A 44,514-nucleotide genomic window follows, 5' to 3' on the forward strand; every position below is an offset into this window, starting at 1 on the left:
CCGTGCTGGCCGGTGCGGCCGGCTACGTGATCAAGGACGTGCGCGGCAACGACATCGTCAACGCCGTCCGCGAGGTCGGTTCCGGCGGGTCGCTGCTCGACGGGCGCGCCGCCAGCGCGCTGATGAACCGCCTGCGCACCCGCAGCGAGACGCCCGACCCGCTCGCCGAGCTCACGGCCAAGGAGCGTGAGGTCCTCGGCTACATCGGCGAGGGCCTCACCAATCGCGAGATCGGCCAGCGGATGTTCCTCGCCGAGAAGACCGTGAAGAACTACGTCTCGGCCCTGCTCGCCAAGCTGGGGATGCAGCGGCGGGTGCAGGCCGCCGTCCTGGCGAACCAGGTCAAGACCGAGGAGCGCTGACCGGACCCGTGCCCGCGAGCACCGGCAGCTCGGCCGCGATCGCCTCGCGCAGCACGTCGAGGTCGTCGACGGACTCGTCGGCGGTGAGGCCGAGGGCCAGGGCGCCGCGATAGGTCATGATCGAGATGCCGATCTGCGCCGTGCTGCCGATCGGCACGTACGGCAGGAGCTCGAGCAGCTCCCGGCCGTCGTAGTACAGGGTCTGGCGCGGGCCCGGGACGTCGGTCGCCACCGTGACGACGGCGCGCTGATCGGTGCGGGAGGCCCAGCGCACGGTCCGCGCGACGAGGGGGTAGGGCTCGAGGCGCGCCGCCTCGGCCAGCACGGCGCCCGCCTCGGCCTCGTGCGACGCCTTGCACGCCGTCAGCTCGGCCACGGTCGCCGCCAGCCGCTCGCCCGGGTCGGCGACGTGGACCGGCAGGCGCGGCAGCAGCAGCGAGACGCGGTTGCCGTCCGGCCCGTCGCCGGGCGCCCGCACCGACACCGGCACCAGCGTGCGGACGAGGTCCGGCGCGGGCTCCTCGCCGCGGGCGAGGAGCAGGGCCCGGAAGCCGGCGGTGACGGCCGAGAGCACGACGTCGTTGACGGTGGCCCCGTACCGGCGGCGGACCGCGCGGACGTCGTCCAGACGGCCGCGCACCACGGCGTAGCGGCGCGGCCGGTGGCGGGGCCCGGTGAGCGACGACGTCCCGCCGGGCCGCAGGCCGGCCACCAGCGCGCCGCCGCCCCGCACGAGCGCGGCGACCCGCCGGCCGCCCTCCCGAGGCCGCGCCAGCAGCGTGCCGACACCGCGCGCGATCCCGACCGGCATGGCGACCAGGTCCCGGGCGGCCCGTGCGACGAGCGCGGCCGACGACGGCTCGACCCCGGGGGAGTGGTCCGGCGTGGGCAGCGCCGGTCCGGGGCCGTCGGGCCCGGGGTCGAGGACGATCCCGTACAGGTCGGTGCCCGAGACGCCGTCGACCATGCAGTGGTGGACCTGCGAGATGAGCGCCCAGCGCTCCTCGGCCAGGCCGTCGACGACCCAGTAGCGCCAGAGCGGCCGGTCGCGGTCGAGCCGGGTGGCCATGACCCGCGCCACCAGGTCGCCCAGCTCGGCGTCGCCGCCGGGCGCCGGGAGCGCGACGTGCACGAGGTGCCGGCGCAGGTCGAACGCCGGGTCGTCGACCCAGACCGGCGGCCCCAGGTCGAGGGGCACCCGGCGCACCTTCTGCCGGTAGCGGCGGATGAGCGGGACGCGGCCGGCCAGGTGCTCGGCGACGGCGTCGAACCCGGGCGGCGGGCCGGCGAACACGGCGACCGAGGCGATCGCCATCGAGACCTCGGGCTCGGCGTCCTCGAGCTCCAGGAACGCCGCGTCGAGCGGCGTCATCGGGACGGCGCTCACAGCGCCCGCTTGAGGATCTTGCCGCTCGCCCCGACGGGCAGCTCGTCCCGGAACTCGACCGAGCGGGGGTACTTGTACGCGGCGACCCGCTCGCGGACGTAGGAGATCAGCTCCTGCTCGGTCGCGGTCGCCCCCGGGTGCAGCGCCACCACCGCGTGCACCTCCTGGCCGAGCCGGTGGTCCGGGATCCCGATCACCGCGGCCTCGCGGACGTCGGGGTGGGTGTACAGGACGTCCTCGACCTCGCCGGGGTGGATGTTGTAGCCGCCGCGGATGATGAGCTCGGAGGTGCGGCCGACGACGAAGACGAAGCCGTCCGCGTCGATGTAGGCCCGGTCGCCGGTGTGGAGCCAGCCGTCGACCAGCGCGGCGGCGGTGGCCTCGGGGTTGCCGCGGTAGCCCCGCATGACGTTCACCCCGCGCACCACCAGCTCCCCGATGTGGTCGGGCCCGTGGGGCATCCGCCGCCCGTCGGGATCGCGGACCTCCACGTCCACGCCGTAGATGGGTTTGCCGACGCTGTACACGCGCCGTTCCTCGGCACTGATGTTGAACGTCGTCGTCGAGGCGGTCTCGGAGAGCCCGTAGCCCTCGAGCACGACGATCCCGAACGCCTGCTCGACGGCGTCGAGCACCTCGGCGGGGATGTGGGCGCCCCCGGAGATGCCCACGCGCAGCGACCCCAGGTCGCGGGTCTCGCGGTCCGGGTGCTCCAGCAGCGCGATGTACATCGTCGGGACGCCCTCGAACACGGTGACCCGGTCACGCTCCATCACCTCGAGTGCCCGGCCGGCCTCGAAGCGGGGCACCAGCGTCATGGTGGCCCCGAAGCGGGTGCACAGGTTGAGCTGGCTGGACAGCGCGAACACGTGGAACAGCGGCAGCGCCACCAGCACGACGTCGTCGGACCGGATGCCGAACAGGCGCCCCGGGGTGTCGGCGTTCATGAACATCTGGAAGTGGGTGAGCTCGGCGCCCTTGGGCCGTCCGGTCGTCCCCGCGGTGTAGACCACCGCCGCGACGTCGCCGGGGTCGCGCGGGACGATCACGCCGTCGAGGTCGTCCGGCGCCTCGCCGAGCAGCTCCTCGAACGGCCGGCCCGGTCCGGCGTCCCCGTCGCCGAGGACGAACACCAGGTCGACGCCGGCCTCGGCGGCCCCCTTGGCCGCGGCCTCGACGCACCCCTGCCAGGTGATCAGCGCCCGGGCCCGGGAGTCCCCGAGGACGTAGGCGACCTCCCGGTCCTTGAACAGCACGTTCATCGGCACGGCGACGAGCCCGGCCTTGAGGATGCCGAACCACGCGATCACGAACTGGGGCACGTTGGGCAGCTGCAGCGCCACCGTGTCGCCGGGCCCGAGCCCCTGGCGGAGCAGGCCCACCGCGAACCGGTCGGCGGCCCCGTCGAGCTCGGCCCAGGTCAGGCGGTGCTCGTCGGCGATGACCGCGGCGCGGTCGGGGTGGCGCCGCGCGGACTCGCGCAGCACGACGGCCAGGTTCAGGCTCATGGCGTCCTCCTTCGAGGGGTGGGGCGGGGGAGGTGGCCGGGGTGCGCGGCCCGGTGCTCCCGCACGACGGCGGCGAGCTCCTGGTCCAGGGCGTGCACGAGCAGCCGGGCGTCCCCCATGCGGCGCTGGTCGGTGCCGAAGCCGATGCGGACCGTGCCGGCGTAGCTGACGATGCAGGCGGTCAGCAGCTGGTCCGCGCTGCACGGTGCCCAGCCCACGAGGCCGGTGACCTCGGCGCCGGCGAGCGCCATCGGGGTGCGCGGGCCGGGCACGTTGGTGATCACCCCGATCGCCTTGCCGGCGAGGGCGTCGCTGACCGCCGTGCCGAGCGGGCCGGGTGCCCGGCCGAGGATCCGCTGCAGGCCGTGGGTGAGCAGGGGCTCCCAGCTGTGACGGATGCGCTCGACGCGGGCGTGGACCTCGGCCAGGCGCGCCCGGAACGGGCCGCGCAGGGGCAGCACGACCAGCACGAGCGCGAAGTGGTTGCCCAGCCGCTCGGGCGGACCCGCGTCGATCGGGTCGAGGTTGACCGGCACCATCCAGGCGAGGTCGGACGGCGTCGGGCCGGACAGCTCGTCCTCGTGGGCGCGGGCGACGGCCCCGCCGAGCAGCGCGAGGCAGACGTCGTTCACCGACGCCCCGTCCTCGTGGGCGAGGTGGGCGAGCAGCTCGAGCGGGATCGCCTCGCTCCAGGCCGCGGTCTTCGTCTCGCCGGGCGGCCCGGACCACGCCGTCCGCGGGTTGACCCACCCGAGGATCTCGACCGTGTCGACGGCGGTGTTGAGTGCGGAGGTCGCGAGCCGCAGCCCGGCGCCGAGCACCCGCCACGGGTGGCGCACCGTGGCGAGCAGGTCGGGCAGGACGTCGTCGGCGCCGTGCGTCGCCACCGGCCGCGCGTCATCCGCCCGGCCGTCGCACGGGTCGAGCAGGGCCAGCAGCAGCCGGGTCATCCGCACGCCGTCGGCGAGGGCGTGGTGGGCCCGCACGACCATCGCGCTGCCGTCCGCGTACCCCTGCAGCAGGTGGACCGACCACGGCGGCCGCGTCAGGTCGACGGGGGTGCTGCGCAGCCGGCCCACCTCCTGCCGGAGCACGGTCTCGGGCCGGCCGGGCGGCAGGGGCCCGACCAGCAGGTGGTGGTCGACGTCGAAGTCGGGGTCCTCCTCCCACGTGGCTGACCCGGAGCCCTCGTCGAGGACGGGACGGCGGCGGAAGACCGGGTAGGGGTCGACGACCCGCTCGAGGAGCAGGCGACGCAGGGCGTCGGGGTCGACCGGCGTGGCGGTCCAGATCACCGAGACGATCGCGAGCACGTTGGTCGGCCGGTCGATGCGCAACCAGAGCCCGTCCTCGGCGGTCACGGGGAGGGCGTCGGCCATGCGGGCACGGTCGCGCGCGCCCCTCGGCACGGGCAGGGACCGACGACCCCGTCCGGCTGGACCGGGTGACCCGGCCTGCCTACGATCCGCCCGCGGGGGGCCACACCACGGAGGTGGTCCATGACGGCACGCGACGACGCGCGCCCGGCGGCGTGGCGTCCGGGTCTCGAGCCCTCGTTCCGGCCGCCCCTCCCGCACGAGACGGCCCCGTCGTGGCCGCTCTACGCCACCGACCTGGGCCGCGCTCTCGGCGCGTCGGGCGTCACGGCGCTCGGACGGTCGCTGCTGCGGGCGGCACCGGTGGGGGACGGCCACCCCGTCCTCGTGCTGCCCGGGCTCGGCGCCGGCGACGCGTCGACGCGGACGCTGCGCCGGGTGCTGCGCCACCGCGGCTACCGCGCGCACGGCTGGCACCTGGGGCGCAACCTCGGGCCGACGGCGGAGGTGGTGGACGGCGTGCCCGCCCGGCTCGCCGAGCTGCACGAGCGGTACGGCCGGCGCGTGAGCATCGTCGGGTGGAGCCTCGGCGGCCTCTACGCGCGCGACGCCGCGCGCCGTGCCCCGGGCTTCACCCGGTGTGTCATCACGCTGGGCAGCCCGGTCCGTCTCACCCACCCCGCGCAGACCCGGGCCATGGGCTTCTACCGGGCGGTGTCCGGGCGGCACGTGCCCTCGGACGAGATGCCGGTGCCGGAGGTCGACCAGCCGCCGCTGCCGGTCCCGTGCACGTCGGTCCTCTCGTCGTGGGACGGGATCGTGTCGTGGCGGGCCTGTGTCCAGCCGCCGGGCGAGCGGGCGGAGTCGATCGCGGTGGTCGGCAGCCACTTCGGTCTCGGGACGCACCCCGCGGTGCTGTGGGCGGTCGCGGACCGGCTGGCCCAGCCGCGGGACCACTGGCGCCCCTTCTCGCCGCCACCGGCGCTGCGCTGGCTGTACCCACCGGTGGGTGCCGACGGGCCGCCCGGGCGGGACCGTCAGCCCACCGGGACGGGGTGGCCGTCCGGCACGCCGTCGGTGACCGTCGACCGGGCCTCCTGACGACCCCGCCCGTCGCCGGCCTCCGGCGCGGCCGCCGTCGTCGCCTCGCGCCCCACGAAGGCCCCCAGGTCGCGGACGCTGTCGAGGAACTGCGCCGGGAAGACGATCGTGGAGTTGCGCTCGATGGCGATCTCGCCGAGCACCTGCAGGTTGCGCAGCTGCAGGGCGATCGGGTGCGAGGCGATCACGTCGGCGGCCTCGGCGAGCTTGCCGGCGCTGAGGGCCTCGCCCTCGGCGGCGATCACCTTGCCGCGCTTCTCGCGCTCCGCCTCGGCCTCGCGGGCCATCGCCCGCTGCATGGCCTGCGGGAGCTCGATGTCCTTGAGCTCCACCAGCTCGACCAGCACGCCCCAGCGCTCGGTGACGCGGTCGAGGATCTCCTTGATCGACTCGTTCAGTGTCTCGGTGTCGGACAGGACGTCGTCGAGGGCCGACCGGCCGACGACGTTGCGCACCGTCGTCTGCGCGATCTGGCCGATCGCGGCCTGGACGTTCTCGATCGCCACGATGCAGGCGACGGGGTCGACCCGCCGGAAGTAGGCGACCGCGGCCACCCCGATCGAGACGTTGTCCCGGGTGATCACCTGCTGGGACGGGATCGGCATCGTCACCGTCCGCAGCGACACCTTCCGCATCCGGTCGACGATCGGGATCATCAACCGCAACCCCGGCTCGCGCGTCGAGTGCAGTTTCCCGAACCGGAACACCACCCCGCGCTCGAACTGCCGGACGACCGCCACGCCGAGAAAGCTCATCCCGCACCTCCTGGGCTTCAGTGACCGCGCCCGTCCGCGGCGCGACCAGGGCCCGAGCGACCCTCCCGGCGGGCCGGAAGGCCCGGACGCCGGTGCCGGTCGCACCTGGAGCGGGCAGCGGCGACGGCCGACCGTCGGCCTCGCCGCCGACCCCGCGCGCGCCACCAGGAGTCCCCGAGGAGCACCGCCATGACCTTCGACGACCGTGACGACGCCGGGCGCCGGCTCGCGTCGCGCCTGCGGCACCTGGCCGGCCGGGACCTCGTGGTCCTGGCCGTGCCCCGCAGCGGGGTCCCCGTGGCGGCCGTCGTCGCGCAGGCGCTCGGGGCCCCGCTCGACGTCGTCGTGACCCGGCGCCTCGGCGTGCCCTTCCAGCCCGGCGTGGCGATGGGGGCCATCGGGGAGGAGGGCGCCCGCGTCCTGGACGACGACGTCGTCCGCGCGGCCGGCGCGAGCGCGACCGAGCTCGCCGAGGTCGAGGCGCGGGAGCGGGCCCTGCTCGACGCGAGCCTGCGGCGCTACCGGGCGGTCCGCGCGCCCGAGCCGCTCGACGGCCGGACCGCCCTGATCGTCGACGACGGTGCCGTCGCCGGCAGCACCGCGGTGCTCGCCTGCCGGATCGCCCGGGCCCGCGGCGCCGCGCGGGTCGAGGTCGCGATGCCGGCCTGCGCGATCGGGGCCCTCCCCGCCCTGCGGGAGGTGGCGGACGCCGTGCTCGTGGTGGAGCTGCTGCGCGGCTTCCGCACGATCGGCGAGTGCTACCGCGACTACCCGCCCGTCGGCGACGACGAGGTCGTCGCCGCGCTGGCGCGTGGCGCCCCGGTGCGGGCCACCCGAGCGCTCGACGAGGAGCCGGCCACGACCGTCGAGGTCGACGCCGGGCGACTCCGCGTGAGCGGGCACCTCACGGTGCCGGTCGACGCCCACGGGCTCGTCGTGCTGGCGCAGGCGAGCGGGAGCAGCCGGTTCGAGGCGCGCCACCGCGAGACGGCGCGGTCGCTGCGCGCGGCCGGCCTGGCCACCCTCCTGGTCGACCTGCTGACCCCGCGGGAGGAGATCGTCCGCGAGCGGGTGTTCGACGTCCCGACCCTGGCCGCGCGCCTCGGCGCCGTCCTCGCCGAGATCCGGCGCCGCCCCGCCTGCCGCGACCTGCGCGTCGGGCTCCTCGCGGAGGGCCCGGCCGCGGCGGCCGCCCTCGCCGCGGCGGCCCGGCGGCACGACGTCGCGACGGTGGTGGGGTGCGACGCCCGCCCGGACCTCGTGACGCGCTGGCTCCCGCGGGTCACCGTCCCGGTCCTGCTCGTGGTCGGCGACCGCGACCCCGCGCTCGAGACCAACCGCGCCGCGCACGAGGTGCTCGGGCCGGCGGGCCGGTTGCGCGTGGTGATGGGCTCCGGGCAGCTCGAGGGGGAGCCCGCCCCGCACGGCGCGGCCACCCGGGCCGCCGAGCTCGCCGCGGCCTGGTTCGTCGAGCACCTGTCCGTGCCCGCCGCGACGCTGGTGACGGCGCCGTGACCGCCGCCGCGCCGGACGGGCGCCGCCGACCGGACGGCGTCTGGCGCAACGAGCTGGGCGCGACGATGACGCTGATCGCGACGGCGGACGGCCTGCTCACCGGCAGCTACGAGTCCCAGGTCGGCCGGGCGTCGGGCCGCTACGGCCTCGCCGGCCGGTTCGACGCCCGGCCGCCCGCCGACGCCCACGCGGCCGTCGGGTGGGTCGTGGTCTGGAGCAACGAGGCCGGCAACCAGCACTCGGTGACGACCTGGTGCGGCCGCTACGACGCCGACGCCGACCTCCTGCACGCCACGTGGTTGCTCACGGCCGAGGGGTCGGAGCACACGGGCTGGTGCTCCACCCGGGTCGGGCAGGACCTCTTCACCCGGGTCGGGGCGATCGTCGACGAGAACGCCGGGGCCCCGGACCCGGGCGAGGGGAGGGCCCGTGCGGTTCGCTGACCGTGCCGCGGCCGGACGCGAGCTCGCGGCCCGGCTCGGACACCTGGCCGGGCCGGACCTCGTGGTCCTGGCGTTGCCGCGCGGCGGGTTCCCGGTCGCCGCGGAGGTGGCCCGCGAGCTCGGGGCGCCCCTCGACGTCGTGCTCGTGCGCAAGCTCGGGGTGCCGTTCCAGCCCGAGCTCGCGATGGGCGCGGTGGGCGAGGGCGGGGTCCTGGTGCGCAACGAGTCGATCGTGCGCTGGGCGCGGGTGCGCGAGCCCGAGATCGCCGCGGCCGCCCGGGAGGCGCAGGCCGAGATCGAGCGGCGTGCCCACCGCTTCCGTCCCGGTCGCGGCCCCCTGCCGCTGATCGGCCGCACCGTCCTGCTCGTCGACGACGGCGTCGCGACCGGCGCCACCGCCCGCGCGGCCTGCCGCGTCGTGCGGGCCCGGGGGGCGGCGCGGGTGGTGCTGGCGGCACCCGTGTGCGCGCCGGACACCGCAGCGACGCTGGGCCGCGAGGTCGACGAGCTGGTGTGCCTGGAGACGCCCGAGACCTTCTTCGGGGTCGGCGGGTGGTACGACGACTTCGCCCAGGTGCCCGACGACGTGGCCGCCGAGCTGCTGCGTCGCGGCGCGCCGGCCTGACCCCGTCCGTCCGGGACCTTCGGCTCTGGGGGGCCGGGAGCGCCCGCGTCAGGGTGCGCGGGACGGACACCGGCAGGAGGGCGAGACGATGAGCACGACGACCACCGGCCCGCGGCGGCGCGGCCACGACGGCGGCCCGGCCCACCCGGTCCCGGAGACCCCGCCGGCCGCTCCCGAGCCGGCGCCCGAGCCGGCCGGGGCGCGGTGGGTGCAGGACGGGGTGCGCACGATGGCCGCGGTGCAGGACGCCCTCCCGGCGTCCGACTGGCCGATCTACCTCACCGCCGGGGCGCTCACGCTCCTCGGCGTCGTGGACCTGCCCGTCGCCGTCGGCGGGACGGTGCTCTACCTGATCGGCCGGCACTGGCCCCTGCCCCGGGATCAGCGCACGCCGGCCCAGAGGGCGCGCTCGGACGCGTAGGGGTCGTCCACGACGGTCGAGGGGACCCCGAACCGCATGACCGCCCGCCGGGTGGTCCCGTAGCGGGTCCAGCCGGGGTCGCCGCCGGCGGCGAAGGCGATCCAGGCGCCGTGCACGGCGTCGGCGAGGCCCTGGGGCGGCGTGGGACCGAGCGCGCCGCCCATCATCTGGGCCGCGGCCCAGGTCGAGCGTGTCGAACACGAAGGGGATCTCGAGCGCGTGGCAGGCGCCGAGCCGGCCCCCCAGCTCCGGCGACGGCCACGCGAACTCGTAGACGTACGTGGCGCCCGGCCCCGCGGCGTGCGCGTCGGCCAGGCGCACGGCCGGCACCCGGACCCACCAGTCGGTCAGCAGGTCGGCGAGCACGTCGCCGGCGGAGATGTCCGGCCGGCCCGCGCGGTAGTGCCGCAGCGCCACGTCCGCCGGGAGCCCGAACGCCGCGGTGCTCCACGCACCGCACGAGGCGACCGGGCCGGCGAGGGCGTCGTCGGTCACCTGGTCGATGAACCCGCCCAGCACGGGCCCGAACCGCCAGTCGTCGGTGTTCGTGCCCAGGAGCAGGTCGACGCCGGCCGAGGCGCCGGCGGCGACGAGCTCGAGGGGCGGGCCCGGGACGACCTCGCCGTCCACCACGGGGTGGAAGGGCATCGTGCTGGCCACCACCTCGCTGCCCCAGCGCGCGGGGTCGGGGGCGCTCAGCACCTCGCCGTCGATCACCGCCTGGGCCTCGAGGAGGCGCTCGGCCGGCACCTCGGCGATCGCCGGGCGGGTGGCGGGCACCCCGAGCAGGTCGGCGAGCCGCGCGCCGATCCGCGCGGCCTCCGCGGCGGGCACGACGTGCTGCGCCGCGCCGCTCTGCAGCACCGCGCGCCGGAACAGGCCTTCGGCGCGCGGCACGGCGAGCAGGACGCCGATCGACATCGCGCCCGCCGACTCGCCCGCGACGGTGACGCGGTCCGGGTCGCCCCCGAAGGCCGCGATCTCGTCGCGGACCCACGTCAGGGCCGCCACCTGGTCGAGCAGCCCGAGGTTCGCGTCGTCGCCCGGGCCCAGGTAGAGGAAGCCGTCGGCCCCGGTCCGGTAGTTGATCGTCACGCACACGACCCCGTCGCGGGCGAACCGGCTGCCGTCGTAGCTCCCGCCCGACGAGAAGCGGAAGGCCCCGCCGGGGATCCAGACCAGGACCGGGAGGCGGGCGCCGGGGTCGGGAGTCCAGACGTTGAGGTTGAGGCAGTCGTCCCCCGGCTCGGCGGGATCGAACAGGAGCCCCTGCGGGTCGGCATCCCACTGCGGCTGGGGCGGTTCGGGCCCGAGGGCGGTGGCGTCGCGGACGCCGTCCCACGGCCGCGGGGGCCGGGGCGGCCGGAGGCGGCGCGGCCCCACCGGCGGCGCCGCGTAGGGGACGCCGAGGAAGGCGCACACCCCGGAGGGCGTGATCGTGCCGCGCAGGCGGCCCCGCCCGGTCCTCACGACGGTGTCCATCTCCACACCCCTCCCTGGTCGGACGCCCTCGAGGCCGGGCGCGCGGGCAGGACACCGGGGCGTCGGTGTCGACCGGCAGGGGAGGCGGGCCCGGAACTCACGGTCGTTCGGCACTCCCGGCGTCCATCGCCCCGCGGACGTCGCGTCGGACCCCGACGCCGTCGCCCGCCCGGGCCCGCAGGGCCGCGGCCATGCCGCTGATCAGCTCCGTGACGACCCGCCGCAGCTCCGGGTCCTCCAGCAGGCGGGGGTCGGCGCGCTCGAGGGCGAGGTCCAGGTCCTCGGAGAAGATCGAGAACATGGCGGCGATCGCTGCGTGGCCACGCGGGGTGAGCTCGACCAGCAGGCGGCGGCGGTCACTGGGGTGGGCGCGGCGGGCAGCGAGGCCGGCCTGCTCGAGACGGTCGAGCAGCGACGTCGCTGCCGCCGGAGAGAGCCCGGCCCGGGCGGCCACCACCGACGGCGACTGCGGGCCGTCGTGCAGGAGGTGACCCAGCACCGCGGCCTCGGTGGTGCTCAGGCCGACCACGGCCGCCATGGTCCGGCGGTAGCTGTCGGAGGCGACGATCAGTTCGCGTACCCGGCGGGCCAGCTCCTGCATCGGATCCTCTCCGTCGGGCCTCTCCGCGTCGCGGGGCCGTCCACGCTAGGCCGCGTGGTCGGGCCCGCCCAGCCCGGAAGGTCCTGTCCGGATCGGGACCAAGGTCCCTGGCGGAACCGGCGGGCCCGGGGCCACACTGCCGATCCGACGGCGCCGCCCCGCCGGTCGTTCGCGTGCCCGACGATCCCGCGGTCGAACAGATCGGCGAAGATGCGGCGGACGGCGACTGTCCGCCCGCGCCGCGCCTCCCTAGCGTCGGGAGGCGCCCCGCCGCCGCGCTGCCTCTCCAGGTCGACGGGGACAGGCCGCCGGTGGTCACCCGATCCCCCCCGAGACCACCGGCGGCTCCTCACTCACGACGGGACCGTCGCATGCACTTCGAGATGTACGGCATCGGCTGCGCACTGTGCGGCCGCGCCTCCCAGGCCTGGCTGCACGACCGGCTCTGGCCGTGCGGGTGCCCCGCGCCCGCGCTACGACCGTGGGTGTCCGAGGCGGACCGGGCGGGCTCGCTCGCCGACCTCGCCCTGGCCGCCCACCGGCGACGGGCGGCCGCCGCCGAGCCACGGCCCCCGGCCCCCGCGGCGGTGCCGGCGTGAGCGGGACGGGCCGCTCGGCCCTGCCGACCCCGCCCCTGTGCGAGCGCTGCTGGTTCCCGGTCAACCCGGGCGAGCCGCTGCGACGCCGCCTCGTCCACTCGCTGGACGGGGGTGTCGTCGCCGGCTTCGAGCACGCCGCGACCTGCACGCCCCAGGAGCCCGTCGTCGACGACGCCGCCTGACGCGCTCAGGACCGCATCCGGCCGATCTCCTGCTGGATCCGGTCCTCGGTGACGGGGTCGGGCCGGTAGACGTCCCACGCGTTCGCCGCGAGGCCGACGCCCCACCCGAGGATGGGGAAGATCGGCCAGAACAGGTCCGCGCCCGTGATCGCCCAGATCACGACGAGCATGCTGTTCACCAGCACGTAGACGAGCACGTGGGTGCGGAAGTCGGCGCGCTTGCGGAGGCGGGTGACCGCCCGTTGCCGCAGCTCGTCCTCGCTCGGCGTCGCCGCGGGCGGGGCCACCTCGTCGAAGCGCTCGTCCTGGGTGTCCATCTCGGTCCTCCCTCTCGCTCTCGCGCCACCGTCGGTCCACGCCGCCGGCTCGTGGAGGGCCGTGCGGGGCGGCGGCGGGGACGGACCGGCACCGCGCCGGCGGGACCAACGGCCCGACAGCGGGGTCGATGGCCCGTGGTCCCGCCGGCGCCGCCGGCGTGCCATCGGGGTCCGGGCCGCCCGCCCCGGGCGGCCGCGGACGCGCAGGAGGCACCGTGCTCGAGAAGTTGACCGACGTCCCGCCCGAGATCGACGGTGTGCTCGCGGGCGGCATGCTCACCCGCGCCGAGTACGACGCCGTCGTGCTGCCGATGCTGGAGGACGCCGAGCGCCGGGACCGGCGGATGCGGGTCCTCTGCGAGATCGACGACGACTACGCGGGGCTCACCCCACCCGCGCTGTGGGAGGACCTGCGGCTCGGGGTGCGGGCGATCGGACGGTTCGCGGCGTTCGCGGTGGTCACCGACGTCGGATGGCTGCGCGCAGCGACCCGGCTCGCCGCCTTCGCGGTGCCCTACCCGCTGCGGGTCTTCGGTGTCGACGAGCGCCAGGACGCCGTCGCGTGGCTGCTGGCCGTGCAGGACGGACCCCGCATCCACACCCGGACCTACCCCGAGACCGGGGTCGTGGTCGTCGAGGTCGACCGGGCGCTGCGGTCCGCCGACGTCGACGCGCTCGCAGCGGTGGTCGACGACGAGCTGCGGGACGCCCGCGAGCTGCGCGGCCTCGTCCTCCACGCCCCCGGGATCCCCGGCTGGGCGAACCTCCCCGCCCTGTGGCACCACCTCGGGTTCGTCGCCGGCCACCAGCGCCGCATCCGGCGCCTGGCGCTCGCCATCGACGGTGCCGTCCCGGCCGCCGGCGCCGGCATCGCGGACGCCGCGCTGCACCCGACGGTCCGGCACTTCCCGTACGAGGACCTGGACGCCGCGATCGGCTGGGCCGCCGCCGAGGACGCCCGCGCCGGATCCGCGGTCCCGGCCGGGACGGGCTGACGCCGGAGGGACGTCCGGCCCGCGGCACCGGGACCGTCGGCCGGTCCTTCGCCCCTGACCGGGTGCGGGCGTCGGCGGCGAGGCTGCCGGCGGCGCGCACCGCGCCGCACCCGGAGCGAGGACGAGGGGATCGACGATGCCGGAGGAGAACGAGCGGCCGCTGGTGGTGGTCGGGGTCGACGGGTCCGACCACGCCACCGTGGCGCTGCGCCGGGCCCTGCACGAGGCGGCACGCCGCGGCGCGCGGGTGCTGGCCGTCGCGGCCTGGGAACGCCCGCCGGTGACGCTCGAGGCGTACTACGGCATGCCGCTGGACGACGCGGTGACCGACGCCCGCGTCCACGAGCAGCGCACCCGGGCGGTCGTCGACGCGGTGCGGGCCTCCGAGCCCGCCCTCGCGGATGTGCCGGTGGAGGTCGAGGCCGTGGCCGGTCACGCCGGCGCGGCGCTCGTCGAGCGCGCCCGCGGCGCCGACCTGCTCGTGGTGGGCCACCGGGGACGTGGCGGTCTGGCCAGCGTGGCGCTCGGATCGGTCGGGCTGAGCTGCGTGCTCCACGCGCCCTGCCCCGTGCTCGTCGTGCCGATGACGTCCACCGCCACACCGGAGCCGGCGACGGCCGGCGCCGCCCGCTGACCGGAGGAGGAGCACCGTGCTGGAGCGGATGACGGGACTGCCGGAGGGCGTGGTGGCCCTGCGGGCGGTCGGACGGATCACGGCCGGCGATTACGCGCGGGTGGTCGAGCCGATCATCGAGGACGCGTGCGCAACGGGCCGGCGGCTGCGGCTCCTGCTGGCGCTCGGTCCGGAGTACGAGGGCTTCACCGCCGACGTCGTCGCCGAGAAGACCGGCACCCTGCTGCGCCACCCGGCGATGGCGCGGTGCCTCGAGGGCTACGCGCTCGTCAGCGACATCCGGTGGATCTCCGAGCTCGTGCACCTGGCCGGCTTCCTGCTGCCCTTCCCCATGCGGGTCTTCCCGGACGCCGGGTTCGACGACGCCGTGGCGTGGCTGGCGGCGCTGCCGGCGGCGCCGGGCTCCGTCGGACCGCACGCCCCGGTGACCGCGTGAGCTCAGCTCGCGGTGTGCGGCACGGGGAGCTGCACGGGGAGCTGCGCGGTGAGCCAGCGGTCGACCAGCGCGGCGATCTCGGCCGCGGCGGTGGCCCGCACGACCAGGTGCCCGAGCGCGGGCACCAGGCCGCCGAGCAGCTGCTGCGCCGACCGGTGAGGTCGAGGAGGACCTCGTCGAGGTCGCCCACCAGCAGCAGCGTGGGCACCCGGACCTCCGGCAGCCGTGACGCCGCGAGGTCCGGGCGCCCGCCCTGGGAGACGACCGCGTCGACCTCGGCGCCGTCGGCGGCCGCCCACAGCGCGGCGGCCGCGGCGGTGCCGGTGGCGCACCAGGCGACGGGCAGCGACCGCGTCGAGGGTTGGTCCCGCACCGCGCGGCTGACCCGGACGAGCCGGGCGGCGAGCACCGCCACGTCGCCGACGTGCTCGCGCCGGACGTCCTCCCCGGCCGTGAGCAGGTCGACCGTGGTCGTGGCGAAGCCGGCACCGTGCAGCATCCGGGCGACCGCGTGGTGCCGGGCGGTGTGGCGGCTGCTGTTGGCGCCGCGCGCGAGCACCACCAGCGCCCGCGGCTCGGGGGGACCACGACGGGCACCGCGACGAGGCCGTCGGCGTGGACCGTCACCACCGCGGACCCGTCGTCGAGCGGGTTCACGATCGACGCCGGCGACCGTCCGATCCGGGCGGCGATCCCCTCGTCGGTGGGGTCGCCGGCGGGGTCGAGGCGCAGGTGGACCTCGTCGACGGTGCGGAGCCACGGCAGCGTCTCCAGCACGACGACGGCGTCGGCCTCCCGCCGCAGCGCCTGCACCGACGCGGGGGTCGCCACGGGCATCCCGACCACGACCCGCGCCGCGCCCCGGGCCCGGGCGACCGCCACCGCGGCCAGCGCGGTCGCCGGGGTGACGGCGCCGTCGCCGACCACGACGACGGCGCGGCCCGCCAACGGCACCGCGGTCCCGTCCGGGTGCCAGTGGCCGGCCTCGCGCCGCACGACGACGGCCTCGCGCCGCTCCGCCTCCTCGAGCGGCACCGGCGACCCGGCCGCCAGCGTGACGGCGACCCCGTCCTCGGCGACGGCGCCCACGGTGACGTCCGGTTGCAGGGGGAGGCCCACCTCCCGCACCACGACCACGTCCAGCGCTGCCCCCAGGGCCCGCGCGACCTCCGCGGCCACCCGGACCCCGCTCCGGGCCAGCGCGAGCACGACGGGGTCGTGCGCCCGCTCGTCCCCGAGAGCGCGCGCGAGCCGGGCCCCCGCGTCGGCGCGGTCGACGAAGAGCACCGGTCACGCCGTCGTCGGGGGTCTGCTCATGCCGGCGACCGTGCGCGGAGCCGCGACGGCGGGTGAGCGGCGAAGGTCCCGTCCCGTCCCACCCGGAGGTCCCGCGCAGCGGGAGGCAGGGCCGGAGGTCCCGGCGGGCCCGGCCCGACGGTCCCGGGCGCCGGTCGCTTCGACCCTGGTCGCCCTGCGGCGCCCGACGCCACGGTCGGCAGCCGTGACCGCCTGGCTCTGGGCCCCGCTGCTGCTGCCCCCGGGACTGATCGCCCTCGTGCTCCTGCTCGACGCGGTCGACCGCCGCCTCACCGAACACCTCGTCCCGCGCGCGGCGCAGCGCGTCCCGGAGGCGGCGACGCCGGCCGTCGAGGAGCCGGACAGTCCGGTCGGGGAGCAGCTGCACCCCGCGGCGTGAGCGACCGATCCGCACCCCGGGAGGACCCGTGAGCACCCCCGTGAGCACCACCGTGGAGCGCCCGACCGGCGCCGCCGTCCGACCCCTGGGGGAGCTGCGCGCCGCCGACTCCGGGGAGGTCGGGGGCAAGGCGGCGCACCTCGGCGAGCTGATCGGCGCGCACTTCCCGGTGCCGGACGGGTTCGTGCTGCCCGCCGGGGCCTACCGGGCGGCGATGGACGCCGCCGGGGTCCGGGCCGCGCTCGCCGCCGGGCACGAGGAGGCGCTCGCCGCGGGACCCGACCGGCTACCGGCGCTCTGCGCGGCGCTCGCCGAACGGGTGCGCGGCACCGGGATGCCCGCGGCGCTCGAGGAGCACGTCCACGCGGCGTGGAAGGCGTTGGGGGAGCCCGTCGTCGCCGTGCGCTCCTCCGCGGTGGGTGAGGACGGGGCCCGCGCGTCGTTCGCCGGCATGAACGCGTCCTTCACCAACGTGCGCACCGCCGAGGAGCTGGTGCACCGCATCGTCGACTGCTGGGCCTCGCTGTTCGGTGCGCGGGTGGTGGCCTACCGGAGCGCGCGCGGGTACCGCGACGAGCCCGCGATCGCCGTGGTCGTGCAGGCGATGGTGCCGGCCGACCGTGCCGGGGTCGCGTTCACCGCCGACCCGCGCACCGGCGACCGCAGCCGGGTGCTCGTCGAGGCGGCCCTCGGTCAGGGGGAGGTCGTGGTGGGCGGGACCGTCGAGCCGGACACCTACGAGGTGGAGGCCGACGGGCTGCGCCTGCGCTCGATGCGCGTCGGGCACCAGACCCACGAGGTCGTGCGGGGTCCCGACGGCGCCGACCGCACCGTGCCGCTGGACCCCGCACGCGGCGACGCGCCGGTGCTGACCCCCGACGAGGTCGTGGCGGTCGCGGAGCTGGCCCGGCGCGTGGAAGCCCACTACGGGCGTCCCCAGGACGTCGAGTGGGCCTACGCCGGCGACCGGCTCTGGCTGGTCCAGGCGCGGCCGGTGACCACCGGGGCGGACACCGCCGCGCCGGCGGGCGGGGTGCTGCTGCGCGGGCTCCCGGCGACGCCGGGGCGGGCCACCGGACCGGTCCGGGTCCTGCACAGCCCCGACGAGGGCGCCGAGCTGCGGCCGGGGGAGGTGCTCGTGGCGCCGCTGACCAACCCCGACTGGCTGCCGACGCTGCGCCGTGCCGCCGCGATCGTCACCGACACCGGCGGGGCGACGTGCCACGCGGCGATCGCGGCCCGCGAGCTCGGGGTGCCGTGCGTGGTCGGCACCCGGCGGGCGACGTCGGTACTGGCCGACGGCCGGGTGGTCACCGTCGACGGCGGCGCCGGCGAGGTCCTCGACGGCGAGCGTCCCGCCGGTGGCGTCGTGGCCACGCGCCCCGTGGGCGCCGTCGTCCGCCCGGACGGGCCGCCCGTGCTCGGCGGGGTCGCCGCCGAGGCGGTCGCCCCGCTCGGCACCGAGGTGCACGTGAACCTCGCGCTGCCCGAGGCCGCCGAGCGGGTGGCCGCCCGCCCGGGAGTGGACGGCGTGGGCCTGCTGCGGGCCGAGTTCCTGCTCACGGCGGCCCTCGGCGGCGTGCACCCGCGCGAGGTGGTGGCCCGCGGCGAGCAGGACCGGTTCGTCGACCGGGTCGCCGAGGCGGTCGGGACGATCGCGACGGCCTTCGCGCCGCGTCCCGTGCTCTACCGGACCACCGATCTGCGCAGCAACGAGTTCCGGGGGCTCACCGGCGGCGAGCGCCACGAGCCCGCCGAGAACAACCCCATGATCGGCTTCCGTGGCGCCTACCGGTACCTGCGCGAGCCCGAGGTGTTCGCCCTCGAGCTGCGCGCCCTCGCCCGGGTCCGCGAGCGGTCGCCCAACCTGCACGTGATGCTGCCGTTCGTCCGCACCCGGTGGGAGCTCGAGGCCTGCCTCGAGGTGGTCGACGCCGGGCCGCTCGGCCGGCAGCGGGGCCTGCAGCGGTGGCTGACCGCCGAGGTGCCGTCGGTGGTCTACTGGCTGCCCGAGTACGTCGCCTGCGGCATCGACGGCGTCTCGATCGGCAGCAACGACCTCACCCAGCTCGTGCTCGGGGTCGACCGCGACAGCGAGCGCTGCGCCGAGGTCTACGACGAGGCCGACGCGGCGGTCGTCGACGCGATCGAGTGCATCATCGCCACGGCCCGCAGGCTCGGGGTGCCCTCGTCGCTGTGCGGGCAGGCCCCGTCCCGACGCCCGGAGTTCGCCGAGGTGCTGGTCCGGGCCGGGATCGACGCGGTGTCGGTGGACCCGCACGCGGTCGACGCGGTGCGGGCCGCGATCGGGCACGCCGAGCGTCGCGTCCTGCTCGGGGCGGCCCGGTCAACCGCGGAGCCCGCGGGACCTCCGGCCCCCCGACGCGGCCCGTCCGCCCGCTCCGCGGCGCGGACCGGACGACCGACCGTGGAGGCATGACGACCCCCACCTGGACGGTGACCGTCACCTTCGAGGGCGGCGACCACGGCACGACCTGGGCCCGGGCGGTGCTCGACACCGCGCCGGACGACGTCCTCGGCTCCGCCGAGGTGCTCGCGGTCGAGGGCCGCGCCGTGCGCTGGCCCGACCACCCGGACGTCGCGGCGATCGGGCGGGAGGCGGCGGCGGCCCGCGCGCTGGTGGAGCTGGGGCACCGCCTCGGCGACCGCGCCCTCGACGACGCCTTCGCCAACGCCTACGGCCGCCCGGCGCTGGGCGCCGCGCCCGAGGGGCACTGACCGCCGCCGTGGGCAGCACCGCGCTCGCCGTCGTGCTCGGCGTCGTCTGGGTCGGCAGCGGGCTCCTCGCCGCGTTCGTCCTGCTCGGGCGCCAGGGCTACCGCGACTGGCGCTGGTACGTGACCGGCGCGGTCCTCGGGCCGCTGTTCGTGCCGGTGGCGGCCGAGCGCGCGGACCGCTCGGTGCGCGTCCTCGACGCGGGCCCGGACGCGGTGGGGGCGGGCGCCACCGTCGTCGTCGGCGTGGACGGCTCCTCCGGTGCGGACGAGGCCGTGCGGCTCGCGGTGCCCCTCGCGGCCGTCGGGGCCCGCGTCGTCCTGGTCGCCGTCGTCGACCCGGACGCCGGCGACGGGCCGCCGGACGACGAGCGGCGCGTGCGCGCCCGGTCGTTGCTCGACGACCGGGCGCGGTGGTTCGGGCGGGGGAGTGCCGTGACCACCGAGGTCGTCGGCGGCCAGCCCGCGCGGGCCCTGCTGGCCGTGGCCCGGGCCGAGGGCGCCGCGGTGATCGTGCTCGTGCCGCGCCCCGCCGGGCCGCCCGCGGCGGCGGCGCACCTGCTCGGCGACGTCGGGTGCCGGCTGGCGCACCGCGCCCCGGTGCCCGTGCTGCTCGCGCGCCCCCCGGCGTCCCGGTCGGCGCCGGCCGCCGGGTCGAAGGACCCTGCCGTGCACGACCGCGCGGGCTCACCGTCGCGACCATGACTCCCCGCACCACCCCCGCCCCCTCCCGCCTCGCCCCGCCCGTCGTGGAGATCCGGGGCACGATCGCCCGCGACCTCCCCGAGTACACCCGGGACAAGGTGCTGGCCGCGCTCGACCACGGCGTCCGCCCGACCGGGCCGGCCCGGGTGCGCATCGTGCGGCACGACGACCCGGCCCGGGAGCGGCCGGTGGTCGCGAGCGCGCACGTCGACCTCGCCGGTGTCCGGCTGCACGTGCACGTCGTGGGCGCGACGCCCCGGGAGGCCGTGGACCTGCTGGTGGACCGGCTGCGCCGCCGCGTCGGCGACGTGCACGCCCGGCGGCAGCCGCGCCATGACGGCCCCGCCGGTGCCCGCGCACCGGAACCGGTCGTCGATCGCCACGACGTGGTGCAGGCCGTGCCGACCTCGGTGGCCGACGCCGTCGCGGTCATGGACGCCCGGGACGAGGCGTTCCACCTGTTCGTCGAGCGCACCACGGGCCGGCGTGCCGTGGTCTACCGCTGCGGACCGGCGGGCCACCGCCTCGCCCTCGAGGACGGCTCGGCGCCGCCCGCCGCGGAGCGCGCCGGGATCACGGTGAGCCCGGTCCCGGCGCGTGCGGCGAGCCCGGAGGAGGCGGTGGAGCACCTGCGGCTCGGCGGGTGGCCGTTCCTGTTCTTCCGCGACCGTGCGGGCGGCCGTGCCCGTGTCGTGCACCTCGACGACCGGGGCCGGGCCGTCCTCGTCGACGTCGAGGCGGATGGGCCGCGGACGGCGTCGTGAGCCGGCGGGACGTCGCGGCCGGGCTGCTGGTGCTCGCGGCGGTGGTCGTGTGGATCGTCGGCGGGGCCGCGTGGTCGACGCCCTCGGGGACGCGGGGTACGGCCGTGCTCGTGCTGGCGCTCGGGGTCGCGGCCGCCGTGGTCGGTGGTGGCTGGGTGTCGCCCGTCCCGTCGCTCGCGCTGCGCGCCCCGGGGGCGCTGGGCCTGCTGGCCGTGGTCGCGGGGGTCGTGGCGCTCGCGACGGGCAGCCCGGCGGCCCTCGTCGTGCTCGTGCTGCTCATCCTGGCGCTGTGGGCGCTGGCGACCCTGCGGCACGTGTCCGGTCCGCACTGACGGGCCCGGCGGACGGTGCCCCGTCGAGGAGGAGGCCCGGGAGGGACCCGACCACGACGTGGCGGGACGTAGGCCGCGGGGTGCGGGTGGTGGAGGTTCGGTCGGGGGTGGCGCCGGTGCTGCGGTCGTCGTGGCGGTCGTCGTGGCGGTCGTCGTGGCGGTCGTCGTGGCGGTTGTCGTGGCGGCGGTCGGTCGTGCGGTCGGCAGGGCCGTCGGTCGTGCGGTGGGTCGTGCGGTCGGTGCTGCGGTCGGTGCTGCGGTCGGTGCTGCGGTCGTGCTGACGGCGCTCGGTGGCGCCGTCGCTCACGCGATCCGGCGAGCGGTGTCTCGTGGGGTCGGACGAGTCGGAGGCCGACGGCTGCGGTGTCCTCGTGGGCCGGCTCCTCGTCTGCTCTCCCGACGCGTCCGGCGTCCGCGTCGGGACCGCGGAGCCGCTCTCGTGACGGGTGGACGACCTCACCGCGGCCGGGGTCACGGAGTCGCGGCGGGACACGGCGTCCGTGGCGGGGCCGCCGGCGTCGCCGTCCAGGGGCGGCCCGGCCGGCAGGTCGCCCTCCACGACGCGCCCCTCCACGACGCGCCCCGCCTCGACGCGCCCCGCCACGGCGCCTGCCGCGGGGGGTGCGACGAGCGCCGAGCCGCCCGGGGCCGGTGCCCCGACCAGCGCGACCGCCGTCGAGGCCCCGAGGACGATCCCGCCCGCGACCACCACGGCGGCCGTCGCCCGGGCCACCGGGTGCGGGGCCGTCGGGGGCGCGCCCGGCGTCCCGGCCGCCCGTGCTCGGGCGGCCCGCAGCCGCTGCGCCACGTCCGCCATGTCCGGTCGGTCCTCGGGAGCCGTCGCGGTCATGCGCCGCGCGAGGGACCGCACCTCCCGCGCACCGGCCGCGCGGGCCGGCAGCGGCGCCTCGCCGAGCACGCGGCCCAGCGCGTAGACGTCGGCCGCGGGGCCGGTCTCCCCGTGGTGCTGCTCGGGCGCCCGGTAGCGGGTGTCCTCGGGCAGTCCGGACCACCGCTCGAGGAGCGGGGCCACGCCGCAGTCGGCGATCATGGGTCGTGGCCCGCCGAGCAGGACGCGGTCGGGGGTCAACGCGCCGTGGGCGCCGCCGTAGCGGTGGACGGCGGCGAGGGTGAGGGCCAGGTCCTCGCCGAGGCGCGCCAGCTCCTCGACGGTGAAGGGTTCCGACGACCGCTCCTCCAGCGTCGGGCCGGGAACGGACTGGCAGACCAGGAACACCCGGCCGGCGTGCACGCCCCCGTCGTAGAGCTCGACGAGCCCGGCGCGGTGCAGGTGGATCGGCGCCATCGGCGACGGCGGCAGCGTGGGATCGGGGTCCGACCCCGGTGCGGGGGCCACCAGGACGACCGCGACGTCGCGCTCGAGGCGCCGGTCCCACCCGTCGTGGACGCGACGACGGTGGTCGGCGCGGCGCAGCGCGCCGATCCGGTAGCGACCGCCGATCAGGTCCCCGGTGGCGGGCACGCGGGTCTCGACCAGCTCCACGACGTCCTCCCCCCACGTCCTCGGTGGTGGCGAGCGTGCGGCGCGCACCCGTGCGGTGGCACGGCCGCAGGCACCGGGAGCGTGGGGCCGGGGTGCCGCCCCGGCCAGGGCCGTTCGTCCCTGGAACCGGGAGGTGCCCGCGCCGACCGTCGGGGTCGGAGGTGGAGAACATGTCGATGATCCGACGCCAGCCCATGACCTCGACGGACATCTTCCGGCAGTTCGACCGGATGTTCGACGACTGGATGCGCGCCTTCCCGGCCCGCGCGTGGGACCAGCCCGCCCTGCGGGCCCCCGAGGAGGTGATCAAGGTCGACGAGTACCGCGAGGACGGCGACCTGGTGATCAAGGCGGAGATGCCCGGGATCGACCCGGACAAGGACCTGCGGCTGTCGATCGACAACGGGATCCTCGACCTGCGCGCCGAGCGCAGGGTCACCGAGGACACCGAGGACACCGGCTACCGGCGCCACGAGCTGAGCTACGGCTCCTTCGCCCGCCGCCTGCCGCTGCCCGAGGGGGTCGACCCGGCCGCGGTGAGCGCCGCGTACAAGGACGGGATCCTCACCGTGCGCGTGCCGATGCCGGCCCTGGAGAAGGGGGCCGAGCCGACCCCGATCGCCATCGAGAAGGGCTGACCGCCGACCGGCCCCCGAGCGAGGAGCGGCCGGGCCGCCTCACTGCGGCCCGGCCGTTGTCCTGAGTGGACAACAGTTGCGCTTCCTGTCCCTCGCTCGGCGGGCGGCGGACGGGTCTGGACGCTCCGGCGGCTTGCTCCGCACGGCGCCCCGGCGGATCGTGGAGGGCCTCTCTTCGGGAGACCGTGCGCGGGGCGCGTACGGGTCGGTCACAGGGGTCGGGCGCGGGGGCGCATCGCGATGCACGGAGCCGACGTGCTGGTCGTGTTCGAGACCGACCTCGAGGTGGCGCCGCACGTGCGCCGCTGCGTCGACGAGGTCCGGGCGGCGGGCACGCCGATCGTCGTCACCCACGACGCGCCCGACGACCTGCCGGGCGTGCCGTGGCGACTGCACCTCGCCGGCGCCCTGTCCTTCTTCACCAGCTCCGGCGCGGCCCTCGTCCTCGCCTCGGCCAGCGCGCCCTGCACGACGTTCCACCTCGACCTGGAGCGCCTGGACTTCCTCGGGCTCCGCGGCTGCGAGGCCCTGCTCAGCGGCACCCGCACGGTCCGGGAGAACGGCGGGGTCCTGCGGATCGAGCACCCGTCGCTGCCCGTGCGGCGCGTGCTGCGTCGCGGTCTCCTGGGGGCACGCAACGTCGCGGTGTCCTGAACGTGGGTGTCCGGGACCTTCGGCCCTGGCCGGCGTGGACGGTCCGCGCCCACGGTCGCGGTGTCCGGCCCCGACGAGAACGGGACACGATGACCCTCCAGCTCAGCCGAGCTCCCTTCCCCGACGTCCCGGAGACGACGATCGTCGTCCAGGCCGTCGAGCGGCTCGCCAGCGAGTTCCCCACCTGCCACCGCACCCTCGTGACCACCACCGTGGCGCAGTGCCGACGCGACCTCGACGGCTCCCCGCCCGGTGCGATGCCCGAGCTCCTGGAGCGCCTCGCGCCCCAGCGCCTCCGCCAGGAGTGCTGACCACGGAGATCCTTGCGTGGAGTTGCGACCGGTGGGTGATCGTCCGGGCACGGAGCGCGATCTAGGCTCGGCGGGGTCGTCGAGCTCGTTCGACCTCGATGACACCCCCGCGCCGCCGGCCGTCCCTGCCTCCCCCCGCGAGGACGGCCGGCGGTCGCCCACGCCCCTCAGGTAGGCCCGCTCCGCCCCACCGGGTCCCGGCGGGCCGCGTCGAGGACGGCGTCGCCGGCCCGGGAGCGCGGCGACCCCAGCCACCGCGGCGGCCCGATCTCCGGGCTGCCCGCGAGGGGCTCGTGCCGCGCGGGCCACCGCTCGAGGTGCTCGAGACGGGTGTCGACGCGTCGCAGCAGGCCGACGATCTCGTCGAGCCGGTCGAGCACCGCCGTCAGCGGGTCGTGCTCCCTGTCCTCGCCCATGTCTCCTCCGTTCCCGATCCCTGGTGGGGGGGGCAGCTCGACCGTGCGCCTCGCGTCCCGGGGCGGGCAGGGACACGGGACGACGCCGGAGGGGCCGTTCGTCCCTGACGCGGGAGGCTGTCCGCCGGGACCGTCCGTGACGTGACCGAGACGGTGGACATGATCGTCAAGCCCGACAGCGTCCGGCGGTCCGCGCGGATGCCCGACTACGACCGTGCCCGCCGGACGTTCTCGTGGGCCGCGGCGCGCGCGGAGATGAGCGGGCTCCCCAACGGTCGGGGCCTCAACATCGCGCACGAGGCGGTGGACCGGCACGCCGCGGTCCGCGGGGACCGGACCGCGCTGCGGGTGCTCGGCGCGGACGGCACCACGACGGACGTCACCTACGCCGAGCTGCGCCGCCGGACCAACCGGTTCGCGAACGCCCTCGGGGCTCTCGGCGTGGCCCGGGGCGAGCGGGTGTTCACGCTGCTCCCGCGCGTCCTCGACCTCTACGTGGCCGCGCTCGGCACCCTCAAGGCGGGCGGCGTGCTCTGCCCGCTGTTCTCCGCATTCGGGCCCGAGCCGGTCGCCGAGCGCCTGCGCCTGGGGGAGGGCCGGGTCCTGGTGACCACGCCGCGGCTCCACGCGCGCCGGGTCCGGCCGGTGCGCGCCGCCCTGCCGGCGCTGCGCCACGTGCTGCTGGCCGGTGACCCCGCCGACGGGCCGGACGACGGGGAGGAGGGCCTGACCTCCCTCGCCGCGCTGCTCGACGCCGTCGACGACGACTTCGCCATCCCGCCGACCGACCCCGAGGACCCGGCGCTGCTGCACTTCACCAGCGGCACGACGGGCACGCCGAAGGGCGCGGTCCACGTGCACGACGCCGTCGTCGCCCACCACGCGACCGCGCGGGCCGCCCTCGACCTCGGGCCCGACGACGTCTTCTGGTGCACCGCCGACCCCGGCTGGGTGACCGGCACGTCCTACGGGATCATCGCGCCGCTGACCCACGGCGCGACGCTGCTGGTCGACGAGCGCGAGTTCGACGCCGAGCGCTGGTACGACGTGCTCGCCGGGCAGCGGGTGACCGTCTGGTACACCGCGCCGACCGCGCTGCGCCTGCTGGTGCGCCACGGCGAGGCGGCGGTGGCCCGCCACGACCTCTCGGCGCTGCGGCACGTGGCGAGCGTGGGCGAGCCGCTCGACGCCGAGGTCGTCCGGTGGTCGGCGGAGGTCCTCGGCGTACCGGTGCACGACAACTGGTGGCAGACCGAGACCGGCGCCATCATGATCAGCAACTTCGCGGCCGAGGACATCCGCCCCGGGTCGATGGGACGGCCCCTGCCCGGCATCGAGGCCGCGGTCCTCGAGCGCGGCCCCGACGGCCGTGCGTGGCGCGCCGACGGGCACGTCCGCCCGGTGCGGCCGGGCGTCGACGGCGAGCTCGCGCTGCGCGCGGGGTGGCCGTCGATGTTCCGCGGCTACCTGCACCAGGAGGAGCGGTACGCCGCGTCCTTCGCCGAGGGCTGGTACCTCACGGGCGACGTGGTCCGGCGCGACGCCGACGGCTGGTACTGGTTCGCCGGCCGGGCCGACGACGTGATCAAGACCGCCGGGCACCTCGTCGGCCCGTTCGAGGTCGAGAGCGTGCTGATGGCCCACCCGGCCGTGGCCGAGGCCGCCGTCATCGGCAAGCCGGACCCGGTGGCGGGGGAGCTGGTCAAGGCGTTCGTCACGCTGCGGCCGGGGTGGACGCCCGACGCGTCGCTGCACGACGAGCTGCTCTCCTACGGTCGGCAGCGCCTCGGCAGCGTCGCGCCGCGGGAGCTGGCCGTCGACCCGCACCTGCCCCACACCCGCAGCGGGAAGATCCTCCGGCGGCTCCTGCGGGCCCGCGAGCTGGGCCTGCCCGAGGGTGACCTGTCGACGGTGGAGACGTCGTGAGCGCCACCGTGGCCGACGACCGCCTCGACCTGCTGCGCGGGATGGTGCGGGTGCGGCGCTTCGAGGAGCGGTGCGTCGAGCTCTACAGCACCGAGCGCATCCGCGGCTTCATGCACCTGTGCATCGGGGAGGAGGCCGTCGCGGTCGGGCTCGTGGGGGCGCTCGAGCCCGGCGACGCCGTGGTCTCCACCTACCGCGAGCACGGCCACGCCCTGGTCCGCGGCGTCCCGATGTCCGCGGTCCTGGCCGAGATGTTCGGGCGTGCCACCGGGTGCAGCCGCGGCCGGGGCGGCTCGATGCACCTGTTCGACGCCGCCCGGCGGTTCTACGGCGGCAACGCCATCGTCGGTGGGGGCCTGCCGGTCGCGGTCGGCCTCGGGCTCGCCGACGCCCTCACCGCCCGCCCGGTGGCCACGGCCTGCCTGTTCGGCGACGGTGCGGTGGCCGAGGGCGAGTTCCACGAGTGCCTCAACCTCGCGGCGCTGTGGCGGCTGCCCGTGCTCTTCTGCTGCGAGAACAACCGCTACGCGATGGGCACGGCGCTCGAGCGCGAGCACGCCGAGACCGATCTCGCGCTGCGGGCCGCGGCCTACGGGATGCCGGCCTGGGCGGTGGACGGGATGGACCCCGAGGCCGTGCGCGCGGCCACCCAGCGGGCCCTCGCCCTGGTGCGTGGCGGTCCGGGGCCGTGCTTCCTCGAGTTGCGTACCTACCGCTTCCGCGCGCACTCGATGTACGACCCCGACCGTTACCGTGACCGCGCCGAGATCGCGCGGTGGCGGGAGCACGACCCGGTCGACGGGTTGCACGCCCGCCTCCTGGCCGACGGCGAGCTCGACGACGAGGGCTGGGCGCGGCTCGTCGCCGAGGTCGACGCGGAGATCCGCGAGGCGGAGGCCGTGGCCGAGGCGGCCCCGGTCGAGCCGGTCGAGGACCTGCTGCGGTTCGTCGGGGCGGAGCCGACGGGGGAGACGCCGTGAGCACGGGGACGGCGGCGGCCGCGACCACGAGCGGCACCGACCGGGGGCCGACCTATCGCGAGGCGTTGCGGGAGGCGCTGCGGGAGGCGCTGCACGCCGACGAGCGGGTCTTCCTCATGGGCGAGGACGTGGGGCGTTACGGGGGGTGCTTCGCGGTGAGCCTCGGGCTGCTCGAGGAGTTCGGGCCCGACCGCGTCCGCGACACCCCGCTGTCCGAGTCGGCCTTCGTCGGCGCCGGCATCGGCGCGGCGCTCGGCGGACTGCGCCCGATCGTCGAGATCATGACCGTCAACTTCAGCCTGCTGGCGCTCGACCAGATCCTCAACAACGCGGCCACGCTCTCGCACATGTCCGGCGGGCAGTTCTCGGTGCCCCTGGTCGTCCGGATGACGACCGGGGCCGGCCGCCAGCTCGCCGCGCAGCACTCGCACAGCCTGGAGGGCTGGTACGCGCACATCCCCGGCCTCCGGATCGTGGCGCCCGCGACCGTCGCCGACGCCCGCGGCGTGCTGGCCCCGGCGCTGGCCTGCCCGGACCCGGTGCTGCTCTTCGAGCACGCCGGGCTGTACGGGACGACCGACGACGCGCCCGACGGGCCCGGCGCGGACGACCCGGCCGGGGTCGCCCTCGACGGCGCGGCCGTCCGCCGCCCCGGCACCGACGTGTCGCTGGTGACCTACGGCGGCATGCTGCCGACGACGCTGGCCGCCGCCGAGCGCCTCGCGGAGGACGGCACGAGCGCCGAGGTCGTCGACCTGCGCTCGTTGCGCCCGCTCGACGAGGAGACCGTGCTCGCGTCGGTGCGGCGCACCCACCGCCTCGTGGTCGTCGACGAGGGCTGGCGCAGCGGCAGCCTGGCGGCCGAGGTCGCGGCGCGCGTCGCCGAGCACGCGTTCTACGACCTCGACGCCCCGCCCGAGCGGGTGTGCTCCGCCGAGGTGCCCGTGCCCTACGCCGCGCACCTGGAGCGGGCGGCCCTGCCGTCGGTCGACGGCGTCGTCGCCGCGGCCCGCCGGACGGTGGGCTGAGCGGTGGGGGAGTTCCTCATGCCCTCGCTCGGGGCCGACATGGACGAGGGGACCGTGGTCGAGTGGTCGGTGGCGCCCGGCGACGAGGTCCACCGCGGCGACCTGATCGCCGCGGTGGAGACCGAGAAGTCGGTCATCGACGTCGAGTGCTTCGAGGACGGCGTGGTCGAGGCGCTGCTCGTGCCGGTCGGGGCGAAGGTCGCCGTCGGCACGCCGCTGGCGGTCATCGGCACCGACGGCGCGCCCGCGCCGTCCGCGCCGTCCGCGCCGTCCGTGCCGGCCGAGGTCCCCGCCCCCGACGGGCCCCCGCTGCCGCGGGCCACGCCGCCGGTGCGCCGCTTCGCCGAACGGCTCGGCGTGGACACCGGCGACCTCGCGGGCACCGGCCCGCACGGCACCGTGACGCACGCGGACGTCCGCGCCGCCACCCGTCCGGCCCCCGCCGCGTCCCCGGCCGGCGGACGCCTCCGGGTCACTCCCTACGCCCGGCGGCTCGCCGCCGAGCGGGGCACGCCCGTCGAGGACCTGCACCCGGGGACGGCCGACGGCGTCGTGCGGGGTCGGGACGTGCCGGCCGCCCCGCCCGCGCCGAGTGCCCCGCGTGCGGCGACCCGGGCGGGCGCCGACGGTATGCGTGCCGCGATCGCCGCGCGGATGACCCGCTCGCTGACGATCCCGCAGTACCACGTCGACGCCGTCCTCGAGGTCGGCGCCGCCCTCGACCGCCTGCGCGAGCTCAACCGCCGGGCCGCGGTGTCCGCGCGGATCGTTCCCGCGGCGCTGTTCCTGCACGCCGTCGCCCGCGCCGCGCGGCGTGTGCCCGAGCTCAACGGGCACTGGGTCGACGGCGCCCCGGTGCCGGCGACCTCGGTCGACGTCGGGGTCGTCGTCTCCCTGCGCGGCGGCGGCCTGCTCGTGCCCACGATCCCCGCCGCGGACGAGCTCGCGCTGCCGGACCTCATGACCGCGCTGCGCGAGGTGGTCGAGCGGGCGCGGGCGGGTCGTCTGCGCTCCTCCGACACCGCCGACGCCGGGCTCACGGTCAGCGACCTCGGGGACACCGGCGGGCACGCCGTCCACGGCCGGATCTTCCCGCCCCAGGTCGCGCTCGTCGGGCTCGGCGCCGTGGTGGCCCGCCCGTGGGCCGACGGCGACCTCCTGGGCGTGCGACCCACCGTCACCACCACGCTCACCGGCGACCACCGGGCCACCGACGGCGTCGTCGGCGGCCGCTTCCTGCACGCCGTCGACGACGTCCTGCACGACCTCGAGGAGTGGTCATGAGCCCCACCGCCGACGCCGCCGCGCGCGACCTCGTCCGCGACGCGCTCGCCCGGGTCGCCCCCGGGCCCGACCTCGACGCGCTCGCCGACACCGACGACGTCCGGGACGTGCTGGAACTTGACTCGCTCGACTTCCTCCGCTTCGTCGAGCACCTCGTCGCCGTCTCCGGGGTCCGCGTCGACGAGGACGACTACCCGCAGCTGCGCACCGTCGCCGACGCGGGCGCGTTCCTCGCCGCGGCCGGAGCGGTCTGACGGAGCCGTCCGACGGAGCCCGTGTGAGGCAGCTCAGAGGTACTGGCCGGACGCTCCCGCCCGCTCGCGCTGTTGCGTCGCCTCCTGCCGCAGCCGCTCGAGCTGCGAGCGCTGGGCCATCTGCTCGGCGGCGAAGGCCATCTGGGCGCCCTGGAACAGGCCTTCCAGCCAGCCCACGAGCTGGGCCTGGGCGATGCGCAGCTCCACGTCGCTCGGCACCCCGTCCGCCGGCAGCGGCACCTCCAGCGCCTGCAGCTCCTCGCGCAGCTCCGGGCCGAGGTGGGTGGACAGCTCGTCCATCGCGCGGGCCCGCAGGTCGCGGACCCGCTCCCGGGCGCGGTCGTCGAGCGGGGTCTCCCGCACCTCCTCGAGGACCTTGCGGATCATGGTGCCGATCCGGAGCAGGGGCCCGGCGTCGAGGACGTCCCGGTCGCCGGTTCCCGCGGTGCCGTCAGCCGCGGCGGGTGCCCCCGGCGGGGCCGGCGGTCCCGGCGCGACCGGCGGCGGACCCCCGTCCCGCGACCACCGGCGCGTGTCGTGCACGACGGGGCCCGCGGTCGGCGACGGCGCCGGCGCGGCCGCCGTGCCGGGTACGGGACGGGCGTCGTCCTCGTCGTCCGGCCTCGTCACCAGCATCCCTCCTCCGGTGGTCCTCCGGCGCCCGACGGTGCCACCGGTCGGGCGCGGCGGCCAGGGGCGAGCGCACCGGGCGGGCCGGGACGTTCGCCCCGCCGCGGCGCGACCGGTCAGCCGGCCAGGTGGGCGGCCTGCCCGGTCGCCTGCTCGATGTCCCCGATCGCCGCGTCCAGCAGCCGGTGCTGGAGGTCGGCGAGCGCGCGGGCCACCGCGAGCTCGGCGCCGATCTCGGGGACGTCCCGGTCGGCGGGGTGGCGGCGGGCCGTGCCGTGTCCCTCCAGGGCCGTCGCGTCGCGGGTGTGCAGGCGCGCCACCGCGTGCGTCCGCTCGTCCTGCTCGTCGATGTGGATGCTCGCGGTCCACTCCTCGGTGTGCATGGTCTCCGCCCTTCGTCGGTGCCGGCCTCCCGTGCCGTCGCCCCGACCTTCCGCCGGGTGTGCCGACCCGGCGAGGGCCGGGCGGCCCGGTCCGACGGGGTCCTCAGGCCGAGGCCGACGGGTCCCGGTCCGCCCTCGCGTCGGGGGGCGTCGGGCCGCCGTGCCACCACCAGTCGGCGGGTGGGGGCGCGCCGGGGTCCGTCGGGACGCCGGCCCCGGCACGGTCGGCCGGTCCGGCGTCGGTGGGCCGGCCGGGGAGCAGGAGCTCCTCGACCCCCGCGCGCCCGACGATCCCGACCGGCGCCCCGGCGCCGTCGACGACCACGAGGCGCGCTCCGGTGTCCGCGAGGCGGCCGAGGAGCCCGGTGAGCGGGTCGTCCGGCCGCACCGTCGTGAGCGACGACGCCGGCACGCGGCCGTCGCCACCCGCCCGGGTCGGGAGGCGGCGCAGGCGCTCCGCGGGCAGGTAGCCGGCGGCGCTGCCGTCCGGTGCGGTCAGGAGCGGGACGCCCGCCGCCGACCTCGGCGAGGTCGCGGCGGCGGCGGGCTCGGCGGGCGTCGCGTCCTCGAGGAGCACCGCCGGGGCCGGGCCGGCGGCCGCGGCCACCGTGAGGCCGTCGAGGGCGCGCCCCTGCCGCGCCCGCCGCTCCTCCTGCCCGGCGGACGCGCCGACGAACCAGCCGACGAGGGCGAGCCAGGCGCCACCGAGGTCGACCAGGAGCGCCAGGTAGACGCCGACGCCCACGAGGAGGGCCCCCAGCACGCGCCCGGTGCGGGCCGACGCGATCGCGGCGCCCCACCGGTCGCCGCGCAGCGCCCAGAGCGCCGCGCCCAGGATGCGCCCGCCGTCGAGCGGGGCCGCGGGCAGCAGGTTGAACGCCGCCAGCACGAGGTTCAGCAACGCCAGTTCCGCCAGGACCGCGACCACCAGGCCGGACGCCGACGTCCGGGCGAGCACCGCCGCGAGGGCGAACAGCCCGGCCAGCGCGGCGCTGACGAGCGGGCCGACCGCGGCGACCCGCAGCGCGGTGGCCGGGCGGTCGGGTTCGCCGTCCATGCGCGTCGTCCCGCCGAGCAGCCACAGCGTGATGCCCTCGACCTCGATGCCCGCCGCGCGCGCGACGAGGGCGTGCGCGATCTCGTGCGCGAGGAGCGAGGCCACGAGCAGCAGGGCCACCGCCACGCCGGCCACCGCCTCCGCGAGCGCGCCGTGGCCGGGCGCGAGCACCGGCAGCTCGAGGCGGGCCGTCACCCACGCGATGACCGCGACGATCCCGACCACGCTCCAGTGGGCGGCGACCCTGATGCCCCGGACACGGCCGAGCCGCACGGTCCCGTCCCCGGTCCGGCCCGCCCGCCCCGCCCGTCCCGCGCTCACGGCGCCCGGTCCGGCAGCGGGACGGGCGCGTAGCCGGCGGGCGCGTCCGCGAGGAGTCGCTCGAGCTCGGCCAGCGGCAGCAGACCGGCCTGTCCGCCGACGCGCTGGACGACGCTCATGCTGTTCACTGGCGCCCACCGCAGCGCGGTGCGCACCGTCTCGCCGCGGGCGAGGGCGGCCACGAACGTCGACGCGAAGGCGTCGCCGGCCCCTGTGCGCTCCACCGGGGGCGCCGGGTCCGGGTAGAGCGGCATCCACAGCTGCTCGTCGCCGTCCGACGCGTAGGCGCCGTCGGGACCGTCGGTCACCACCACCAGGGCCGGGCCCAGGTCGTGCAGGCGCGCCAGCAGTCCGGGGACGTCGGCGTGGTCGCCGCCGGTGACGGTGACGGCCTCCTCGCGGTTCATGACCACGACCTCGGCGCGGGCGTAGACCGACCGCAGCGGGTCCACGCCCGCCCGGACCTGGAGGGTGCCGGGCTGGAACGCCAGCCGGACGTCGGTGTGCTCGCCCAGCCAGCCGGCGATCTCGTCCTGGTAGGCACCGGCGTGCTCGGACAGCGAGCTGAAGCAGACCCACCGCGGCGGCGGCTCCGGGGCCGACCAGGCGTAGGCGAACTCGTGGTGCTTGACCAGGATCGTGCGCTCGGCCCCGTGGCGGAGCACGAAGTGGTGGTTGCTCTGCTGCTCGGGGTGGACGTGCAGCAGGGCGGTGTCGACGCCGTGCTCCTGCAGCCGTGCCGCGATGCGCTCACCGGTGGCGTCCTTGCCGACGTCGCTGGCGAGCGCGGTGCGCAGGCCGAGCCGGCGGCACGCCACCGCGGCGTTGGCCGCGTTCCCGGCGGCGTCGAAGTCCTGGAAGCCGGCGAAAGGCAGCTTGGCGCCCGACCGCATCGCGAGCCACGGGCCGTCGGTGTCGGTGTAGGTGATGGTGCTGGCGTCGCGGATCAGCTCGATCGCCGTGTCGGTGACGACGTCGCCGACGCACAGCACGTCCCACGGGGCAGAGGTGCTCACGAGTCGTAGCCCGCGGCGAGCCGCAGCAGCCCGACGGGGTTGCCGTCCGGGTCGGCGATCATCGCGACGTCGCCCATCTCCCCGATCGGCGACGGGTCCATGATCCGGCTGCCGCCGAGCTCCTCGGCCGTCTCCAGGCACTTCTCCAGGTCCTCGACCTGCACGTAGACGGTCACCCACGGCCGCACGCCCCGTGGGGCCTGCATGATGCCGCCGCCGATGCCGGCGCCCGACCCGGTGGACACCACCCCGTACCCGTGGGACTCGGTCTCGACCGACCAGTCGAAGAGCTCGCCGTAGAAGCGGCGGGAGCGCGCGCCGTCGGCGCCCCCGATCTCGAAGTGCACGACCGGGTTGCCCATGGTGTCTCCTCCTCGGCGCTCGACCGTCGCCCCCGACGGTCGTGCAGCGCCCGGTGCCGGACAGGGGTCGCCGGTCCCGTCCCGGGCGAGCCGGAGGTCCCGGCGATCAGCGGTGGGCCGTCGCGGCCGCGCCGTCGAGGGGCTCGACCCGCAGCCCCGTGCCCTCCAGGCCCGCGATCGACCAGCCCGAGCCGTTGACCGCCACGTCGACGTCGGCCGGTCCGATCCGCAGGCCGCGCAGTCGCAGCGGCACGAGCTCCCCGGGCAGCGCCGGTCCGCAGCGCACGATCCCGTGGGGCACGTCGGGGTCGAGGCGCAGCAGGGCACGGAGCACGAGGACCGGGGCCGCGGCCGCCCACGCCTGGGGTGCGCAGGAGGTGGGGTAGGGGACGGGCAGTCCCGTCGCGGCGCGGTCGAAGCCGCCGAACAGCTCGGGGAGCCGGTGGCCGAACGCGCCGGACGCGCCCAGCAGCGCCGTCGCGAGGCGGCGGGCCTCGTCGAGGAAGCCGTAGCGGGCCAGGCCCGCGACGCACAGGGCCGTGTCGTGGGGCCAGACCGAGCCGTTGTGGTAGCTCATCGGGTCGTAGGCGCCCATCGAGGTGCCCAGCGTGCGGACCCCCCAGCCGGAGAAGAGCTCGGGGGAGACCAGCCGGGCCGCGACGGCGGCCGCCTGCTCCTCGTCGAGGATCCCCGCCCACAGCGCGTGTCCCGCGTTCGAGGTGACGGCGTCGACCGGGCGCTTGCCGGCGTCGAGCGCGACCGCCAGGGTGCCGCGGTCGGGCAGCCAGAACGCCTCGTGGAAGCGCCGACGCAGGTCCGCGGCCCGCGCCCGGCAGCGCGTGGCCGTCGCGGGGTCGCCGAGGACGTCCGCCAGGTGGGCCCGCGCCCCGTAGGCGGCGTAGCCGTAGGCCTGGACCTCGACGAGGGCGATCGGGGGCGTCGCCAGCCGGCCGTCGGCGTGGTTGATCCCGTCGCGGGAGTCCTTCCAGCCCTGGTGGAGCAGGCCGCGCGGGGTGGCCCGGCGGTACTCGACGAACCCGTCGCCGTCGGCGTCGCCGTACTGCTCGATCCAGGCCAGGGCGCGGTCGGCGTGGGGCAGCAGGGCCGCCACCTCCCCGATCGGTGCGCCCCAGCGGAGGAGCTCGTCGAGCACGACCACGAACAGCGCCGTGGCGTCGGCCGTGCCGTAGTAGCGGTCCCGCACCCCGGGCGCGAGCGGGCTCGGCGGGCCGAAGCGCATCTCGTGCACGATCCGGCCCGGCTCCTCCTCGGTCTGCGGGTCGACCACCGTGCCCTGGTGGGCGGCCAGGGTCTGCAGCGTGCCCAGGGCGAGGCCGCGGTCGAGCGGCAGCAACATCAGCGAGGTCAGGAGGGCGTCGCGCCCGAACAGCGCCATGAACCACGGGGCGCCCGCGGCCACCACCGCCCGCTCGGGGTGCTCGGGGTCGAAGATGCGCAGCGCCCCGAGGTCGGCGACGCTCTGCCGGAGCACGGCCGAGAGGTCGGCGTCCGCCGTCTCCAGGCCGGGGGAGCGGTGGCGCCAGTCCCGCAGGCGGCGCGCCGGGTGGGACCGGGCGACGTCGGTGCCGCGCGGGTGGTGCAGCGTCATCGGACGGCCCGCGACCACCGCCTCGACCGTGACCGTGACCCGCCACTGCCCGCGGGCCGGCACGCGGGCCGTCCAGGTCAGCGTGCCGGGACCGGTCCGCGGCTCGCCGTCGGCGCTGACGGTGACGCCGTGGCCGTGATCGGGGGCGGCGAGCTCGAGCCGGCCGGGCGCGGGGGTGACCACGGTGGGGACGCCGTGCGCCCGGCCCTCCTTGACCGCGAAGAGATCCGCGAAGTCGGACCCGACCGCCAGCGCGACCCGGCAGGTGGCGTCACGGGCGGTGCTGTTGTGCAGGACGAGGTCCTCGCGCATGCCCTCGCCGACGTAGCGGTGCCGGGTCACGAGCAGGCTGCCGGACCGCTCGCCGTCCGGGTCGCCGGGCACGTGGAGCAGCACGGTGGCCGCGAACGGCTCGGTGACGTCGGCGCGCAGCGGCTCGCCGGGCAGGTCGTCGACGGTCAGCTCCCAGCGCGCGATCGCCCGGACGTCCCGGACGAACAGCCCGCTCGCGTGCCCGGGGACGACGTCCCCGGACCCCGTGCTGAGGCAGAACGTGGAGCCCTCGACGAGCGTGAGCGCGTCGGGCGCCGAGGAGACCATGACGGCCGGTCCGCGTCACGCCCCGCGCAGCAGCGCGCGGGCGGATCGGGCACCCGCAGTGCCGGTGCGGGGGGCCTCGAGCAGCGCGCGATAGAGCGCGACGTGGTCGTCGACCATCCGCTCCGACGAGAACCGCCGCTCGGCGGCCGCCCGGCACGCCCGCCGGTCGAGGGTGTCGAGCCGGTCCAGCGCCGCCACCATCTCCTCCTCGTCCGCGCAGAGGAAGCCGGTGCGGCCGTGATCGACGATCTCGGGGGCGGCGCCCTCGGGGAAGGCGAGCACGGGCGTCCCGCAGGCGAGCGCCTCGGCCATGACCAGGCCGAACGGCTCGCGCCAGCGGATCGGGTTGATCAGCGCCGCCGCGCTGCCCAGCACCTCGACGCGCCGCGCCCGGTCCATCTCCTGCGGGGGCTCGGCGTCCGGCGGCAGGAGCGGGCGGACGACCTCCTCGTAGTAGGCCCGCTCCTCGTTCGTCCGGATCTTGGTGGCCAGCACGAGGCGGCGGCCGGCGGCGCGCGCCACGCGCACCGCGCGGTGCGCGCCCTTCTCCGGCGCCATCCGGCCCACGAAGACCACGTGGTCGCCGACGCCGTCCGCGGGGCGGTAGGCGTCCAGGTCGACGCCGTGGGGGATCACGGCGGTGATCGGGACCCCGCGTGCCGAGCGGGCCTGGGACCGCGAGATCGCCACGAGCGACGCGTGGCGCGCGGCCTCGGCGGCCACGCGCAGCGCGGGCGGGGTCAGGAGGTGGTGCAGGGTGGTCACCACCGGGACGTGCGTCGCCCCCCGCCGGCCGGCCACCAGTGGCCCGAGCAGCGTGTGGTCGTGGACGAGGTCGACGTCGTCGAGCTCGTCGTGGGCGGCCAGGACGTGCGCGGCCTCGGGCAGCGAGGCGTTCATCGGCGCGACCGGCTCGTCGAACAGGTGGGCCCTCGGCACCGGGCAGGTCGACGTCCCGACCGTGAACAGGCGGACGTCGACGCCGGTGGCGTGCAGGCCCCGGGCGAGGTCGTCGACCACGGCCTCGGTCCCGCCGTAGCGGACGGGCGGCACGGGGACCCAGGGCGGCGCGATGATGCCGATCCGCACGGTGCCCTACCCGTCCGCTCGCACGACGCGCAGGCAGGCCTCCTGCTCGGCGCACGTCCCACACGCGTGCGGGTCCACCTGGGAGGTCCACGCGAGCTCCTGGTGCCAGCAACGCCCGCAGGCGCGGCAGAGGAAGTTCGTGCGGTCGCCGTCGCTCACGGGCCGCAGCGGCTCGGCCCCGCAGGCGGGGCACTCGAGCGGCGCGGCGAGGACGGCGCCGAGGTCCAGGGGCGCGGTGTAGGTGGTCATGGCCCTCATGGCAGCGCCGTCGGCGGGTCGGTGCGCAGGGTCGAAGGGCCCGGCACCTGACCCCCGACGGGCACCAGCAGCACGGGGACGTCGGCGTCGGCCACCACCCGGCGCACCACCGGGGCCCGGGGGCTCTCGGAGTGCTGTGCCCACCCGAGGACGACGAGGTCGGGCCGCTCCTCCCGGGCCACCGCCACCACCTGGTCCGCCGCGCGGCCCGAACGCACGAGCAGGCGTGCCGTCGGGTGGTCGCACCAGCGCGCGAGGAAGGCGTCCGCCCACGCCTCGCCCGCGTGCGCCGCCTGGTCCCAGAAGCGCGGCGGGTCGGACGGGTCGAGGACGTGCAGGACGAGCAGGTCGCGCGGGCCGAACCTCGCGACCCGGGGGATCGCCAGGCCGGCAGGTGCGGTCCCGTCGAGCGGGGCGAGCACACGCCCGAACCGGAGCCTCCCCGTCCCGGGCGGCACGAGGAGGACCGGGGCGCTCGCGCGGCACGCGACCTCCCACCCGGCGGCGCCCGTGGGCAGCACCGCGACGGCCGTGTCGTGCCCGGCGAGCTCCGCGAGCAGATCCTCCACCCCGTCCGCGCCGGGCCCCGCCGGCGCCTCGCGCAGCCCCGCGTCGAGCGCGGCGGCCGCGGCCCGCCCGACGACCAGCAGCTGCTCGCCGGGGCGCTCGGGCAGGAGGACGTCGCTCACGCCGGCCTCCCGCACGCGTCCGGGGTCCGGGGGAACGTCGCGCTCGCGGTCACCCGAGCCGGCGGCCCGCCGTCGTAACGCACCGTGACCGGGAGATCGGTCGTGACCGTGGTCGTGTCGGCGTCCACCTGCACCCGCAGCCGGCGACCGAGGGCGCGGAAGCGCACCTCGACCGTCGACCACGCGGCCGGGAGCCGGGGCGCGAGGTGCAGGGCGCCGTGCTCCACGCGGACGCCGGCGAACCCGGTGAGCACCGCCTGCCACGCGGCGCCCATCGCGGCGACGTGGAGGCCGGAGACGACGGTGCCCGTCAGGTCCTCGAGGTCGAGCGCCACACACGTCCGCAGCAGCTCGAGGGCCTCGTCGGTACGGCCGGCGCGGGCCGCGACGGCCGCCGCGATGCCCGGGGAGAGGGACGAGCCGTGCGCGGTGCGCGGCCCGTAGAGGTCCAGGTCCGGGAGCAGGGAGGACGGCCCGGCCTCGGCCGGGACGAGGTGGTGGGCCATGAGGACGTCGGGCTGCTTGATCACCTGGGTCCTCTCGACACCGGCGTGACCGAGCACGACGTCGGCGGCGACCGGCGGGCGCAGCCGGCCCGTGAGCGCGACCGTCTGCCGGGCGGGGTAGCCGCGGAACTGTGCGTGGCACCCCGTGGCGGGGTCGAGGCCGTCGACGAGGCGGCCGGCGAGGTCCCGCCAGCGGGTGGCCTCGTCGTGGACGACGCCGGCGCGGTCGGCCACGTCGGCGGCCGCGCGCAGGTTCCACCGGGCGAGGATGTTGGTGTAGGCGTCGTCGTCGACGTCCTCGTGGTACTCGTCGGGCCCGATGACGTGGTCGAGGTGCGCGCGGCCCTCGTCGTCGACGCGGCACCGCGACGCCCAGTACCGGGCGGTCTCCACCAGCAGGGGCCGCGCCGGCCCGAGCAGGAACTGCGGCTCGCGGCACCACTCCGCGTGGTGCACCGCCGACCAGGCGACGTCGGCGGTGACGTGCTCCTCCAGCTCGCCGGTCCTGATCACCACCGGCCGCGCGCCCAGCAGGCCGGTGGCGGGGGTGACGTCCTCGCCGCGCGCCCCCGACTCCCAGGGGAAGCGTGCGCCCGCGTGGCCGCGACGCCGGGCGAGCTCCCGCGCGGCGGGCAGCCGGGCGAGGCGGTGGCGCACGGCGGCGCGGGAGGCGTCGGGATCGATCGCGGCCAGGGCGGGCACCACGAACACGTCGGCGTCCCAGAACACGTGGCCGCGGTAGCCCCGCCCGGAGGTGCCGCGGGCGCCGATCGCCAGCTCCCCGGACCCGCCGTGCGCCCCTGAGGCGAGGCCCCAGAGGTGGAACAGGCAGAACCGCAGCGCCCGCTGGAGCGCCGGGTCGTCGGGGATCCGGACGTCGATCTCCTCCCAGCGCCGCGCCCAGGCGGCGCGCTGGTCGCGCAACAGGCGGTCGAACCCGTGGTGCTCGGCCGCGTCGACGTCCGCCACCACCTCGGCGAGGGGCGGTGGTCGCCGGCCCGTCGCGTAGCGGGCGATCCGCTCGACCGTCCCGACGTCGCCGTCGCGGCCGCGGCGCTGCACCGCGGCGACGACGGCGGCGTCGAGGGCGTCGTCCCCGGCGCGGGCGAACCGCCGGCGACCGTGACCGCTGCTCGTGGCCCGCTCGCCGAGCGGGACGCGCTGCGCGGCGCCGGGGTGCCGCCGGTCGTGCGCGGCCTCGGCCCGCAGGGCCACCACGCCCGGCCGCTCGGCGTGGGCGAGGCGCAGCGTGCGCAGGGGCACCGCGGCACCGCGCTCCTCCCGCAGCAGCACCCCGGTGCGCAGGTCGAGGCGGCGGTCCTCCTCGGCCACCGCCGGACCCCCGACCTCGAGGCCGGTCCACACGGGCAGGGGACGCAGCTCCTGGTCGGCGCCATCGCCGCGGTACACCCCGGCGGCCAGCACCGTGGGCGCGGCGCCCGGGTGCTCCTCGGCCGCGCCGCGGGTGCCGACGCCGCCGGTCGCGAGCCCGAACAGCGCGTCCACGGCCCGCCGCGCGAGCCCGGCGGGGGCGGTCACGGTCCAGGCCGGGTCGTCGTCGACGGTGGGCACGCGCCGGTGGGCACGGCGGCGCAGCTGCTCGTCGAGCAGGGCCAGTACCTCCGGCGGGCCGGCGGCGGGGACGGTGGCGCAGCGGCCCGCCGCGCCCGCCGCGCGCAGCTCGGCGTCACGACGGCCGGGGACGAGCAGGACCAGGCCCGGGCCGACACCGCGCCCGTGCAGGTCGTCGAGGAACGCCCCGACGGCCCGCGCGGGCGGCCCGGGGGCCACACCGGCCAGGGGCTCGGGGCCGTCCGGGCCGCTCACGAAGGGCCGGCCCGACCGGGTCGGCCAGACCCACCGCGTTCCCGGGCCGAGGGCGGGGGCCAGCGTCGCCTCGACGCGCCGGGCGGACCGGCCGGTGACGACGAGGAGGTCGACCGCGTGCTCGGAGAGCGCCGCGAGACGGTGCCGGACACGCAGGGCCGCGGGGCCGTCCCCGCGCTGGACGTGCTCCCACCGGACGACGACCGCCTCGACGGTGCGCCCGAGGGGCTCGGGACCGGCCCGGTCCACCGCGACGGTCAGCCGCGGTCGTGGTCGACGAGACCGAAGCGGTGGCGCCACACCTCGGCGGAGGTCAGCTCGCCCTGCGCGACGCAGCGCAGCACGTCGCGCCGGGCGAGCAGGCCCACCAGCGCACCGCCCTCGACGACCGGGACCGCGCGGAGCCGGCGGTCGAGCATCGTGCCGACGACCTCGGCGACGTCGGCACCCGGCGTGGTGGTGACCGGTGCGGGGGTCATCACGTCGCCGACCCGTTGCGCGTGCCGCGCCGGGGACCCGTCCTGCGCCGGGATCCGCCCCCGCACGAGGTCGGCCTCGCCCACGATGCCCACCAGGCCCCGGGCCGCGTCCTCGACCGGCAGCGACGAGAACCCGCGCTCGACGAGCAGCGACGCGGCGTCGGCCACCGCGGTCTCGGGGTGCACGCTCACCACCGGGTGGCTCATGATGTCTCGGACCTTCACGGGGACCTCCTCGAGGTCGGTTCGCTGTCGGGCTCGGTGCCCGACCCAGTGCAGCGCCGGACGGCGTCGGGCGCCCAGGGCCGTTGGTCGCCCGGGGTGCGACCCGAACGGCACGAGGGGTCAGGGCCCGCGGAGGAGCGACGCAGGCTCAGCTGCCGGTGAGCACGCGGCGGCGCTCGGTGTACTCCTCGGCGTCGATCTCGCCGCGCGCGTACCGCCGGTCGAGGATCTCCCGGGCGTCGCGCTCGGCGGGCGCGGGGCCCACCCCGGGGGCCTGCGGCGAGCGGAGCCACCGCACCACGCCGAGGACGACGACGATCACCAGCACCCACCACAGGACGGCACTGACGCCCATGAGCGGGCCCATCCACCCGCCGTCCCAGCCGTACCCCCACATCATGGCGTCCTCCTCGCGGTCCGGACCGCCGCCGTGGCGGCCGGTGCCCGGAGGGTGGCGCGGGGGTGCGGCGGGCGGCAGCGTCGTCCGGGCACCGGGGCAGCGACCATCGGGCACGGCGCCCCGGGCCCGCCGACCCTGTCCGGGCGGCCGCGGCGCTCCGGAGCCTGCCCTGCACCGAACCGAGGAGGACAGCCGCATGCGCGCGTTCCGTGTGACGCATCCGGGGCCGGCGGTCACCGGGCCGCTCGAGCCGGTCGACGAGCCCGTGCCCGCGCCGGGCCCCGACGAGCTGCTCGTCGCGGTGCTCGCGTGCGGGGTGTGCCGCACCGACCTGCACGTCGCCGAGGGCGACCTGCCGGTGCACCGGCCCGGCGTGGTGCCGGGGCACGAGGTCGTCGGGCGGGTGGTCCGGCTCGGCGAGGACGTCACGGGGTTCGCCGAGGACGACCGGGTCGGCATCGCCTGGCTGCGCCACACCTGCGGGACCTGCCGGTACTGCTGGCGGGGCGCCGAGAACCTCTGCCCGTCGTCGCTCTACACCGGGTGGGACGCCGACGGCGGCTACGCCGAGTACGCCACGGTGCCCGCGGACTTCGCCCACCGCCTGCCCGCCGGGTACACCGACGCCGAGCTCGCGCCGCTGCTGTGCGCCGGCATCATCGGCTACCACGCGCTGCGCCGCGCGGAGCTGCCCGCGGGCGGCCGGCTGGGCGTCTACGGCTTCGGCGGCAGCGCCCACCTGGCCAGCCAGGTCGCGCTGGCGCGTGGGGCGACGGTGCACGTCATGACCCGCAGTGTCGCCGCTCAGGAGCTGGCGAAGGAGCTCGGCGCGGCGTCGGCCCAGGGCGCCACGGACCCGCCCCCCGAGCCGCTCGACGCCGCGATCCTCTTCGCCCCGGCCGGCGAGATCGTGCCGCCGGCACTCGAGGCCCTCGACCGGGGTGGCACCCTCGCCCTCGCCGGCATCCACCTCACCGACGTGCCGGTGCTGAACTACCAGCGCCACCTGTTCCAGGAGCGCACCCTGCGCAGCGTCACCTCGAACACCCGCGCCGACGCCCGCGAGTTCCTGCGGGTCGCCGCCGAGCACCGGCTCGAGGTCACGACCGTGCCCTACCCCCTCGACGAGGCCGGCGCGGCGCTCGCGGATCTCGCGGCCGACCGGATCACCGGCGCGGCGGTCCTCCTGCCCTGAGCCGGGGGGCCGGACGGCGCCGGCCGTCGGGGTCCGTGGGCCCTGACCCGTCCTCCCCTCCGGCCGCACCCTGTCGCGGACATCGGCCGCGGAGGGACGTGGTGACCATGACGGAGGCGGACGACATCGAGGACGGGGCACGCCGGGTGGTGGTGGGGCTCGACGACTCGGTCGGGGCCCGCACCGCCCTGCGCCACGGGCTCGCCGAGGCCCGCCGTCGGGGCGCGGAGCTCGAGGTCGTCACCTCGTTCGTGTCCCCCGAGCGCCTCGCCGTCCTCGACCGGATCCCCGTCACGGCCGACCGGGCGTCGGCCGCGCGGGCCGCGACCGCGGCCGCCCGGGCCGTCGTCGACGAGGTCCTCGCCGCCGAACGCGCCGAGCACCCCGACCGGCCGGTGCCACGCGTCGTCGTGCGTGCGGTGGCCGGCGACCCCGGTCCGGCGCTCACCGACGCCGCGGCCGATGCCGAGCTCCTGGTGCTCGGCCACCGCGGCCGCGGCGGGGTGGCGACCACGCTGCTCGGCTCGACGGGCTGGTGGTGCGTGCGCCACGCCCGCTGCCCCCTGACGATCGTGCCCGGCGCCCCGGCCGTCCCGCCCGCCCCGCCGCTGCCGTGAGCGAGGGGCGCGGACCGGTCGGGCACCGGCACGAGGGCCGTGTCGGCGGCCGGCGGGCGGTGTGGTGGAGCGCGGGGGAGGGGCCGGTGGTCCTCTTCCTGCACGGCTGGGCGCTGAGCCCGGCCTCCTACCGCGAGGGCCTCGCGCGGATCGCCGAGCGCGGGGCGCGGGTGGTCGCCCCCGCCCTGCCGGGCTTCGGCGGGACGGACGACCTGCCGCCGGCCGACCTCTCGCTCGCGGGCTACGCCCGCTGGGCGGGGCGTTTCCTGGAGACCCTCGGCGAGAACACCCCTGTCACGGTCGTCGGGCACTCGTTCGGGGGCGGGGTGGCGGTGCGCCTCGCGCACGACCTCCCGGCGGCGGTGTCCCGGCTCGTGCTCGTCAACAGCATCGGGGGCGCCGTGTGGGCCGAGGGGCCGGCCGGCGCCCGCATGATGTCCGAGCGGCCGTGGTGGGACTGGGGCCTGCACCTCCAGGAGGACCTCGGCCCGGCCTGGGGCCTGGGCCGGGTCGTCCCGGTCGTCCTCTCCGACGCCGCCACGAACGCCCTCCGCAATCCCCTGGCCGTCTGGCGGGTCGCCGAGCTCGCCCGCACGGCCGACCTGCGCGTCGAGCTCGACGAGCTGCGGCGCCGCGGCCTGCCCGTGGTGATCGTCTGGGGCCGGCAGGACCGGGTCCTGCCCGAGGCTTCCCTCACCGCCCTGCGCCTCGCCCTGGGCGACGCCGAGGTGCGCACGGTCGAGGGCACCCACAGCTGGCTGATCACGGACCCCGACGCCTTCACCGAGATCATCACCAACGTGCTGGGTGAGCGACCGCTGCGTCCCCTCCTCGGCGGCGACGACGCGGCGACGCGGCCGCCGGGACGCGCGTGACGCGAGCCGCTCCGGTGTCCGCGGTCCCCAAGACTTCGCGACGGAGTCCGCCACCCGCCGTCGGTGTCGGGGGTGGCCGGTACACTCGAACACGTGTTCGAAGTCGGTGATGGTGTGGGTGCGGCGGCGCGGGAGGCGCTGGAGCGCACCCGTGAGCACCTCGTCGAGCTGCACGCCCAGCAGCACCGGCTGCTGTGCGACATCGCCGAGCTGGAGCGCCTCGGGGTCGCGGCCGAGACCGGGAACCGGTCCACCGGGCGGTTGGTGATGGAGATCGGTCGGGTGTCGCGGGCGGAGGCGACACGGCTGTGCGGCGAGGCGGCGGACCTCACCGCGCGGACCTCGCTGGCCGGCGAGCCGCTGCCGCCGCGCTACCCGAGCACCGCCCGCGTCTACCGCGAGGGCCGGGTCGGGCCGGCGCAGGTGGCGATCATCCGCCGGACGCTGCGGCGGTTGGAGCGGGTGCCCGA

At 77.4% G+C, this 44,514-nt stretch carries 52 protein-coding genes and 1 pseudogene (1 of these 53 cut by a window edge); 30 read left to right on the forward strand and 23 right to left on the reverse strand.

Annotation, left to right across the window (positions count from 1 at the left end; genetic code table 11):
- Positions 1–362, forward strand: the 3' portion of a protein-coding gene (locus ABD994_RS13720) for a response regulator transcription factor (protein ID WP_345415262.1). The gene continues 277 nt to the left of window position 1, outside the view; 362 of the gene's 639 nt are visible here — the last part of the coding sequence; its start codon lies beyond the left edge, outside the window; its stop codon occupies positions 360–362.
- Here the strand turns inward: ABD994_RS13720 and ABD994_RS13725 are convergent.
- Genes ABD994_RS13725 through ABD994_RS13735 form a run of 3 tightly spaced genes read right to left on the reverse strand, consistent with a single transcriptional unit; the run spans position 343 to position 4,636 of the window.
- The gene (locus ABD994_RS13725; RefSeq protein ID WP_345415265.1) at positions 343–1,749 is read right to left on the reverse strand and encodes a wax ester/triacylglycerol synthase family O-acyltransferase; all 1,407 of its coding nucleotides are present in this window, start codon (positions 1,747–1,749) and stop codon (positions 343–345) included. The two genes, ABD994_RS13720 and ABD994_RS13725, sit on opposite strands and share 20 nt — an antisense overlap.
- Positions 1,746–3,257, reverse strand: a complete 1,512-nt coding sequence (locus ABD994_RS13730; RefSeq protein ID WP_345415267.1) for a long-chain-fatty-acid--CoA ligase — start codon at positions 3,255–3,257, stop codon at positions 1,746–1,748. Before ABD994_RS13730 ends, ABD994_RS13725 begins: the two co-directional genes overlap by 4 nt.
- Complete coding sequence (locus ABD994_RS13735; protein ID WP_345415269.1) at positions 3,254–4,636, reverse strand: WS/DGAT domain-containing protein; 1,383 nt, start codon at positions 4,634–4,636, stop codon at positions 3,254–3,256. The genes ABD994_RS13730 and ABD994_RS13735 overlap by 4 nt, the downstream gene beginning before the upstream one ends.
- Before the next feature lie 120 nt (positions 4,637–4,756).
- Between ABD994_RS13735 and ABD994_RS13740 the strand changes: the two genes are divergently transcribed.
- Positions 4,757–5,674, forward strand: a complete 918-nt coding sequence (locus tag ABD994_RS13740; RefSeq protein ID WP_345415272.1) for an esterase/lipase family protein — start codon at positions 4,757–4,759, stop codon at positions 5,672–5,674.
- Here ABD994_RS13740 and ABD994_RS13745 read toward each other — a convergent pair.
- The gene (locus tag ABD994_RS13745; protein ID WP_345415275.1) at positions 5,611–6,429 is read right to left on the reverse strand and encodes a slipin family protein; all 819 of its coding nucleotides are present in this window, start codon (positions 6,427–6,429) and stop codon (positions 5,611–5,613) included. The genes ABD994_RS13740 and ABD994_RS13745 overlap by 64 nt on opposite strands.
- Positions 6,430–6,618: 189 nt before the next feature.
- Between ABD994_RS13745 and ABD994_RS13750 the strand changes: the two genes are divergently transcribed.
- From ABD994_RS13750 to ABD994_RS13765, 4 genes are all read left to right on the forward strand, one after another.
- The gene (locus ABD994_RS13750) at positions 6,619–7,944 is read left to right on the forward strand and encodes a phosphoribosyltransferase family protein (protein WP_345415279.1); all 1,326 of its coding nucleotides are present in this window, start codon (positions 6,619–6,621) and stop codon (positions 7,942–7,944) included.
- The gene (locus tag ABD994_RS13755; RefSeq protein WP_345415282.1) at positions 7,941–8,387 is read left to right on the forward strand and encodes an avidin/streptavidin family protein; all 447 of its coding nucleotides are present in this window, start codon (positions 7,941–7,943) and stop codon (positions 8,385–8,387) included. The genes ABD994_RS13750 and ABD994_RS13755 overlap by 4 nt, the downstream gene beginning before the upstream one ends.
- Complete coding sequence (locus ABD994_RS13760) at positions 8,374–9,012, forward strand: phosphoribosyltransferase (RefSeq protein WP_345415285.1); 639 nt, start codon at positions 8,374–8,376, stop codon at positions 9,010–9,012. The genes ABD994_RS13755 and ABD994_RS13760 overlap by 14 nt, the downstream gene beginning before the upstream one ends.
- Positions 9,013–9,100: 88 nt before the next feature.
- Complete coding sequence (locus ABD994_RS13765) at positions 9,101–9,433, forward strand: hypothetical protein (protein WP_345415288.1); 333 nt, start codon at positions 9,101–9,103, stop codon at positions 9,431–9,433.
- Here ABD994_RS13765 and ABD994_RS13770 read toward each other — a convergent pair.
- The 3 genes and pseudogenes from ABD994_RS13770 to ABD994_RS13780 all read right to left on the reverse strand — a co-directional run bounded on the left by ABD994_RS13770 (position 9,394) and on the right by ABD994_RS13780 (position 11,516).
- Entirely contained in the window at positions 9,394–9,600 is a 207-nt protein-coding gene (locus ABD994_RS13770; protein WP_345415291.1) for a hypothetical protein, read from the reverse strand. The two genes, ABD994_RS13765 and ABD994_RS13770, sit on opposite strands and share 40 nt — an antisense overlap.
- A gap of 82 nt (positions 9,601–9,682) precedes the next feature.
- Positions 9,683–10,915, reverse strand: a pseudogene (locus ABD994_RS13775) (carboxylesterase/lipase family protein); the annotation flags it as partial.
- Between the two features lie 97 nt (positions 10,916–11,012).
- Complete coding sequence (locus tag ABD994_RS13780) at positions 11,013–11,516, reverse strand: MarR family transcriptional regulator (protein WP_345415294.1); 504 nt, start codon at positions 11,514–11,516, stop codon at positions 11,013–11,015.
- 371 nt (positions 11,517–11,887) lie between these two features.
- Between ABD994_RS13780 and ABD994_RS13785 the strand changes: the two genes are divergently transcribed.
- Positions 11,888–12,115, forward strand: coding sequence for a hypothetical protein (locus tag ABD994_RS13785; protein WP_345415297.1), 228 nt, complete (start codon positions 11,888–11,890; stop codon positions 12,113–12,115).
- Positions 12,112–12,297 carry a hypothetical protein gene (locus tag ABD994_RS13790; protein WP_345415300.1) on the forward strand — a complete coding sequence of 62 codons (186 nt, stop codon included), beginning with the start codon at positions 12,112–12,114 and terminating at the stop codon, positions 12,295–12,297. Before ABD994_RS13785 ends, ABD994_RS13790 begins: the two co-directional genes overlap by 4 nt.
- Positions 12,298–12,302: 5 nt before the next feature.
- On the opposite strand, the gene ABD994_RS13795 is transcribed toward ABD994_RS13790, so the two are convergent.
- A complete protein-coding gene (locus ABD994_RS13795) occupies positions 12,303–12,614 on the reverse strand; it encodes a 2TM domain-containing protein (protein ID WP_345415303.1) in 312 nt (103 codons plus the stop codon).
- Between the two features lie 215 nt (positions 12,615–12,829).
- Between ABD994_RS13795 and ABD994_RS13800 the strand changes: the two genes are divergently transcribed.
- The 3 genes from ABD994_RS13800 to ABD994_RS13810 all read left to right on the forward strand — a co-directional run bounded on the left by ABD994_RS13800 (position 12,830) and on the right by ABD994_RS13810 (position 14,679).
- The gene (locus ABD994_RS13800) at positions 12,830–13,609 is read left to right on the forward strand and encodes a SpoIIAA family protein (RefSeq protein WP_345415305.1); all 780 of its coding nucleotides are present in this window, start codon (positions 12,830–12,832) and stop codon (positions 13,607–13,609) included.
- 136 nt (positions 13,610–13,745) lie between these two features.
- A complete protein-coding gene (locus ABD994_RS13805) occupies positions 13,746–14,243 on the forward strand; it encodes a universal stress protein (protein ID WP_345415307.1) in 498 nt (165 codons plus the stop codon).
- A 16-nt stretch (positions 14,244–14,259) separates the two neighbouring features.
- Entirely contained in the window at positions 14,260–14,679 is a 420-nt protein-coding gene (locus ABD994_RS13810; protein WP_345415310.1) for a SpoIIAA family protein, read from the forward strand.
- 2 nt (positions 14,680–14,681) lie between these two features.
- Here ABD994_RS13810 and ABD994_RS13815 read toward each other — a convergent pair whose 3' ends face one another.
- A complete protein-coding gene (locus tag ABD994_RS13815; RefSeq protein WP_345415312.1) occupies positions 14,682–14,804 on the reverse strand; it encodes a hypothetical protein in 123 nt (40 codons plus the stop codon).
- Positions 14,805–15,411: 607 nt separating this feature from the next.
- On the opposite strand from ABD994_RS13815, the gene ABD994_RS13820 reads away from it, so the two are divergent.
- The 7 genes from ABD994_RS13820 to ABD994_RS13850 all read left to right on the forward strand — a co-directional run bounded on the left by ABD994_RS13820 (position 15,412) and on the right by ABD994_RS13850 (position 20,911).
- Positions 15,412–16,032, forward strand: a complete 621-nt coding sequence (locus ABD994_RS13820; RefSeq protein ID WP_345415315.1) for a hypothetical protein — start codon at positions 15,412–15,414, stop codon at positions 16,030–16,032.
- Between the two features lie 148 nt (positions 16,033–16,180).
- A complete protein-coding gene (locus ABD994_RS13825) occupies positions 16,181–16,375 on the forward strand; it encodes a hypothetical protein (protein ID WP_345415318.1) in 195 nt (64 codons plus the stop codon).
- A 28-nt stretch (positions 16,376–16,403) separates the two neighbouring features.
- Positions 16,404–18,815, forward strand: a complete 2,412-nt coding sequence (gene ppsA, locus ABD994_RS13830; RefSeq protein WP_425550055.1) for a phosphoenolpyruvate synthase — start codon at positions 16,404–16,406, stop codon at positions 18,813–18,815.
- The gene (locus ABD994_RS13835; protein WP_345415321.1) at positions 18,812–19,114 is read left to right on the forward strand and encodes a dsRBD fold-containing protein; all 303 of its coding nucleotides are present in this window, start codon (positions 18,812–18,814) and stop codon (positions 19,112–19,114) included. The genes ppsA and ABD994_RS13835 overlap by 4 nt, the downstream gene beginning before the upstream one ends.
- An 8-nt stretch (positions 19,115–19,122) precedes the next feature.
- Positions 19,123–19,815, forward strand: a complete 693-nt coding sequence (locus ABD994_RS13840; RefSeq protein WP_345415324.1) for a universal stress protein — start codon at positions 19,123–19,125, stop codon at positions 19,813–19,815.
- Entirely contained in the window at positions 19,812–20,579 is a 768-nt protein-coding gene (locus ABD994_RS13845) for a sigma 54 modulation/S30EA ribosomal C-terminal domain-containing protein (RefSeq protein ID WP_345415326.1), read from the forward strand. The genes ABD994_RS13840 and ABD994_RS13845 overlap by 4 nt, the downstream gene beginning before the upstream one ends.
- The gene (locus tag ABD994_RS13850; protein WP_345415330.1) at positions 20,576–20,911 is read left to right on the forward strand and encodes a hypothetical protein; all 336 of its coding nucleotides are present in this window, start codon (positions 20,576–20,578) and stop codon (positions 20,909–20,911) included. The genes ABD994_RS13845 and ABD994_RS13850 overlap by 4 nt, the downstream gene beginning before the upstream one ends.
- Here ABD994_RS13850 and ABD994_RS13855 read toward each other — a convergent pair.
- Positions 20,856–22,415, reverse strand: a complete 1,560-nt coding sequence (locus ABD994_RS13855) for a serine/threonine-protein kinase (RefSeq protein WP_345415333.1) — start codon at positions 22,413–22,415, stop codon at positions 20,856–20,858. The two genes, ABD994_RS13850 and ABD994_RS13855, sit on opposite strands and share 56 nt — an antisense overlap.
- Positions 22,416–22,585: 170 nt before the next feature.
- Here ABD994_RS13855 and ABD994_RS13860 point away from each other — a divergent pair, with 170 nt between their 5' ends.
- From ABD994_RS13860 to ABD994_RS13870, 3 genes are all read left to right on the forward strand, one after another.
- Positions 22,586–23,053 carry an Hsp20/alpha crystallin family protein gene (locus tag ABD994_RS13860; RefSeq protein ID WP_345415336.1) on the forward strand — a complete coding sequence of 156 codons (468 nt, stop codon included), beginning with the start codon at positions 22,586–22,588 and terminating at the stop codon, positions 23,051–23,053.
- Between the two features lie 255 nt (positions 23,054–23,308).
- Positions 23,309–23,707, forward strand: coding sequence for a SulP family inorganic anion transporter (locus tag ABD994_RS13865; protein WP_345415339.1), 399 nt, complete (start codon positions 23,309–23,311; stop codon positions 23,705–23,707).
- A gap of 89 nt (positions 23,708–23,796) precedes the next feature.
- A complete protein-coding gene (locus ABD994_RS13870) occupies positions 23,797–24,018 on the forward strand; it encodes a hypothetical protein (protein ID WP_345415343.1) in 222 nt (73 codons plus the stop codon).
- A gap of 167 nt (positions 24,019–24,185) precedes the next feature.
- Here the strand turns inward: ABD994_RS13870 and ABD994_RS13875 are convergent, their stop codons facing one another.
- A complete protein-coding gene (locus ABD994_RS13875; RefSeq protein ID WP_345415345.1) occupies positions 24,186–24,434 on the reverse strand; it encodes a hypothetical protein in 249 nt (82 codons plus the stop codon).
- Positions 24,435–24,575: 141 nt separating this feature from the next.
- Between ABD994_RS13875 and acsA the strand changes: the two genes are divergently transcribed.
- From acsA to ABD994_RS13900, 5 genes are read left to right on the forward strand one after another with little or no spacing between them, the layout of a single operon-like run.
- Positions 24,576–26,360 carry an acetate--CoA ligase gene (gene acsA / locus ABD994_RS13880; protein ID WP_345415348.1) on the forward strand — a complete coding sequence of 595 codons (1,785 nt, stop codon included), beginning with the start codon at positions 24,576–24,578 and terminating at the stop codon, positions 26,358–26,360.
- Positions 26,357–27,340 carry a pyruvate dehydrogenase (acetyl-transferring) E1 component subunit alpha gene (pdhA, locus tag ABD994_RS13885; RefSeq protein WP_345415351.1) on the forward strand — a complete coding sequence of 328 codons (984 nt, stop codon included), beginning with the start codon at positions 26,357–26,359 and terminating at the stop codon, positions 27,338–27,340. Before acsA ends, pdhA begins: the two co-directional genes overlap by 4 nt.
- Complete coding sequence (locus ABD994_RS13890; protein WP_345415354.1) at positions 27,337–28,368, forward strand: alpha-ketoacid dehydrogenase subunit beta; 1,032 nt, start codon at positions 27,337–27,339, stop codon at positions 28,366–28,368. Before pdhA ends, ABD994_RS13890 begins: the two co-directional genes overlap by 4 nt.
- 18 nt (positions 28,369–28,386) lie before the next feature.
- Positions 28,387–29,652: a dihydrolipoamide acetyltransferase family protein gene (locus ABD994_RS13895; RefSeq protein WP_345415357.1), complete on the forward strand. Its 1,266-nt coding sequence runs from the start codon at positions 28,387–28,389 to the stop codon at positions 29,650–29,652.
- On the forward strand, positions 29,649–29,906 hold the full coding sequence (locus tag ABD994_RS13900) for a phosphopantetheine-binding protein (RefSeq protein WP_345415360.1): 258 nt from the start codon (positions 29,649–29,651) through the stop codon (positions 29,904–29,906). Before ABD994_RS13895 ends, ABD994_RS13900 begins: the two co-directional genes overlap by 4 nt.
- 33 nt (positions 29,907–29,939) lie before the next feature.
- Here the strand turns inward: ABD994_RS13900 and ABD994_RS13905 are convergent, their stop codons facing one another.
- The 12 genes from ABD994_RS13905 to ABD994_RS13960 form a co-directional block, all read right to left on the reverse strand.
- Positions 29,940–30,536, reverse strand: a complete 597-nt coding sequence (locus ABD994_RS13905; protein WP_345415363.1) for a proteasome activator — start codon at positions 30,534–30,536, stop codon at positions 29,940–29,942.
- 116 nt (positions 30,537–30,652) lie between these two features.
- Positions 30,653–30,919 (reverse strand): DUF1876 domain-containing protein, encoded by a 267-nt coding sequence (locus ABD994_RS13910; protein ID WP_345415366.1) that lies wholly within the window; start codon positions 30,917–30,919, stop codon positions 30,653–30,655.
- Between the two features lie 103 nt (positions 30,920–31,022).
- On the reverse strand, positions 31,023–32,249 hold the full coding sequence (locus ABD994_RS13915; protein WP_345415369.1) for a site-2 protease family protein: 1,227 nt from the start codon (positions 32,247–32,249) through the stop codon (positions 31,023–31,025).
- Positions 32,250–32,293: 44 nt separating this feature from the next.
- Positions 32,294–33,313 carry a carbohydrate kinase family protein gene (locus tag ABD994_RS13920; protein WP_345415372.1) on the reverse strand — a complete coding sequence of 340 codons (1,020 nt, stop codon included), beginning with the start codon at positions 33,311–33,313 and terminating at the stop codon, positions 32,294–32,296.
- Positions 33,310–33,675, reverse strand: coding sequence for a VOC family protein (locus tag ABD994_RS13925; protein ID WP_345415375.1), 366 nt, complete (start codon positions 33,673–33,675; stop codon positions 33,310–33,312). Before ABD994_RS13925 ends, ABD994_RS13920 begins: the two co-directional genes overlap by 4 nt.
- A 106-nt stretch (positions 33,676–33,781) precedes the next feature.
- On the reverse strand, positions 33,782–35,884 hold the full coding sequence (locus ABD994_RS13930) for an amylo-alpha-1,6-glucosidase (RefSeq protein ID WP_345415378.1): 2,103 nt from the start codon (positions 35,882–35,884) through the stop codon (positions 33,782–33,784).
- A gap of 15 nt (positions 35,885–35,899) precedes the next feature.
- Positions 35,900–36,973 carry a glycosyltransferase family 4 protein gene (locus tag ABD994_RS13935; protein ID WP_345415381.1) on the reverse strand — a complete coding sequence of 358 codons (1,074 nt, stop codon included), beginning with the start codon at positions 36,971–36,973 and terminating at the stop codon, positions 35,900–35,902.
- A gap of 6 nt (positions 36,974–36,979) precedes the next feature.
- Positions 36,980–37,222 (reverse strand): hypothetical protein, encoded by a 243-nt coding sequence (locus ABD994_RS13940; protein WP_345415385.1) that lies wholly within the window; start codon positions 37,220–37,222, stop codon positions 36,980–36,982.
- Positions 37,223–37,227: 5 nt separating this feature from the next.
- Positions 37,228–37,920 carry a universal stress protein gene (locus ABD994_RS13945; protein WP_345415388.1) on the reverse strand — a complete coding sequence of 231 codons (693 nt, stop codon included), beginning with the start codon at positions 37,918–37,920 and terminating at the stop codon, positions 37,228–37,230.
- Positions 37,917–40,502, reverse strand: coding sequence for a glycosyl hydrolase family 65 domain-containing protein (locus tag ABD994_RS13950; RefSeq protein ID WP_345415391.1), 2,586 nt, complete (start codon positions 40,500–40,502; stop codon positions 37,917–37,919). The genes ABD994_RS13945 and ABD994_RS13950 overlap by 4 nt, the downstream gene beginning before the upstream one ends.
- An 8-nt stretch (positions 40,503–40,510) precedes the next feature.
- The gene (locus tag ABD994_RS13955; RefSeq protein ID WP_345415394.1) at positions 40,511–40,957 is read right to left on the reverse strand and encodes a CBS domain-containing protein; all 447 of its coding nucleotides are present in this window, start codon (positions 40,955–40,957) and stop codon (positions 40,511–40,513) included.
- A 148-nt stretch (positions 40,958–41,105) separates the two neighbouring features.
- Complete coding sequence (locus ABD994_RS13960) at positions 41,106–41,357, reverse strand: SHOCT domain-containing protein (RefSeq protein WP_345415399.1); 252 nt, start codon at positions 41,355–41,357, stop codon at positions 41,106–41,108.
- Between the two features lie 196 nt (positions 41,358–41,553).
- Between ABD994_RS13960 and ABD994_RS13965 the strand changes: the two genes are divergently transcribed.
- The 4 genes from ABD994_RS13965 to ABD994_RS13980 form a co-directional block, all read left to right on the forward strand.
- Positions 41,554–42,552 (forward strand): zinc-binding alcohol dehydrogenase family protein, encoded by a 999-nt coding sequence (locus ABD994_RS13965; RefSeq protein WP_345415404.1) that lies wholly within the window; start codon positions 41,554–41,556, stop codon positions 42,550–42,552.
- Between the two features lie 107 nt (positions 42,553–42,659).
- Entirely contained in the window at positions 42,660–43,169 is a 510-nt protein-coding gene (locus tag ABD994_RS13970) for a universal stress protein (protein WP_345415409.1), read from the forward strand.
- On the forward strand, positions 43,166–44,044 hold the full coding sequence (locus ABD994_RS13975; RefSeq protein ID WP_345415412.1) for an alpha/beta fold hydrolase: 879 nt from the start codon (positions 43,166–43,168) through the stop codon (positions 44,042–44,044). Before ABD994_RS13970 ends, ABD994_RS13975 begins: the two co-directional genes overlap by 4 nt.
- Before the next feature lie 93 nt (positions 44,045–44,137).
- Positions 44,138–44,514, forward strand: a 377-nt coding sequence (locus tag ABD994_RS13980; protein WP_345415417.1) for a DUF222 domain-containing protein, incomplete at its 3' end; no start/stop codon positions are given.

It is taken from the genome of Actinomycetospora chlora, assembly GCF_039542135.1.
Taxonomy (GTDB): Bacteria; Actinomycetota; Actinomycetes; order Mycobacteriales; family Pseudonocardiaceae; genus Actinomycetospora; species Actinomycetospora chlora.

Bases quoted from the DNA above. Each gene is read 5' to 3' on its own strand.
- ABD994_RS13730 (WP_345415267.1), bottom strand. From the start codon at position 3,257: ATGAGCCTGAACCTGGCCGTCGTGCTGCGCGAGTCCGCGCGGCGCCAC.
- ABD994_RS13735 (WP_345415269.1), bottom strand. From the start codon at position 4,636: ATGGCCGACGCCCTCCCCGTGACCGCCGAGGACGGGCTCTGGTTGCGC.
- ABD994_RS13740 (WP_345415272.1), top strand. From the start codon at position 4,757: ATGACGGCACGCGACGACGCGCGCCCGGCGGCGTGGCGTCCGGGTCTC.
- ABD994_RS13745 (WP_345415275.1), bottom strand. From the start codon at position 6,429: ATGAGCTTTCTCGGCGTGGCGGTCGTCCGGCAGTTCGAGCGCGGGGTG.
- ABD994_RS13750 (WP_345415279.1), top strand. From the start codon at position 6,619: ATGACCTTCGACGACCGTGACGACGCCGGGCGCCGGCTCGCGTCGCGC.
- ABD994_RS13765 (WP_345415288.1), top strand. From the start codon at position 9,101: ATGAGCACGACGACCACCGGCCCGCGGCGGCGCGGCCACGACGGCGGC.
- ABD994_RS13770 (WP_345415291.1), bottom strand. From the start codon at position 9,600: ATGATGGGCGGCGCGCTCGGTCCCACGCCGCCCCAGGGCCTCGCCGAC.
- ABD994_RS13780 (WP_345415294.1), bottom strand. From the start codon at position 11,516: ATGCAGGAGCTGGCCCGCCGGGTACGCGAACTGATCGTCGCCTCCGAC.
- ABD994_RS13785 (WP_345415297.1), top strand. From the start codon at position 11,888: ATGCACTTCGAGATGTACGGCATCGGCTGCGCACTGTGCGGCCGCGCC.
- ABD994_RS13795 (WP_345415303.1), bottom strand. From the start codon at position 12,614: ATGGACACCCAGGACGAGCGCTTCGACGAGGTGGCCCCGCCCGCGGCG.
- ABD994_RS13805 (WP_345415307.1), top strand. From the start codon at position 13,746: ATGCCGGAGGAGAACGAGCGGCCGCTGGTGGTGGTCGGGGTCGACGGG.
- ABD994_RS13835 (WP_345415321.1), top strand. From the start codon at position 18,812: ATGACGACCCCCACCTGGACGGTGACCGTCACCTTCGAGGGCGGCGAC.
- ABD994_RS13845 (WP_345415326.1), top strand. From the start codon at position 19,812: ATGACTCCCCGCACCACCCCCGCCCCCTCCCGCCTCGCCCCGCCCGTC.
- ABD994_RS13860 (WP_345415336.1), top strand. From the start codon at position 22,586: ATGTCGATGATCCGACGCCAGCCCATGACCTCGACGGACATCTTCCGG.
- ABD994_RS13870 (WP_345415343.1), top strand. From the start codon at position 23,797: ATGACCCTCCAGCTCAGCCGAGCTCCCTTCCCCGACGTCCCGGAGACG.
- ABD994_RS13875 (WP_345415345.1), bottom strand. From the start codon at position 24,434: ATGGGCGAGGACAGGGAGCACGACCCGCTGACGGCGGTGCTCGACCGG.
- ABD994_RS13895 (WP_345415357.1), top strand. From the start codon at position 28,387: ATGCCCTCGCTCGGGGCCGACATGGACGAGGGGACCGTGGTCGAGTGG.
- ABD994_RS13900 (WP_345415360.1), top strand. From the start codon at position 29,649: ATGAGCCCCACCGCCGACGCCGCCGCGCGCGACCTCGTCCGCGACGCG.
- ABD994_RS13910 (WP_345415366.1), bottom strand. From the start codon at position 30,919: ATGCACACCGAGGAGTGGACCGCGAGCATCCACATCGACGAGCAGGAC.
- ABD994_RS13925 (WP_345415375.1), bottom strand. From the start codon at position 33,675: ATGGGCAACCCGGTCGTGCACTTCGAGATCGGGGGCGCCGACGGCGCG.
- ABD994_RS13930 (WP_345415378.1), bottom strand. From the start codon at position 35,884: ATGGTCTCCTCGGCGCCCGACGCGCTCACGCTCGTCGAGGGCTCCACG.
- ABD994_RS13940 (WP_345415385.1), bottom strand. From the start codon at position 37,222: ATGACCACCTACACCGCGCCCCTGGACCTCGGCGCCGTCCTCGCCGCG.
- ABD994_RS13960 (WP_345415399.1), bottom strand. From the start codon at position 41,357: ATGATGTGGGGGTACGGCTGGGACGGCGGGTGGATGGGCCCGCTCATG.
- ABD994_RS13965 (WP_345415404.1), top strand. From the start codon at position 41,554: ATGCGCGCGTTCCGTGTGACGCATCCGGGGCCGGCGGTCACCGGGCCG.
- ABD994_RS13970 (WP_345415409.1), top strand. From the start codon at position 42,660: ATGACGGAGGCGGACGACATCGAGGACGGGGCACGCCGGGTGGTGGTG.